Consider the following 57671-nt stretch of genomic DNA (forward strand, 5'->3'; position numbering starts at 1 on the left):
GTCGCCGACGCGGACCGAACCCTCAGTGATCTGGCCAGCGTAGGCGCGGTAGTCGCGGTACGCCTCGACGTCGAGCCCACCGGCCACGGCGTCGGGTGCCAGGGCGCCCTGCGGACGAATCACCAGCTGGACCGGAAAACGGAAGCTTTCCAGGTGGCTTTCGAGCTCGTCGGCCGCCGGGAGGGTCTCCAGGACCTCAAGCAGCGCGGGGCCTGTGTACCAGGGGGTGCGGTCCGAGCGCTCCACCACGTTGTCGCCGTCGAGCGCTGACACCGGGATGACCAGGAGGTCGGAGATCCCATCCGAACCCAGGCCCAGCTCGCGGGCTACCTGCTGCACGTCCGCCTCGATGCCGCGGAAGACGTCCTCGCTGAAGTCCACAAGGTCGATCTTGTTCACGGCCACAATCACGTGCGCCACACGAAGCAGCTGCAGCACGGACAGGTGTCGCCGCGTCTGCTCAAGGACACCCTTGCGGGCGTCGATGAGTACGACGACGGCGTCCGCAGTGGACGCGCCGGTCACGGTGTTCTTGGTGTACTGAACGTGGCCCGGGCAGTCCGCCAGGATAAAGCTACGGCGGTCGGTGGCGAAGTAGCGGTAGGCAACGTCGATGGTGATGCCCTGCTCGCGCTCGGCGCGCAAGCCGTCAGTCAGCAGCGCCAGGTCGATGCCGCCCTTCTCGCCACCAAAGCCGCGATCCGCGGAGGTGCGGGCCACGGCGTCGAGCTGGTCGGCCAGAATGGCCTTGGAGTCGTGGAGGAGGCGGCCCACCAAAGTCGACTTGCCGTCGTCGACCGAACCAGCGGTTGCGAAGCGGAAAAGGGTGGATTCACGGAGGCCGGTTTCCAGGAGTGCGGTTTCGGTGCTCATTAGAAGTAACCGTCCTTCTTGCGGTCTTCCATGGCTGCCTCGGAGATGCGGTCATCTGCGCGGGTGGCGCCACGTTCGGTCAGGGTGGAGGCGGCGACTTCAACCACAACGTCTGCCACAGTGCGAGCGTCGGATTCGACTGCACCGGTGCAGGACATGTCGCCCACAGTCCGGTAGCGAACCAGCTTAGTGATGACATCTTCATGCGGCTTGGGCTGGGAGACCTCACCAACCGCGCGCCACATACCGTCGCGCTGGAACACCTCACGCTCGTGGGCGTAGTAGAGGCTGGGCAGTTCGATACCTTCGCGCTCGATGTAGCGCCACACGTCCAGCTCGGTCCAGTTGCTGATGGGGAATGCACGGACATGCTGGCCCACAGTGTGGCGGCCGTTGTACAGGTTCCACAGCTCGGGGCGCTGGTTGCGCGGGTCCCACTGGCCGAACTCGTCGCGGAGGCTCAGGATGCGCTCCTTGGCGCGGGCCTTGTCTTCGTCGCGGCGGCCGCCGCCGAACACTGCGTCGAACTTGTTCCGCTGGATCGCGTCCAGCAGCGGGACGGTCTGCAGCGGGTTGCGCGTACCGTCGGCACGCTCGGCAAGTTCGCCGCGGTCGATGAACTCCTGGACGGAGCCCACCACGAGCTTCAGGCCGAGGCGCTCCACAGTGCGGTCACGGAAGTCAATGACCTCGGGGAAGTTGTGGCCCGTGTCGACGTGCAGGACCGGGAAGGGAACCTTGCCCGGCCAGAAGGCCTTGGTTGCCAGGTGCAGCATCACCACAGAGTCCTTGCCGCCGGAGAACAGCAGCGCGGGACGCTCAAACTCGGACACGACTTCACGAATGATGTGGATGGCCTCGGACTCGAGCGTGTCCAGGCTCGACAAGCGCTCCGGGGTTGAGACGCCGGATGCCGCCTCCGCCCCTTCGCCGCGCAGCTGATCTTCGATCAGCTCAGCGCGCGGCTCCGACAGCGGCTGTGGCCTTCCCGACGCTCGCAAGCTCGCGTCAGGTCCCTCGGCCAGAACCTTGGATGCCACTCCATGGGCGGCATCCGACGTCTCAGCAAGGTCCTCTTCCAGCACTGACAACTCCGTGTCCTCGTTGGTTGTGTAGGTGCTCATACGTGTAGCCCGCATTCTGTCTTGTCGGTTCCTGACCAGCGGCCGGCGCGGGGGTCTTCGCCCGCTGCTACCTTGCGCGTGCAAGGCTGGCAGCCGATGGACGGGTAGCCCTGGGCCAGCAGTGGGTTGACCGGCAGGATGTTGTCTTCGGAGTACTGGACCAGCTGGTCAAAGGACCAGGCGGCCACGGGGTTGACCTTGACCAGGCCGTTCTTCTCGTCCCAGGTGACCAACGGGGTGTTGGTCCGGGTGGGAGCCTCGTCGCGGCGGACGCCGGTGAACCAGAGCTCGTAACCCGCCAACGTCCGGTGCAGCGGCTCTACCTTACGGAGGGCGCAGCAGCGGCCGGGATCGCGGGCGAAGAGGTCCTTGCCCAGCAGGCTGTCCTGCTCGGCAACCGTGTGCTCAGGCTTGACGTCCACCACGTTCACGCGGAGGTTCGCAGCGACTTCATCACGGGTCGCGTACGTCTCTGGGAAGTGGTAGCCGGTCTCCAGGAAAAGGACGTCGACGCCGGGCAGCTGGTCCGCGACCAAAGCCGGCAGGACGGCGTCGGCCATTGAACAGGCCACTGCAACCGAGGGCAGCTCGAAGTTCCGGGCAACCCAGGCGATGACGTCGCGGGCAGGGGCGTCCCAGCCGAGCTCGGCTGCTCCGGCCTCGGCCAGGGCCTTCAGTTCATCGTTGGAGCGCTTGGTGGCAACGGGGGTCATTGCAGTGCCTCCTCATCAGCGGTGTGTGCCCATTCTGCGAAGGTCTGGCCTTCTGCGCCTTCGGCGACAAAGCGGCGAACAACGCGTTCCACGTATTCCGGCAGGTCCTCGGCAGTGACCTTCAGGCCACGGACCGTGCGGCCCAAGCCGGCTTCTTCACGCTCGGTGTTGGCGAGGCCGCCACCCAAGTGGACCTGGAAGCCCGGGGTCGGGTCGCCGCCGGGGGTCGGAAGCATCATGCCCTTGAGGCCGATGTCCGCCGTCTGGATGCGGGCGCAGGAGTTGGGGCAGCCGTTGATGTTCAGCGACAAGGCCTGCGGCAGCTTGCCGCTCTCGCTGAGGTCCGCGAGGCGGGTCTCCAGCTCGGCGATAGCCGTGGCCGCCGTGGCCTTCGTTTCCACGATGGCCAGCTTGCAGAACTCGATGCCGGTGCAGGCGATAGTGCCGCGCCTGAACAGCGAAGGCCTGGCGGAGAGGCCGAGGGCGTCCAGCTCGGCAACCAGCGGTTCGACCTCTTCCTTGGCTACATCCAGCACCACCAGCTTCTGGTGCGGCGTGGTGCGCAGGCGGAAGGAGCCGCGGGCTTCGAGGGTGTCAGCGAGCTTGCTCAGGGTGGAGCCGGAGACGCGGCCGACCGTGGGTGTTACGCCAATGAAGAACTTGCCGTCCTTCTGCTCGTGGATGCCCACGTGGTCACCGGGCGTGCTCGGCTTGGGGGCCGCGGGGCCGTCCGGGAGCTTGAAGCCGAGGTATTCATCCTCGAGGACCTGGCGGAATTTCTCCGTACCCCAGTCGTTCAGGAGGAACTTCAGGCGGGCCTTGGTACGCATGCGGCGGTAACCGTAGTCGCGGAAGATGCTGGTGACTCCCAGCCAAACCTCTGCGGCAACGTCAGGCGAGACGAAGACTCCCAAACGCTCAGCGAGGCGCGGGTTGGTGGACAGGCCGCCGCCGACCCACAGGTCGTAACCGGCGCCAAGCTCGGGGTGGACAACGCCCACCAGAGCGAAGTCGTTGATCTCGTGCACTACGTCCTGGGACGGGTGGCCAGTGATCGCGGACTTGTACTTGCGGGGCAGGTTAGCCAGCTCCGGGTCGCCGATGAAGCGCTCGGAGAGTTCCTTGATCAGCGGAGTCGGGTCGAGGATCTCGTCCTTGGCGATGCCCGCCACGGGCGAGCCCAGGATGACACGCGGAACGTCACCGCAGGCCTCGGTGGTGGACAAGCCAACGCCTTCAAGGCGGCGCCAGATCTCCGGGACATCCTCGACGCGGATCCAGTGGAGCTGGATGTTCTGGCGGTCGGTAAGGTCGGCCGTGTCGCGGGCGAACTCGGTGGAGATGCCACCGATCACACGCAACTGGTCGGTGGTGAGGGCGCCGCCGTCGATGCGGACGCGCAACATGAAGTATTTGTCTTCCAGCTCGTGCGGCTCGAGCGTGGCGGTCTTGCCGCCGTCGATCCCGGGCTTGCGCTGGGTGTAAAGGCCCCACCAGCGGAAACGGCCGTGCAGGTCCGTCCCGTCGATGGAGTCGAAGCCGTGCTTGGCGTAAATGGACTCGATACGCTCCCGGACGTTAAGTCCGTTGTCTTCCTGCTTCCAGGTCTCGTTGGCGTTCAGCGGCGTAGTGCCGTCAACCTTCCATTGGCCGTGGGGCTTGGCGGCAGGACGGGCGGTACGGGCAGGGCGCTTCGGCGCAGCCTGGTCCGCAGACGCTCCGGCTAGAGCTGTATCAGTCATAGATCGACTGTAGGGCGGCCCCGATTTCTCCAACAAAGGGTCCGGAAACGCTAAGTCACCTAGGGAAACATTTCGTCACGAAGGGCCCAGGGGCCTTGATCCGGGGCGTCTCGTGTGCATTTCGACTGGGTTTTTGGGTAGTGGTCTCAGCCATCGTTTCCCGCTTGACATTGCGAGTTTGTCAAGTCCCTGTAGAATCCTCGGCGTCATGGGGACAGCACTGTCAGCGGAATGACCAACCACTTTGTTGTTGATATTGGTCGCGGGTCCACGGCCGTTGTTGCCTATGAGCGCCACCCTGAGCGCCCAGCGGTAGGAACAGACCCGACGGCGGTCCCAACCATTGGTGGGGACCGCCTTCGGGTAGTTCAGGAAAGCTTCGCCAGAGCCGCGTCGTATCTTTCCAGGGCAATCTCTGCGAGCACCGGAGACGGCAGCAGCGGGTCCGAAACGATGTCCGCGCCTGCCTTGGCCAACTGGTCGTGGAAGTATCCGGTCGCCAGCAGGTACGAGGACACAATGACGCGGCCCTGTCCCCCGCCCTCGGCGAGTTCCGTGCGTAAAGCCGCAACGCCGTCGGGCACGTTTGGTTGGGCGCTGGCACCGTAGGCGACCCGGACGGGGTTCGGCAGCAACTCGGCGAGCTGCCGGGCCTGTTCCTCAGAATCCACAGAACCATCCGGCAGCGACGAGCCGGCGGCGGCGAGCAGGACGCCGTCGTCGTCCTTCAGCCCTGAGGCGCGAAGGTGCTTGACGAGCAGCTCGGCCAGGCGGCGATCCGGCCCAAGCGGGGCCGCGGCCACGACTTCGGGGCGGCCTTTGATCGCACGCGGGATATCAACCTTGACGTGGTAACCCGTGCTGAGAAGCAGTGGGACGACGACGGCGGGTGTCCCCTCCGGCATGCCGGCCACAACGCCGGACAGCTCGGGTTCCTGCACGTCGACGTACGCCTCCAAGACCTCGAGGCCGGGGCGGAGCTCGGCGATCTCGGCCAGAACCTGCCGGATTGCTGCCTGCCCCTGGGCGTTGGACGTACCGTGTGCGCAGGCGATCAAGACAGGGCTACTCATGGAAGCTAGCGTAACGTTGTGCCAGCATCATCCGCCCCTGCGCGAAGAAAGAAGCGCCTTCTTTGACTGCCTTTGACGTGGCCTTGGTCTGGCTGGATTTGGCCGGTGTATTCTTTTTCGCCGTCTCTGGCTCCCTGCTCGCGGCACGGAAGCAGTTCGACATCGTCGGCTCCGTCCTCCTGGCGTCCCTCGTGGCGTTGGGCGGCGGAGTCATTCGCGACATCATCATCAACGCCGGCCCACCTGCCGCCTTCGCCAACCCGGTTTATGTGCTGCCGCCATTATTGGCGGCCGCGCTGGTCTATTTCCTTTTCGCCAATGTGCAGCGCTTCACCTCTCTGCTGACACTGTTCGACGCCGGCGGGCTGGCTTTGTTCTGCATCACGGGTACCGTAAAGGCCCTTTCGGCAGAGCTGAACCCTTTTGCCGCTGTCCTGCTTGGAGTGACGACGGCGGTCGGCGGTGGCTTGTTGCGTGACATCACGGCCAACGAGGTTCCAGGGCTGTTCAATGCCCGCGACCTGTACGCGATTCCGGCGTTCCTAGGAGCCGGATTGACAGCTGTCCTTTGGGTGAGCGGGACGTTCAGTGCGTGGACCGCCGTGGGGGTTGCCGTCCTCGTATTTGTATTCCGTGTGACCGCCTGGCGGAGAGGCTGGCACGCACCCTTGGCGGTCCGTGGCTGGCACCGCTTCGGCCTTGATTCCACGGGCAAATCGAGGGGTTTGGATTAGCTAGGATTGGAGCATGACTGACATGTTCCTCGAGAAGTTCCGCGCGCTTGTCCCGAAATACCTCGAGGATGATTGGCAGCCAGAAGACGGTCTCACTGAAAAGGAGCTGGACGAGGCGCTGGCCGACCACAAGTTCAAAATCCCGCTGGTACTTCGTGAGTTTTACCTTGCCGTGGGTGGGTGTGACGACCTGATGGAGGCCTACCACTACTTCTGGGATCCCGAGGAACTCGAAGTCGATGACGAGGGCTTCCTGATGTTCCTTGAGGACGAAGAGGAGCAGTTCACGTGGGGTTTCCGTGTGGCAGACCTCAGCATTCCGGATCCCATCGTTTGGCGGCGGAATAACGCCCGTGGCCAGTGGAAGAGCGAGGACGGGACTTTCTCCGAGTTCGTCTTCGACATGATGGACTGGGCCTTCACCGACGAGGACTAAGGCTTTCCGAAGCGGGGCGTCGGCGGGGTGTCGACGCGGTGTCGACGCCTGGCCTTTGGCGTCCGGCGTCGCAAATTCCCCATCTTTGCCGGCGGCCTGCGGCGTGTCGCGGCAAAACGCCGGGCGAATGGCCCTTCCTCCCTGAGGTAATCGAGCGTGGTTCGCCCCTGCCGCACGGCCGATTCCACCATGACAGCGGCCTCAAGTGCTGGCTGGCAGCGTAAAGCGTGGAGTAATGTGTCGGCGACGCTGGCAACGGGCCGGCCTGATTCCGGAGGCCACACGCTCCCCCTGTGGACCACGGCAGTCCTTTCGGCGCCGTGCTTGCACAAGAGATGTACTCGATCGGGAACTGCGAGGCGCCAAAGGTCCAGGTGGGGTGCCGCGGAAACGCAGCAGAGGAGCCCATCGGCCAAGACAGCAACTACCATGTCCGCTTGCGAGTCCGGCAACGAGAGCACGCCATGCCGGAGCCGACGGATCTCGCCATTCGCCACGGCGCTTCGGATGTTTCGATCAGTGAATCCTGCACGCCTCAGCGTCTGAGTTCGCGCCACGGTGCCCGCGTGGGCAAGGAATTGGCGAATGTCCATGACTGCCAGTCCAACAATCCTGGTGGTCGCAGACACCTTCGGGGTGACCGTATGTGGAGAACCCTGGCCCGATTCCCCCGGAGCCGGTTAGGGGAATCCCCACTTTTCCCGGGCGATTAGGGGAATCCCCCACTTTCCGCAGCCCGGTTAGGGGAATCCCCCACTTTCCGCAGCCCGGTTAGGGAATCCCCCATTTTCCGCAGCCCGGTTAGGGAATCCCCCACTTTCCGCAGCCCGGTCAGGGAATCCCCCATTTTCCGCAGCCCGGTTAGGGAATCCCACTTTCCGCAGCCCGGTTAGGGAATCCCACTTTCCGCAGCCCGGTTGGGGAATCCCCCAACTTTCCGCAGCTGTCCCGGCATGTCTTCGCAACACGCCGGGACCATCAGGCCGTCAATTGCCAAATGTGGTGAGATTGGGCTGTCCATTTTTCTGAAAATCTTTTGACCAAGTTAGTTGCCGATATGACAGCTTTGTCATAAGCTCGTCAATGGGTCCACTAATTGCCTCCGGTGGATCTGATGCGAACGGAGAGGTGGTCCCGATTCGTTGCAGCGCATGACTCGTAGCGTTGCAAAGGATCGGGGCCACTCCGTTTGACAGGCGCTTTGGGCGATCCGCCCCCACCAGACACACCCTTTAAATGGCAAAGCGCCCGCCCCAATATTGGGAACAGGCGCCTTTGGGCGACGTGCCCCACCAGAACGCACCCTTAAATGGCAAAGCGCCTGCCCCAGTATTGGGAACGGGCGCCTTTGGGCGACGCCCCCAACAGAACACACCCTTAGATGGCAAAGCGCCCGCCCCAAAAAGGGAACGGGCGCGGCCAACAAACCTCAGCTGCTGCGGTCAACCACCGCGTAGGCGAAGTTGCTCAGCGACTCCTTGACCACGCCTTCCGGCAGAGGCGCGAGTGCCGCAACGGCATCTTGAGCCCATTGGCGGGCGATGACCCACGATTCGGCAGTCACCGGGTGGTTGCGAAGCGCCTCAACCGCCACGGCCAAGGCCTCATCTGAGCTGAGGTCGCCGTCGACCAGGTCCAGGACTTGTGAGGCCGCGGAATCTCCCTCAGCTGCGGCTTTCCGAAGCAGCAACACGGGCAGGGTGGGCACACCCTCCCGTAGATCCGTGCCCGGCGACTTGCCGGACTTGACCTTGACTCCTGTGACGTCGATAACGTCGTCGGCCAACTGGAAGGCCACGCCAACCTTCTCGCCGTACTCCACCAAGACGTTCTCGTAGACCGGGTCAGCACAGGCAAAGATGGCGCCGAGCTGGCCGGAGGCAGCCACAAGGGAGCCTGTCTTGTCCGCAATCACAGAAAGGTAATGTGCCACGGGATCCTCGTCTTCACGCGGGCCCACAGTCTCGTGCAGCTGCCCGAGGCACAGACGCTCGAACGTACGGGCCTGGATGCCGAGAGCGCGGGGGCCGAGCTCTGAAACCAGGATTGATGCACGGGCGAAGATGAGGTCACCCGTGAGGATGGCTACGGAGTTGCCCCAAACCTCGTGGGCCGTGGGCGCGCCGCGCCGGAAGGGCGCGGAGTCCATAACGTCGTCGTGGTAAAGCGTCGCCAAGTGCGTCAATTCGACGACGACGGCGGCCTGGACCACTTCGGGGCGGTCGGCGTCTCCGAGGTGCGCGCACAGCAAGGTCAGCAGGGGCCTGATCCGCTTGCCACCGGCCTCCACAAGGTGACGCGACGTTGCGTCAGCCAGCGGATCAGAGTTCGCAATGGCTTCGCGGAGCTTCTTCTCCACTCGCGCGAGGTTGGTTGTGATGGCAGGGCCGAGATCGGGGTCGCGGGCGATAGCGGCGAAACCTGCGGGCAGCTGGAGGCCTGTAGCAATGGCCGTGGTGTTCAGATCCGGCTCTACGGAGACCGGAAGTCCGTGACCGGCGTGGGTCCAGCTATGTTCGGCGGAGTGTGGCACGGGTTAACCCTAACGTTTACTTGCGGAAACCGCGGATTCGGCAAGGGATGCCTGCGGCGCTGCGAGGCTTCCCTGTGGGGAGGCGCCACGAGGCGCCATGTTGGAGGTGGCTGGAACCAAAAGTTCGAGCACGCGGATTACGCGGTCCTCGAATCCTTTGGCCGAGGGATCGGCAAGGTTGGCCAGCATCCGCACCACGAACTTCATGAGCCACGGGATAGGCATGCCGGTTCGCAGCGCGAGCTTCATCACCGCTGGCTTGCCGATAAGGGCAGCGAACATACGGCCCAGTGTGAAATGCGAACCCCATTGGTCCCGAACATAGTCGGCATACCGGGCCAGATGAGCGTCCGTGTCCTTGCTGGTCCAGCCTGCGGAACGGGATCTGGACTCAGCATCAACGATGAACTGAGCCGCATACCGTGCGGACTCCATGGCATAGGAAATGCCCTCGCCATTGAAAGGGGATACCATTCCGCCGGCATCACCGAGCAGCATGAGGCCAGGTGCAAAGTGGGGTGTTCGATTGAAGCCCATGGGGAGTGCAGCTCCGCGGATCTCCCCTACCTGGTTGTCCGGTGTAAAGCCCCACTCTGTCGGCATGCCGGCGGTCCATTCACGAAGGACCTGCTTGTAGTCCAGCTTGCCAAACTCCCTGGATGAGTTCAGGATTCCGAGCCCCACGTTGGATGTTCCATCCCCGACGCCGAAAACCCAGCCGTAGCCCGGCAATGGCTTGCCGCTTTTGCCGGGGAGTTCAAGCCAACCCTCCATCCAGTCGTCGTTATGGCGGGGAGACGTGAAGTACGTGCGGACAGCCACTCCAATGGGGCGGTCGTCCCGCTTTGGCAGTCCGAGCGACACGGCCGTCCGGGTTGAGTTGCCGTCTGCGGCAAGGACGACGTCGGCATGGAAGTCACGCGTCTCGCCCGTCTTCCGACCGGCGTCGTCAAGGACGGCAGCCCGGGCTCCGACAACTCGGCCGTCGTTGTTCCTCAAGGCCTCAGTGACACTGTGCCGCTCCAGCACGATGGCGCCAGCCGCCTGCGCATGCCGGGCCAGCTCCTCGTCAAAGCCAAGGCGCGTGCGGATGAGTCCGTAGTCCGGGAAGTCCGCAACTTCGGGCCACGGCAATTCCAGTGTGCGTCCCCCTGCGATTAGCCGCAGGCCTTTGTTGCGGCGCCAGCCCTGGTCCTCGGCATGCGGGAGTCCTAGCTTCTGGATTTCGCGTACTGCCCGCGGAGTCAGACCGTCTCCGCAGACCTTCTCCCGCGGAAAGCTGGTCTTTTCCAGAACCGTTACGGGGATGCCAGCTTTTGCAAGGTAATACGCAGCGGTTGACCCTGCGGGTCCTGCGCCAACAATCAGTACTTTCACGATGTCCTTGGAATCAGCGTCCTCGAAACTTGGCCCGCGCCGGAGTCGCTCAGCGCGACGAACGCTTGACCTGACGGCGAAGTTTGGCAACGGGAACACTTGGGCGGTGCTCGGACCCCGGCTTGTTGGCACGGTGCACGGCGACGATTCCGCCGCTGAGGTTGCGGTAAGTGATATCCGACCAGCCGGCCTCCGAAAGCCAGTGTGCCAGGTGGTCCTGGTCCGGCCATGCACGGATGGATTCGGCGAGGTAGACGTATGCACCCGGGTTGGATGAAACCTTGGTGGCGACCGCCGGCAGCGCGCGCATGAGGTACTCCGTATACATGGTGCGCCAGAGGGGGATGACCGGCTGGGAGAACTCGGCGATCACCAAGCGGCCTCCGGGCTTGGTCACGCGAAGCATCTCCTGGAGTGCCTTGTGCGGCTCATTCACGTTGCGGAGGCCAAACGAAATGGTGGTGGCGTCGAAGCTGTCGTCGGCAAAGGGAAGATTGGTGGCGTCCCCTGCAATGAAGTTGATGTCCGGGCGGCGGCGCTTGCCAACCTTGAGCATTCCGAGGGAAAAGTCGCAGGCAACGACGTCGATGCCGGCATCCGCGTAAGGTTCGCTGGAGGTGCCCGTGCCGGCAGCCAGATCCAGCACGCGCTGCCCGCGGTGCACCTCCATGGCCTCAACAACCACGCGGCGCCACCGACGCGTCTGGCCCAACGACAGCACATCGTTTACGACGTCGTATTTGGGGGCGACATCGTCAAACATCGTCGCAACTTCGTCCGGACGCTTTTCCAAGGATGCTCGGTTCACCCGTCAATTGTCGCAGACATCAAAGCCGAGGCATGCGCGGGCCCAGCGTATGTGGAGACCGCGTTACCGGACGGCGTATGTGGAAAACGTGGTAGTTCCTTAACCCACATAGCACCAGGCCGACGCCTGAACTCTTGGAAGCCGGGAGTACTGTTGTTCCATCATGACCAGCACGCTCCGTACGCTCACAGTCCCCCTCGACGATGACGCATCACTTGGGGGGCTGCCCTCTTTTTTGGTCCGGAATGACGTCCTCTGTTGGGCCCGCCGGGAGGCCGGACTGGTCGGATTCGGCGAGCTCACCCGCTTCACGGCTATAGGGCCGGATCGATTCCTCGAGGCAGACATCTGGTGGCGGCACCTGGTCATCGAGGCTGATATCACTGACCAAGTGGATCATCCCGGAACCGGCCCGGTGGCCTTTGGGTCCTTCGCTTTTTCCAAGACCTCCGCCCACCAGTCGCGGCTGATCCTGCCAGAACTCGTGGTCGGCATCCGTGACGGCCAAGCTTGGCTCACGCAGATGACGCTCGATGGAGACGAACTCACCCGTGCGGGGGCGCTTGCAGCCTTGCGCCGGTGGCTGGACGGCGAGGCCTCCCCGACAATCGAAAATAACGACGACGGCGAGGCGGCGCAGACGTCCGGGACTCCGATGACGAGCGTGCCTGGAATCAGCACCCAGCCGGCCACACTGGCCACGGGTGCCCTCAACGAGGCCGAGTGGATGCATGCGGTGGAGGCCGGGGTCCGCGAAATTCGCGCCGGAAAACTCGAAAAGCTCGTCCTGGCCCGCGACATTGTGGCGAGCCTGCCGGACGAGGTGAGTGCCGCCGTCGTACTCAAGGAACTGTCAGCGCGGTACCGCGAATGCTGGACGTACGGCGTTGACGGCCTGGTGGGCGCCACACCCGAGATGCTGATCCAGGTGGAAGGGCGCACGGCCCAGGCCCGCGTGCTGGCGGGTACGCTCGACCGGCGGGACGCGGATGGCGTGGACGGCCCTCCGCTGGAGTTTGCCGAACGGGTGCTGGCCGGATCGGAGAAGCAGCGGCATGAGCACGAGATAGCAATCCAGTCGCTCACCACACAGCTGGCACCGTTCTCCGAGGCAATGAACGCACACAGCGAACCTTTCATCCTGGAACTTCCCAACGTTTGGCATCTGGCGTCGGATGTCAAAGCCGAACTGGCGGATATCGAGGGCCACGTCCCCACCTGTCTGGCGCTCATCAACGCCCTGCACCCCACTGCTGCGGTGTGTGGCACGCCCACGTCGGTGGCAGGGGATCTGATTCGACGACTGGAGCACCTTGACCGGGGACCATACGCGGGACCGGTCGGCTGGCTGGACGCTGCGGGCAACGGGGAATGGGGCATCGCCCTCCGGGGCGCCGTCATCGAGGGCCCCCACACCGTGCGGCTGTATGCCGGCTGCGGGGTGGTTGAAGGATCACACCCTGAGGCCGAACTTGCCGAAACTTGGGCCAAGTTCCGGCCCATGCTCGAGTCGCTCGGAATCGAGCATGAAGCACCGGCCAGCGCGACGGCCTAGCGATCCGAAGAATCCGGGATATCAGACGGCCCCTGACCAGCGCTCTTGATTTTTGCAAACAGAAGTTATCCAATGGTGAAACTTAGTTGCCTGTGATGCACATCTCTCGTCGACCTTTGAGCGTTACACTATTAGACGTTTTGATACGGCATCCCCTGACACAAAAGGTAAAGAAATGCAGATCTCACGAATGATCCTTGGGAACCCCAAGGTCAAGGTAGCGGCCGTGGTCGCTGCCGGCGCACTCGCGCTGTCGGCTTGTGCCGGTGGCGGCAGCAGCAGCGCCCCCACCGAAGCCGGCGGTGTGAAGCTCCTCCAGTCCGGCAAGTTGACGGTCTGCTCGGACATCCCCTACGAGCCGTTCGAATTCGTCAAGGACGGCAAGAACGTCGGTTTCGACATGGACATTGCCGCTGAGCTCGCCAAGGACATGAAGGCTGAGCTGAGCGTTGTGGACAGCTCCTTCGAAGCCATCGAAACGGGCACGGCCCTCACGCAGTGTGATGTATCAATCTCCTCGATCTCCATCACGGACACCCGCAAGTCGGTTATGGACTTCTCCACTCCGTACATGGATGACGACCTGACCCTTGTAGCCACCACCGCATCCGGCATCAACGGCTTGGATGGAGCCAAGGGCAAGAAGGTGGGTGTCCAGCAAGCAACCACTGGCGCCCAGTACGCCAAGGACAAGGGCATCGAAGCACAGCAGTTCGAGGACACGGGCCTCCTGGTCCAGGCGCTCAAGGCCGGAACCATCGATGCAGCGCTCGGCAACCAATCCGTGCTGGCCTACGGCATCAAGGATGACAGCAAGCTCAAGCGTGTGGAGAACTACGCCACGGGCGAGAAGCTCGGCATCTCCATCAAGAAGGGCAACACCGCCATGGCGGAGCAGGTCAACAAGACCCTCAAGCGCCTCCAGGACGACGGCAGCCTGAAGAAGTACGAGACCACCTGGTTCGGCCAGGCCGCGAAGTAGCCACCACGGCCTAAGCCCGATCGCAGCGGGGCCCCGACAGGACAATCGCCAGAGTCCATGCGGGGCCTCAGCTGCGCACAACGATTGTGAGCACACCATGGCAATGACCGCCCGTCAACGCGCCAAAACCAGCCTCAACGTCCAAGCCGGAATCTTCGTGGTGGCCCTCGCCGCTGTGGTCCTGGCTGTGGACTGGAAGACCGTCAGTGAGAACGTCTTCAATTTCGCCAAGCTCGGACCGATGTTCCCTGGCATCATCCTGGTCGGCCTCAAAAACACCCTTATCTACACCGCCATGGCGTTTGTGGTGGGCCTCTCCGGCGGCCTCCTATTGGCGCTCATGAAGCTGTCCAGCTTCCCCCTCTACCGGTGGATCGCTACCGGCTACATCGAATTCTTCCGAGGCATCCCCGCCCTGCTGGTCTTCATTGCCTTCGGCTATGGCGTGCCGCTGGCATTCGGCTTCACCTGGGACGTCAACGTTGTGGTTACCCTGTCCCTGGGCATCGTGGCCTCGGCCTACATCGCGGAGACCCTGCGAGCCGGCCTGCAGGCAGTTCCGAAGGGACAGATGGAAGCGGCGCGCTCCCTCGGCATGCCGCACTGGCGCTCGATGGTCACCATCGTGATCCCGCAGGCCTTCAAGATTGTGCTGCCGCCACTCACCAACGAGGTCATCCTGCTCACCAAGGACTCCTCGCTGATCTACGTCCTGGGCCTCACAGCCTCGCAGTACGAACTGACCAAGTTCGGCCGCGACGGCATCTCCAGCCTTGGCGCCGGCCTGACCCCGCTGCTGGTTGCCGGTGCCTTCTATCTGGTGGTCACCATCCCCCTGAGCCTCCTGGCCCGGAAGTTCGAAAGCCGCGCAGCGCGGACCAAGCGATAGGCAGGACAGTCATGAACGACGTCGAACAGAACACCAGTGCGGCCCAGGTGAAGGCCGCCGGCGTAGCCATCAAGAACCTGCGCAAGTCCTACGGCACCAACGAGGTCCTCAAGGGCATCAGCCTGGACGTCTCTCCCGGGGAGGTTGTGTGCCTCATTGGGCCCTCCGGCTCCGGAAAGTCAACTCTCCTGCGCTGCGTAAACCTCCTGGAACAGCCCAACGAAGGCAGCATCCACGTGGGTGGTTTCGAAGCCACAGACCCTGATGTGGACATCGACAAAATGCGCCGCAAGGTTGGAATGGTTTTTCAGCAGTTCAACCTTTTCCCGCACCTTAATGTGCTGCGGAACTGCACCGTCGCGCAGACCAAGGTCCTCAAGCGCAGCCAGGCCGAAGCCGACGAAGTGGCTCGGCGCAACCTGGAACATGTTGGTCTGGGACACCTTGCGGACCGCTTCCCCGACCAGCTCTCCGGCGGTCAGCAGCAGCGTGTGGCCATCGCCCGAGCGCTGAGCATGGACCCGCAGCTGATGCTCTTCGATGAGCCGACCTCGGCGCTCGACCCGGAGACCGTGGGCGACGTCTTGGCCGTCATGCGGAACCTGGCACGGTCCGGCATGACGATGCTGGTGGTCACCCACGAGATGGGCTTTGCCCGCGAGGTCGCCGACCGAGTGGTCTTTATGGACGGCGGCGTTGTCGTAGAAGAGGGCTCCGCGGAACACGTGGTTGGCGCTCCGACCCAGCCGCGCACCAAAGAGTTCCTCCGCCGCGTGCTGGATCCAACCCACATCGAGGTTGTGGAAGAGTAAGCTCCCCGCTGTCCCGGCGCCATACGAAGTTCCAGGGCGTAAGAGAATCCCCGGAGATGCTGAGTTCCAGCGTCTCCGGGGATTCTTTATGCGGGCTTGATGAGGCGCTTCCTGTGCTACGACCCCAGCAGCACGGTGCCAACGGCGGCAGCCACCGCTTCGGTGATGCGCGTGTGCAGTGCACGAAGGCCTGAGCGGTCCGCGCGGACCTCAACGATGGAACGGCCCTTGAGCGGCGACTCGAGCACCGCGTCCAGCTCGGCCGCCGTCGAGACCTGTTGGTGTCCGACGCCGTACGCGGACGCCAGAGCCGCGATATCGACTGAGTGTGGGGTTCCGAAAAGCCGCTCGACGGCGGTGCCGTAGTTGCCGCCCGCCTCTACCTTGCCGTGCTCCAACAAGCCAAATATGCCGCCTCCAGCGTCGTTCAGTACGATGATCCGCAGGTCCGGGACCGGTTCTTCGGCGCCGAGGAGGAGACCGCCTGCGTCATGGAGGAAGGTCACGTCGCCCACCAATAGCGTGGTTTCTCGGCCGCCACCCAGTGCTATACCCGTCGCTGTGGAAATGGTTCCATCGATGCCAGCCAAACCGCGATTGGCGAAGACTGTGGCGAGCGGCGTGGCGGCAGGGGCGCCTGCCAGGTCCACGTCGCGGATTGCGTTGGAGGATCCGAGGACAAGGAGTCCCCGCGCGTGGGACCACACCGCTGCCCCCACAGCCGGACCGGTCAACGCTGCCAAACCAGGCCCTGTCGCGCCAGCGTTCGTGGCACCAGGCTCTGCGGCACCTGGCTTCGTGGGACCAGGCGCTACGGCACCAGACGCTGCGGCACCTGGCTTCGTGGCACCAGACTCTGCGGCACCAGACGCTGCGGCACCAGGCGCTGAGGCACCAGTTGTTGTGGCACCAGACTCGGTGTTGCCAGGCTCTGTGGCGCCAGGCCTCGTGGCCCCGGACTCGGTGTTGCCAGACGCAGCCCCTGCAGAACTGGCTGACGCCAGAACGCGCTCGACGGCGTGCTGGGCCGCGGCACCTGACATCACCCAGGCGTCCAGCCACTCGGCTGCGCCCCTGCCGGAGAACTCGGCGAGCTCGGACAGGGTTTCGATGGGTGTTTCACGCCGCCGACCAGGCTCGTACCACGCCACGGGAACGGGTTCATACAGCGCGGTCTCCAAGTCTTCCCGGGCCAGAAGCGCGGACACCGGGCGAGACAAGGTGGGCCGTCCAAACACGACAACCCGCTCAATGGGCATGGGTGAGTCCGGACCGAAATTGTCCAGCAGCAAGCGATACGGGCCAACCGCGTTTGGGCCAAAGCGCGCATTGGATGACGGTTCCGCGAGGAGCGGCAGGTGGTGGCTGCGCGCGAACGCTTCGGCGACGGGACCGGCGTCGTGCCCTGCCAGCACAACGGTTCGGCGCTCCGGAAGCTCCCTCGGCGACGGCGGCAGGTCCATCGGCTGGGGGCCAGCGTCGTAATGGAACGGCCGGCGCGAGGTGTGGGAGGGGAGCGCGTCGTCCGGAAGCGGCACAAGCGGCTCGCGGAAGGCGAGGTTCAGCTGGACGGGGCCGGGCGGTGTGCCTTCCAAGACACCGGTGGCAGCATAGATTCCGGTGTCGACCGCCCGCTGCGGGTCGTCACCCGCCGGGACGTCGACGGCGAACCGGACGTGTTCGCCGAAAATGTCCAGCTGGATTGTGGTCTGGTTGGCGCCGGTCCCCCGGAGTGCTTCCGGCCGGTCCGCGGACAACACGATCAGCGGGACTGCTGCATGGTTGGCTTCCATCACTGCGGGCAAAAGATTCCCTACGGCGGTACCGGAGGTGGTCACGACGGCGGCGGGAGCGCCCGTTGACAGGGCAAGCCCGAGTGCCGTGAAACCCGCCGCACGCTCGTCGATGCGGACAAGGAGTTGCACGCGGCCGGCGGCTTCAGCCTCGGCAAGGGCATAAGCAAGCGGAGCCGACCGGGAACCCGGAGCGACAACGACGTGCCGGACACCGCCGTCGACCAGGGCCTTTACGGCGATACGGGCAGCGGCCATCGAGGTCAGCAAAGTCACTGCTCCAGTCTATTTGCCGCTGAAACCCCGGAGATTGTGTACAGCTTCTACCCTGACGGGCGCGCATGACGGTACGAGCTGTACACAACAACTCGGAGGGAAGGAGAAACGCCCGCCTACCCTGGGTGGGTAGGCGGGCGTTCCAGGCCTTCTCTCTGAGGATTGCTGGCTAGCTGTCGGTGCGGAACACCTGGACGATCGACGGACGTGGTGCACGGACCTGGCCAGCGGCGGGTGTTACACCGGCCTGGACGTAGTCCGGGAAGTACGAGTGCGGTGCGTCGAACGTGCCTTCTTCACCCGGGTGCTGGACGGCGACGAACACGGTGCGCTCCTCGTCGTGGATCACGGGACCACAGGTCTCGGCATCGCGAGGCACGGACAGGAACTGCTCCACCTTTCCGCGCTCCTCGCCCTCAAGGGTCACCTTGAACAGGCCGTCGTTGTAGCCGATGCCGGAGGGCGCACCGTCGGTGGAGATCCACAGGTTACCGACAGAGTCGAAAGCAACGTTGTCCGGGCAGGAGATCGGCGACACCTTGTCCACCGGGTACCCAGAGAAGTAAGTAACGTCGCCCTGCGCAGGGTCGCCACAGACCATCAGCAGGTTCCAGTTGAACACTGTGGACGTCTGGTCGCCGGTTTCGGTGATCTCTACGATGTGTCCGTCGCGGTTGAGCGTGCGCGGATTGACCTCGGTGGCGCCTTCCTTGCCCGGCTTGCCGCGGTCGGAGTTGTTGGTGCACACAACGTAGACCTTGCCGCTGTGCAGGCTCGGCTGGACGTCCTCGCAACGGTCCATCTTGGTGGGGCCAACTTTGTCCGCAGCGAGACGGGTGTAGACCAGAACCTCGGCCACGGTCATGCCCGCCACCGCGGAAGCTCCGTCCACAACCAGCGGCAGCCATTCACCTGTACCGTCGAAGGCACCGTCTGCCGGGACCTTGCCCGTGCCGTCGATCTCGGCCGCGGGCGAGTTGCCGGTGAACTTGGCCACATACAGATTGCCTTCGGACAGAAGGTCCATGTTGTGGCGGCGGGCGGCGGCGGTGTCGCCAGGCTGGTACTTCTGCTTGGAGACGAACTTGTAAAGGTAGTCGAAACGCTCGTCGTCGCCCATGTATGCCACAACGTGTCCCGATTCGGCCACGATCACATTGGCACCCTCGTGCTTGAAACGGCCCATTGCGGAGCGCTTCTTCGGCGTCGAACTCGGGTCGAAGGGGTCCACCTCGATGACCCAGCCAAAGCGGTTGGTCTCGTTGGCGTAGCCGGCATTGCGGGTGTCGAAGCGCTGTTCGTCGAGTTCCCACTGGCGGGAGGTGGGCTTGGAGGTGAGACCGTACCGCTTGTCGCTTGAAGACGTTCCGGCAGACACAAAGTAGCCGTTGAAGTTCTCTTCGCCGGACAGGATGGTTCCCCAAGGCGTGGTGCCGCCCGAGCAGTTGCCCAGGGTGCCCTTGATCCAGCGTCCAGCCGGGTCGTCAATCGTCTTGACCAGCTCGCTGCCGGCGGCGGGGCCGGTCAGTTCGTAGACCGTGTCTGTCAGGTAGCGGCGGTTCAGCGGTGCACCCTTGACGTACGTCCAAGGCTTGTTCTTGTTTTGGCGCTCCAATTCGACGACGGTGAGGCCGTGAGCCGCACGTCCGATGGCCCGAACCTCTGCCGCCGGAAGGGTAGCCGGGAACATGATGCCTTCGTTGGTGTACTCGTGGTTGGTGAAGAGGAGGGCACGGCGGTCCTTGGAACCCGGGACGGGCAGGATGTCCGTGTAGTCGTTGTTATAACCGAACTGGCGTGCCTGCGCAGCTGCGGTCTGGTTGTTGATGTCGAATGCCGGCGAGTCCGCGAAGAGGGAGTCACCCCACCTGATGATGGGCTGCCAGGTAAAGCCTGCAGGCACCGTGAATTTGTCTACGGCGGCATCCACCGGCTTGATGGCGGTGAAGGACAGCTTGGATTTCTGGAGGCCGATCTTTGCGGCGGCGGACAGGCCCGCCTCGGTTCCAGCAGCGGAAGCAGGCTGGGCGCCGCCAAGGTTTCCGCCGAGTACTACGGCGAGCGCACCGGCGGCGCCGAGTCCAAGGGCCGCCCGGCGGGAAACAGCAGCGGAAGCTATGTCCCGGAAGTAGCTGTTGGAGCTGGTGTTGCAGACGTCGCCCGAGCACGCATTGTCGCACTTGAGCGCACAAGTGATGGGGCTGCGCTTGCCCTTCGTATGGCCGAACATCGGCAGGAGATTCAGTTTGCGGACCGTGCTTTCAGACATGAATAGCCTCCAAGAAGTGATCATGGGTCAGGCCCACCCTGTCAGTGCCTCCCTAATCTGAGAGGAAACTCTGGTTACGCGCAGGTGAACTCGTCTGAAGGTAGGCGTAGACGCTGCGGAGGCGGTCCAGCCACCACTGCTTCCGCTCCTCCCCTGCGGCGTACCGCTCAAGCAGTTCAGCGTCAGGCGCTACATCCCGCACGGTGATGGCGCCGTCGTCGGGCACTAGCGGATCCGTGACGATGTCCGAGGCGAAGAGCCGCACTGTTCCCAAGCCGCAGGCGTAGGGCAACTCCGGCAGCGCCGCGGCCAAGGCGAGTCCCGCACGGATGCCGACCGAGGTGTCCAGGGCAGAACTGACAACCGCCGGGAGCCCAGCCTGGGCGACGATATTCAACGCCCGGCGGACACCGCCGAGCGGAGCCACCTTCACGACGATCAGGTCGGCGGCACCGGCCAGTGCGACACGAAGCGGATCCGCTTCCTTGCGCACGCTCTCGTCCGCGGCAATGGGTACTGGAACTGCTTTGTCCCGGAGCCTTCGCCGAACCTCGGCCAGACCGTCGATATCCGGCACGGGCTGTTCCGCGTATTCAAGCCCGACGGCAGACAACTTGCTAAGGGCGCTGACCGCCTGGTGAACGTCCCAGCCGCCATTGGCGTCAACTCGTATGCCCGCGTCTGGAAGGGCATCCCGGACGGCAACGACACGTTGAACGTCGTCGTCCAGCGTTTGACCCTTTTCCGCGACCTTTACCTTGACCGCATCCACGCGCCCGAATCGGCCAAGGACCTGGGGAACCTGGTCTGCGGGAACGGCTGGCACGGTGGCGTTGACGGGGATCCTGTCCCTCAATGGCTGAGGATAACCGTGCCAGCCCGCTTCGATCGCGGACGCCAGCCACCGTGAGGCCTCCGCCTCACCGTACTCAGTGAACGGCCCAAATTCCGCCCAGCCGAATGGACCGCGAAGCAGGAGCGTTTCACGTTCCAAGATCCCGCGGAATTTGACCCTCATGGGCAGGGACACAACGTAGGCCCGGGCGAGTAATTCCTCGATGGGCGGGAGAGGTTGGGACGAAAAGGCCGTATCCATGGGGCTCGAGTCGGCAGGCATAAATTCAATCTACTGGGGGCTGGCTGCAGGACCCTCAAGCGATCGTCGCTATGTGGAAACACGCAGCAGAAAAGTGACCCAGAAGGATCTTGCCGCGAAGATACTGCCCGCGCACACTTGAGGCAAACAGCCACCATGGCATTTCACGCCAAGGATTGTTGAGGTGACACAATGTCGCAATCACCCGGACCGACTCCACCGCCAGCTGGGTGGTATCAGGATCCAGCAGGCAGCGGGCGGGCCCGCTGGTGGGATGGCCACGCCTGGACGGACAACTTTGGCGCCCCGCCCCAGCCGGGGCCTTACGCTTCCGTTCCCGGCTACCAAAGCGGGCCGGCCCAACCGGGCCCGTACCCACCTGCCCAACCGGGCCCGTACGCACCGACCCAACCGGGCCCGTACCCACCTGCCCAACCGGGCCCGTTCGCACCGGGCCAACCGGGCCCGTTCGCACCGGGCCAACCGGGCCTGGACGCACCGGGCCAACCGGGCCCCTACGCACCCAGTCCGTACGCCGCGCCCTATCGGCAACCGCTCCCGCCCCGGCCTGAGATCAAAGACGAGACACCCGTCTACAACCCCTTCATCTGGACCCTAGTGTTCCTCCCCCTCGTCTCCATTGTGCTGTTTCTCTTTTGGAATCCGACGTTCCGCGTGATCTACATCGGACCACGCAGTACGCCCACACTCGACCCGGCATCATGGCTATCACCGGTGTATTTCCTGCTTCTCCTGTCTAGCTTCCTTGTCTACGGTGGATCTGTACTGCTTGCCTTCCTGGACTACCAGAAGCTTGAGAGGGATGGTGTTGTCCGTCCCTTCCACTGGGCATGGTCCTTCCTCAACGCCACCGTCTACATAGTTGGACGCTCAATCATCGTGCATAAGGTGGCCAAGAACCGCGGGCTGGTTCCGATCTGGGTGCTGATCGGCGTTGTAGTGCTGAGCGCCATCGTCACCAGCGTCAAGATGACGGCCATGTTCTCCTCAATCATTTCGACATATCAGCAGTAGCGGCCCATCCGCCCGGGTCTGCTTCGCGGCCTCAATTCCCCACGGTCCTCACACGCGTTAGGTAGACTGCTGATGGACCGGGAAACCATCCCGGCCCGCCATGCACGGGAAGGACCGTTGGATGCAGCGCAAAGCCACGGCTTTAGATGTCGCCAAACGTGCTGGCGTGTCCCGAAGCGCCGTGTCGCTTGTCCTCAATGGCCGCGGAGAAGGGAATGTGGCCAAGGAAAGCCAAGACCGCATCCGCCAGGCCGCCGCCGAACTCAACTACTCCCCCAACGCCATCGCTTTGAGCCTCCGCAACCAGCGAACGCGCGTCATCGGCATCGTGTGCGATGACGTAGTGGTCAGCCCCTTCGACGGCAACATCATCGGTGGTGCCGACGAAGTGGCCCGAAGCCGTGGGTTTGTCACCGTCGTCATGGACACCGCGTTCGACGCCGGCAGGGACGCCGACGCCGTCAAGACCCTGCTGGACCGGCAAGTCGATGGGCTCATCCACGTAACGGTAGGCCTCAAGCCCTTCGACGTCCCGCCCGGCATGCTGAACGTCCCCGCAGTCCTGGCCAATTGCTACGACAACGCCCCGGCCCCAGCATTGCCGCATGTCATCCCGGACGAAGTGACTGGTGGCCGCGAAGCGTCCCAGCATCTATTGGGCCTGGGACACCGCGACATCGCTTACCTAGCTGGCAGCGACGAATCGCCAGCAAGTCCGCTGCGCATCCAAGGGTACCGGGACGCCATAGCTGCTGCCGGGGTTGCCATCCGTGAAGACCGGATCCAGATGGTCGGCTGGGATATTGAAACCGGCTTCCATGCGGCTATGAAACTGCTCGACGGCGTCCCCCCGGCCGAGCGGCCCACCGCCATCCTGTGCGCCAACGACCGCTTGGCCGTGGGAGTGGTGCTAGCTGCAAGTCGTCTGGGCCTGGTGGTACCCCGCGATCTCTCGGTCATGGGTTACGACGACGAATACAGGGTTGCAAACACCATGGTGCCGGCCCTCACCACTATGGCCCTCCCGCTTCGCGAGATGGGGGCGACGGCCATGACGCGGCTGCTGGACGCCGTCGAAAACCCCGACGGCGGCAGGCGCCGTTTGGAGCCGACGGAGACGATGGTTCCCTGCCGACTGGTGGTCCGCGATTCCACCGGTCCCGTCCCCGGCTCCCGCTAATTCACCGAGGCTCAGAAATCCTGCACGCGGAAATTCCCCAGGTTTGAAATCCTCCTAGCCGGGAAACCCGCGGATCCGGAATTCCAACACGCCGTTTCGCCGTCCAAACCTGGGGAAATTAAAACGCAGGACTACTCCGGCAACCCCAGGGCCCAGACCTCAGCGTGAGCCCGGCCCGGCAATTCCAGGTGCCATTCCTCATCCGGCATCGGGTAGGCGCGGATGGTCGTTGCAACCCCGTTGGCCCGGTACACCTCCACCACCGACGCGTCCACGAAGATCCTCAGTGACGCATCCGCGGCAAGGGATTCGGAGAAAACCACTTGGCGCCCGGATTCCCGGAAATCTGCGGCTTCCTCTGTACCAGGAGCGCTCTCCGAACCACCAGCTCGTTGAGAACCGGGAGCGCTCTCCGAACCACCAACTCCTCGAGAACCGCCAGCTCCCGCAGAACCCTTGGCTCGTGCGGAGGCAGAGCCGGAATAACCACCGTTTCCGCCGGTCTTGACGAGCACCAAACGCACTTCACCAGTGTCGGCGGCGATGCTGTTGCCCGGAGTCACCACGGCTTCGGCGGCGGACGGCAGCACCACTGTGCCACCGCGCGCCTTGGCCAGTCCGCGGTCCCTATAGGCATCGAGTTCCCGTGCCGGGGCTACCACCAGGGCGTCATCCACCACGGAAAGTTCCCGAGGAAACGTCAGTACGCCGGCCCAACCCGCAGCATCGATCTGGTCCTGAGTCCGAGGCCTCCGGCCGTCGCGGCCAAAGCCCTCGTTCGCCCACCCCCAGAGAAGCGCCCGGTCCTCCAGCGCCAACACCTGCGGGGCGTAGAAGTCCCTCCCCCGGTCGGTACGTCCACCGGCGCGGGGAATGAACATGGGAAGACCGGTGGCGGAATCCTCCCGGAGCGCCCCAATAAGATGCCCCACTCCGCTGGCGTGCTCGTGCTCGTCACCTTCCACCCACAGGGAAAACATCATGACCCACGTGTCCTCACCGGTTCCAGAAACGGCCGCCCCTGCACCGCCAGAAACGGCCGCCCCGGCGCCGCCAGAAACAGCCGCCCCGGCGCCCGAGGAACCCGCGCCCGCGGCCCAAGCCCCGCCCGCAGGAGCCGCCCCGGCGCCCGAGGAACCCGCGCCCGCGGTCCAAGCCCCGCCCGCAGGAGCCGCCTCTGCACCCGAGGAACCCGCGCCCGCGGCCCAAGCCCCGCCCGCAGGAGCCGCCCCGGCGCCCGAGGAACCCGCGCCCGCGGCCCAGGCCCCGCCCGCAGGAGCCGCCTCTGCACCCGAGGAACCCGCGCCCGCGGTCCAAGCCCCGCCCGCAGGAGCCGCCCCGGCGCCCGAGGAACCCGCGCCCGCAGGAGCCGCCCCGGCGCCCGAGGAACCCGCGCCCGCAGGAGCCGCCCCGGCGCCCGGGGAACCCGCGCCCCCGGCCCCGGCCCCGCCCTTAGGAGGCGTCCCGGCCCCGGCAGAACCACCCCCGCCCGAAGCAGGCACCCGCACCAGCTGGGGGCATTCCCAGATCTGTGCCAACGCGAACTCCGCGGCCACGGGATGCTCGGTGGTCAGCCAGATCCCCTCGTACTTCCAGTCCTCAATGTCGTCCACGGAATACAGCAGCACGGCGGCATGGCCCGAAGCCAAGCCGGCGCCCTGAATGGCATAACGGCGGCCGTTGAATCGGAAGATGAAGGGATCACGGACGGCTGTAACGTCGGATGGCATCGAAGCTGCAACATGTCCGTCCTGCTTCCAAGTCACCAGGTCCGCCGAACCGCGGGCGAGCGTCACTTGGGAGTGCCCGCCACCCGAGCGCACGCCGGAGTAGACCGCGGTGGGCGTGCCGCCGTCGTCGGTCACTACACCCGACCAGCAACCAAACTCATCCGGGCCGCCCGGCTGGGGCCGAAGGGCCACCGGGTGCTCGTCCCAGTGCACCAGGTCGGGCGAGCTAACGTGGCCCCAGCAGATGTGGTTGTGGCGCGCCGACTCAGGGTTGTACTGGAAAAACACGTGGTACCGGCCGTTGATGAAGCTGACGCCGTTGGGGTCGTTGATCCAACCCTTGGCCGGCCGCGGGTGAAAGTGTGGGAACGCCGGGTCCGGGTGGCTCGCCGCCGTCGCCGCAAAAGGCGTCGAGGAGGGGGCGTGGGCCAGTTCCGGGGGCAGCATGGGGTTCCTTTCCAGGGAGTTTGGTGTGAGGTCCGACGGCGGCAGGGTCGCCGGCGCCTTCAGGACCTCGGAGTCGAACGAGATGGTGGTAGAGGTCAAGATTACTTCCCTGCTCCGGCGGTGAGTCCGTCGCGCAGGGCACGCTGGCCAAAGATGAAGACCACCAGCGCCGGAATCATGGACAGGACCACGCCAGCCAGAACCACGGAGATGCTTCCTGTGCCGAGGTTGCCCTGCAGCGAGACGAGGCCCAGGGGCAGCGTGAAGTTCTGCTCGGAAATGGTCAGGATCAGCGGGCGGAAAAACTCGTTCCAGTGGAAGTTGAACGCCAGGATCCCAACAATCGCCAGGCCAGGCATCGCGAGCGGTGCATACACGGAGCGGAAGGTCCGCCACGGCGAGGCACCGTCGATTGCTGCGGCCTCGGCCAATTCACCCGGCAGCCCCAGGAAGTACTGCCGCATCAGGAAGGTGCCAAACGCCGTCGGGATGGCCGGGAGGATCAGCGCGAGGAGCGTATCGGACAGACCCATGCCGCGGATGAGCATGAAGACGGGAACAATCGTCACCTGCGCCGGAACCATCATGGTGGCAAGCACTATGGAGAACAACGCGCCCTTGCCCCGGAATTTCAGGTTGGCGAACGCGTAACCGGCCAGGGCTGCGGTGATCATCTGCCCGACGGCGATCAGCCCGGTGACGAGGGCGCTGTTCAGTACCAGCATCATCATGTTGAGCTGCTTGAACACCTGCCCGTAGGAGGAGAAGTCGGGGTTAAGGGGCAGGAACTGCGGTGGCAACTGGAAGGACTCTGCGGCGGACCGCAGGGATGTTGAAAGTGTCCACATCACAGGTCCAAGGATGAAGACAGCTGCCACCACCAACAGGACGATCCGGGCAACCATGCCCCAATCCAGCTTGCGGCGGGTGACGGTAGCAGGCGCGGCGGTGCGCTCTGACAAGGTGGTCATAACGGTGGCCTTACTGGTAGAAGACGAATCGCTTGCTGAGGCGGAACTGCGCGGCCGTGATGGCCATGATGATGAGGGTCAGGATGACGCCGATCGCGGAGGCCTGTCCGAATTCCAGCCGTTGGAACGCGGACTCAAAGATCACCATGACTGCTGTGCGGGTAGAGTCGCCGGGACCGCCGCGGGTGAGGACGTAGGGCTGGTCGAACACTTGGAGCGCGTTGATGATCGCCATCACGGAGGCCACCAAGGTTGTGGGGCTCAGCAATGGCAGTGTCACGTGCAGGTGCTTCCGCCAACCGGTGGCGCCGTCGAGTGAGGCCGCCTCATAGGTCTCCACAGGGATGGAGGCGAGGCCACCGATGAACAGGAGGAAGGAGAACCCGAAGTTCTGCCACACGTACACAAGGATGACGACGGCGGCAGAACCGGTTGGCGTAGTCAGCCACGGAACCGCCGGGATGCCGACCAGTGAGAGCAGCCAGTTCACAACGCCGAACTGCTCGTTGAACAGGTAGCGCATGAAGATGGACACCGACGCCGCGGACAGGATGAGCGGGAAGAAGAACGCCGAGCGGAAGAACACCCGCAGCCAAGATGGGAGCCTTTCCTGGATCAGGATGGCGAGCGCCAGGGCCAGGCCCAGCTGCAGGGACACAGCGAGCGCCACAAACACCAGGGTATTCACGAAGGAGACGCGGACTGTGGGGTCCTGCGCTGCCTCCACGAAATTGTCCAGGCCAACAAATTGCGGCGCGGAAATGATGTCCCAGCGGAAAAATGCCAAGAGCACCGACGCCACGATGGGTAGCAGGGTGAACAACCCCATCCCAAGGATGGTCGGGGCCAGGAATGCCCAGGGAAGCCAGCGCTGGCGTTCCCTGCCGGGGATCGAGACGGGGTGGCCGGGTCCAGCGGCTTGCCGTCGCTTGCTTGGCAAAGCTGTTGTCTGCGCGGTCATGCGTGCCTCCTCAGGGCCAACTCCAGGTCGCGCTGCATGGAGTCAAGTGCTTGTTTGAGCTGGCGCTCGTCACCGCTGACGGCCAGGGATACGTTTTTCATCAGGGCTGTCTCGACGGCGGCCTGCTGGGCTGGTGCCGGGATGGGGCCGGTTGTCGGGAAGCGGTCCAGAGTGTCGTAGAAGACCTTCCAGTGCTTAGGACCGGTCTTGGCGTAGAGCTGCTCGTTCACCATGGAACGTCGTGACGGCGTCGTGTTGGGGGTCGGGAACACCAGGCGCATGGCGTCCAGGGAGGCCGTGTACTTGACCCATTCCCACGCGGCGTCCTTGTCTTTAGCGGTCTTCATGATGGCGTAGCCGGCCGTGCCGAACTGGTGCCGCTGGCTGCGCCAGCGCGGGAAGAACTGGACGTCGAAGTCGTTCTCTCCCATGCCCGCCTCATGGAGACCCTGCACCCAATAGCCGCCTGCCGGCGTCGTACCTATGCGGTTGGAGGCGAACAGGCCGATCAGCGAGCTGCCGCCACCTTCTTCGGGGCGGACGCCCAGTCCATCCTTCACCAGTCCGCGGAGGTAATCGAAGGATTCGAAGACCCTGGGGTCGTCGGCGTTGGGTTCCAACCACTGGTACCCGCCGGAACGGAGGGACTTGGAGGGGTCGGAGGCGTAGAAGGTGTCCCACAACCATGTGCCGCCGGGGGCTTTGGTTTCCTTGAGGAAGCTGGTGTCGTTGGCGTAAAGCCACGGCACCACACCGCCAAAGAGCCGGTTGGTCCAGTAGTACGGAGTGAAATCGGAGGGCCGCGCCTTGCGCATGGCAGCAAGGGTGGCGCGGAAGTCCAGATGGGTCCAGTCGTCGGCGGGGCGGTCGAGCCCTGCCTGCCGCAGCGCCGCGGTGTTGTAATACATGTTGGCGGCGTTCCAGTCGATAGGGAGCTGGTACAGGCTGCCTTTGTACATGAACGCTTCGACGAGGCTGGGGTGCACGTCGCTGAAGTACTCCCGCATGTCCGCGGCGTCGCGGCGGAGGTACTCGTCAAGGGGGTGGGCCAGCTTCTCGGCGAAGAGCTGGGCGCCTTCCGTTGCGACGTATACGACGTCCGGCGGTGTGCCGGCCGCGACCATGGTGAGGATCTTGGTGAAGAAATCCTTCCAGTCGACGGCCTGGATCGCCTGTACCTTGATCCGGATTTCCGGGTGGACCCTTGCGAACGCATCGACAACGCGCTGGCGGGCTGCTGCGTCCGCCGCGGTTCCCATGATGGCGATGCTCAGGCTGTTGTCCCCTCGGCCAGGGATGTCGGTTCCTGACAGCCGCGGCCACGACGCCACGGTTGCCCCGATGATCCCTGCCCCCAGGGCGCTGAGGGCAGTCCTGCGCGAGATGTCGCGCAGCTTGCCATAGCTTCCGGGCATAGTTGGTTTTTCCTTCCTAACACGTGTTAGGAACTTTAGAACGCTTACCTAACACGTGTCAAGCGTCACATTTATGTGAATCCAATCCAGCGTCCGTTTTGCGCTCGGCGAGCTCGCAGAAACTTGTGGCAGTCTTGAAAGCGATGATGTTTCGTGAGCAGGGTTCCCGGCACCCGCAACACCCGCCGAAGGACCTCACTGCCGCCCCGGACCCGGCCCCTCGGCCAGCCGGAGCCGGGACTGGCCCGCTGTTCTTGCTAGCCACTGCAGCCTGCATCCTGGCCCTGGCCGCCACGTACTACTTCTTTGTTCGAACCACCACAGGCCAATACATCGACGAATCAGCCCTGGTGGAGGCCGTCGACTTCCATGGACCGACGGGCAAGGCCACCACCAAATTCCTGGACTGGCTTCCGGCGATTTCGCTTGCCATTGCCACGGTGGTTGTACTGTTCGTGACCATCATGCGCAGGCGGTGGGCAGCAGCGGGGATCGCGGTAGTCGCCTGTGTTGCCGCCAACCTGGCCAGCCAAATAATGAAGGACTGGTTCCCGGACAGGCCGTTCCGCGGCGTTCAGACCCTGGATCTAAACTCCCTGCCGTCGGGCCACACCACTCTGGCGGCATCTGCTGCAGCCGCCGTGTTCCTTGTTGTATCGCCCCGATGGCGTCCACTCGCGGGCTTCCTGGGCGGCACTTTCGCTGTGGCGGCCGGCGTGTCAACACTGATCAATCAATGGCACCGCCCTGCCGACGTACTAGCCGCGTTCCTGGTAGTCGGAATGTTTACCCTGCCCGCAGGCTGGCTGACGCTCCGTACGGGCAACCGCTGGAATGTATGGGACGGCTACGGCGAACACTGGGCTGCTTCCCGGTGGTGGGTGGCGCTGTCCGGGCTGGCTGGAGTTGTGGCAGCCATCACCGGGATCGTGTCCCTGCTCCAGATCTCCGCCGACTATGACACACAGGACACCCCCACCAGCTACTTCTGGGCCGGCGTCTCGCTGATAGTGATCACGGGCTATCTGTTTACCGTGGCCGGGACGCTGCTGTTCGGCCTGGCAGCCCGACGGCGGCGCTCACCCGGGCGGTAGGGCCCGATGGCGGCGCTCACCCGGGCCGCAGGACCCGACGGCGGAGCTCACCCCGCGGGCTGCTCGCCTCAGTAGTTCCGCCGATGCCTAGCCTTGGGAATCGCAATCGCGAATACCACCGCCGCGGCGAAACCCAGCAATCCTGTAGCCCACACACCCGCGGCAAGTGACATGACCGCCGTCAGCCCGGACAGCAGCACCGGTCCACCCGTTGCACCGGCATCGGCTATGAAGCGCCAAATCCCCAGGAACTGTCCCCTGCCCCTGTCAGGCGAAAAGTCGGCCCCCAGCGTCATGATGAGTCCAGAGCTGATGCCATTGCCGAAGCCGATTAGCAACGAGACCAACAGGAGCCCCACAAAATCGGCGGTCATCGGCATCAGGCCAAGCGAAATTCCCATAATCACCGTTGACGGGATGGCCACCCACAGCCGGCCCTTGCGGTCCATGAGCTTGCCGGCGGGGTAGAACACCAGCATGTCGATCGCTCCGGACAGACCGTAGATCAGTGCTGCTCCGGTGGCATCGAGTCCCAGATGGTCTGCCCACAACGGAATCACCACCTGCCGCGAGGCACGCAGTGCGCTGAGCAAAAGGATCCCGGCGCCCACAGTCATGAAGATTCCCGCGTGCGAGCCGGCGACGCCACGGAGCGTCGGCACCTGGGTGCTGTCGCCGTCGTCGTTTGTGTCCAGGACCACAAGATCCGGGATGGTCAGCGAAAGAAGCGCGGCCGCGGCCATCCCGGCCACACCCACCCAATAGGCCCCGCCAATCCCGGCAAATTGCATAACGGCGGCGCCTATGAAAGGGCCGATGAACACGCCGATGCGCGTTACGCCGCCCAGTGTGGAGAGCGCTCGGGCGCGGTACTCAATGGGGACCGCCTCGGTGAGGTACTTCTGCCTGGCGAGGCTGAAGACGCTGGCGGACATCCCGACGACGGCCATCGCTGCAGCCAGCAACCACACCCCGTGCGGGACCACCCAGGCGAGCCCTGCCGCCGTCAAAGCGACGGCGCTGGCCGCTGCCGCGCCGACGATGGACCAACGTTCGCCGAACTTGAGGGTGATGAGCGATGCCGGCAGGTTGAAGAACCAGGAGCCCAAGCCGATCAGAGTCACGATCAGCGCGGAGACGGCCACGGATGCGCCCAGGTCCTTGGCGGACAGTGCCACCACCGGCAAAATGGCGCCTTCACCAATACAGAACAGCAGCGCCGGGCCAAAGGCGGGAATCGCGATGCTTCGGAGGCTGAACGTGGTGGCTTGGCGAGTGGTGGTCATCCATTTCATCCTAGGCCCGCGTTCGCCCACGCCGACGCTCCGCCCCTACATTCCTGTTAGCGATAACTCGGATTACGAAACCGAATCGGTAGCGGTGTCAAGTCACGTCATTTGCATCGAATATGATGTGCAAGGAAATCGCCGCTGCTCCGCGGACCCCAGGAAGGCCAATGAACCAGCCCATGTCCGCAGGCTCAAACGACGAGCCAAGCGCCCCGCCCCGCCACATGAAGCCCGGCCATGCCCACCTCAGCCGGCGGGCGTTTGCCGGGGTCCTGCTGGGAGCTGCCCTGGGCGGTTGCGCGGTTGCCGCCGACGACCCTGTCCGCGCGCCCGCGAAGGACACGCTGGACGTCGACGTGGCGCTGCAGACCATCGATCCCAAGAACGCGCCTCCCGCTGAGCCCGAAGCCGTGGCCGTGCCTGCGGCACCGCCTGCCCCTCCCGTCCCAAGCAGGGACATGATCATCGCAAAGTACTCCCAACAGAAGCCGGCCCAATGGGGTTTGCAGTTACCGGGCATCCAGTCGCGTCTGGATCCGGGCGGCACCGGTCCGCTGCTAACGTTCGACTGCTGCGGCGGTCCAGGCGGCAGCGCCCTGGACCAGTCTCTGGTCGATACCCTCGCAAAGACGGGAACGCCCGCCATTTTCTTCCTCAACTCGCGCTGGATACAGGCCAACCCCGGGCTTTCCAAGTCCCTCGCGGACAATCCGCTGTTCGAGATCGGCAATCATGGCACCCGGCACGTCCCGCTCTCCGTGTCAGGCAAGAGCGCATACGGCATCGCAGGGACCAGCACCGCAGCACAGGTCTACGACGAGGTCATGGGGAACCAAGACACGATTTTCACCGTCACCGGCCGCAAGCCGCGGCTGTTCCGCCCTGGAACCGCCTATTACGACGACGTTGCTGTCGCCATCGTCCGTGACTTGGGCCTGGTTCCGCTCGGTTTCAGCATTAACGGCGACGCCGGTGCCACCTACCCTGCCGCCACAGTCACCCGTGAAGTGTCGGCGGCGAAAGCTGGCGATGTAGTCATCTGCCACGCCAACCGCCCGGGGGCTGGCACCGCGCCGGGCGTCACGCGGGCACTGGCGGATCTCCGCAGCCGGGGTATCCAGCCGACGCGATTTGCTGCGTAAGCGGAAACTCGCAGAGGGACCGGTGCGGCCGGCCAACAGCAGTGGCCGGCCGCAGATACTGCCCTCCTTCGCGGCTGGCAGGTATCCGTGCCCCCTGGGGGTGACGGAAAAGGGACACGCCCCGAGGGCGCCTGAGCCCTCGGGGCGATAGTAAATGCTGCGAATCCAGACTAGGTGGGAAAATCCTGAAATTGAGTGGTAAATCCGTCAAAATTGAGTGGTAAATCCGCCGGAGTTAGGTGGTGGCGAACAGGATTCTTTGTGAGAAATCCTTTACGCCTATTTCCACTCAGTTATACCAGCTCCCCCAGCCTCCTTCGGGATAGTTGCAATTCCATGGAGCCTGAGTTGCCCAATTCATGATGGGTCTCCATGACTCCATATTGAACTCCCACAGAGATGCTGGGACGCCGGCCAGGTGGCAATAGAGCTGTTCCTTCACGGAATCAGTCATCCGCCAAGAGTCGATGCCGAGCTTTGTCCTCAGCTCATCAACGTGCGCGCCCCAAGTGACTGGCCCGGAGAACGCAGCGCCCCACGCTGTAGGCTGCGCATTTACTTTGTATCCTCGAGGAACGAAGGTCACCCAGGCACTGCGGTACAGGTTCTGACCCAGCCACGGGTCAGCTGTTACTGGATAACGAATGCCTTCATCGCGATGTTCAACTATTTGCACGAGGCGATTCCCCTCGATGACATACCGAGTGGCCACTTCAACGCCGTCAGCATCCTTTGCCCACGGCGTTGCGAACCCGCCTCGAAAGCCACCATCCGCGCCAAATATGGCTACGGCGCCCTCTTCCAACGCCTTCAGGATAGAACCAGGTTCCAGAGAGAGATCGTACGTATAAGCGGTTGGAGCTGCGCTAGAGCTGATCGTGGTAACTATCTGCAGGGATCCATCGTCCTTGAGGACTGACGAGGTTGCACTCCCATCAAGGTTGTCGAAGGTGGCGAATCCTTGGGGGCTAGTCAGAGACTTCGACGCCCTCTTCGCGCTTGGCAGGGTGATGTCGATTCGGGAGTGTTTGGACGCTACACGAACCGATTCCGAGCTCTTCGACGGTAAATCCACAACGACTCCGTTGCGTTCTGCCCGAAGCCTGCCGTCCTGCAACTTGTCCATCTGATCGACTCGAACAGCACCCGAAGTGACCTGAGGTGGGAGGTTGACGGATAGCGCGTTATGAGCATAAGCCGGAGAGATCATTGCGGCAGTCAAAAGCAGAACAATAGAACAAATGAGCATTGCTGAATTTTGCTTCGGCAACACTTTGTGCCCCTTTCAAAGGTGCACCCCCAATCGCATGATTCCACAAGATTGGATCGAGCGGCAAGCATTTCTTCCAGCGAATTGCTATGCTTCGGAAAAATCGCGGATCAGCAAAGGCAACTTTCGTGGTATTGGAAGTTGCCAGACGGCATCAACAATCAAATAGACACAGTGAAGGGTTAGCAATGGCTTCCACACCGATCAAACACAGCATCGGCCCACAGACGTACATCCCGCTGATCATGCTCTTCACCGGATCGGCCATCGCAGCTACGACACTATTGCTCCGCACTAGCCGGTTCGCTTCCATCGAGAACCGAACTGACAGATTGGGGCCGGAACTCTATTCCGAACTCGCCCCTGCCCTTCCCATGGAGCGGTTTCTACTCATTGCTGGCGTCGTCGTGGCACTAGCTAGCCTCGTTTTCCTTGTGGTCACTTCCATGAGGGCAAGCAAAAGGGGCCGGCCGCTCAATCCAACTGCCTGAGCGTCGATGCGAGGCAGCAGTTTGAACAGCAGCATCCGGCTGGGCCCGAGGTCGCTACGTGCAGGCTGGTCTCCCCCGCCAGCATCAGATAAGCGGGGGTGGATCTTTGAGTACGCCAAAGGCGACCCGGTGACCTTCCGAGAGGTAACCCCGTTGACCGGGGGTTTGAGAACTCCAGCTCCGACTCCCTGGTACCTCGGCCGAGGCAGAACGGTCGTGTATGTGAAGACCGATCGAGGCGTCATCGAAGTCTCCGGCAGGGTGGATGGTCTAAAAGCCGCTGGCATCTACCCCACGGAGGAACACAAAGACACGAGCTGAGAAGCAAATCCGCGGACGAAAAATCTTGAGGCAAGGCACGCCCCCCATGGACGGTGCAGGGGCGTGAGCCTAGAATTTAACCGGTTTCCGGTGGGTCTGAGATTAGCCGGAGCCACTTACCTCGATTGCGAGGCTGCGGCTTGAACTGCAGCCTCCGGTTTGGCCCATGATCTGGGGGCAGCGGACTGCTCGCGGCAGTGTCCGCAGACACTGTCCGTGTCGAATCGCCAATCAAACCTTTGGTATATCAACCAAGTTCACGAGGTCGCGCCATGAACAAGACCCTCAAGCGGCTCCTTACGCTGCTCGCAGCATTCCTGCTTGTGTTCACCGTAGGAGTCACAACCGCTCAAGCAGCCAGCCCGCACTTCAAGCCTGGCGGCTCACCCGTCTGTACCGTGACGGTCAGTGGAAACACCGCAACCACAACCTGTAAAGCGACAATTGCCGGTCTGGGCAATGATGACCTCCTGGCCACCGTTACCGTTTCCGGTTTCGCCGTCTACCAGTGCCGCAACGGTGGCGGAAACGTAGCACCGGGCCAGAACAAAGTGTTGATCGGTCCAGCCGTGGCCCCAACGCTTATTGACAGCTCCGCTATCAAGAACGGCAACCTGACGCTCAATACCAACCCGGCTGTTCTTACGGCTCCAAGCCAGGTCACTGCCCAGCAGGCTGGCTGCCCGAACAACAACTGGATTGGCGTCAACCCTGTACTGACGGTGACGTCAATTTCGCTGGTTATTGAGCAACCTCCGGGAACGCAGATTTTCAACTGCTCCAAGACCGATCCAAACGGATTGACCGGTTCGGTGGCTCTCACCTGCTAATCGGCCATAGTCCACGGGTCACGTAGTTCGTCCCGGAAAAAGAACAGGCTCCGGACTGCTTCATAAGGAAGCGTCCGGAGCCTGTGCTGTTCAGCCGGGCTGTCTCGCCGGGCACCGCTTAAGCGAGAGCTGGTTAGACGTATCCGTCAACAATGGCCGCTGCGATTTCCTTGTAGGCGCGACGCGTTTCGGGACGCAAGACGTCCAGGGTGACCAGATCGCCGTCGGCCACTCCGCGGTCATGCGGAACGGCGATGAGCTGGCGGCACATGCCAGCCAAGTGCTCTTCGATGGCGTCCTTGTCCACACGGGACGAAACCTCATCCTTGTCTGTGATGACCACAATCGCGTTGCGCGCCAGTTCCTCGTAGCCGTGGCTGGCAAGCCATTGGAGTGTGCTGCGGGCGCGTTTGGCGCCACTGACTGCGTAGCCCGCGGCGATGATGAGATTGTTTGCCGACTGGAGGATGCCACTCATGGCGTTGTGCGTGACGCCGGTTCCGCAGTCGGTGAGGGCCACTGAGTAGTAGTTTGCGATCAGCTGCCGGATGCGAAGGTAGTCCTCGGCCGTCAGCGAGTCGGAAACTTCGGGGTCCTGCTCCCCCGCGATCAAGTGCAGGCGGCCGGCGTGGTGCATGTACCGGGACAGCTCGGTCAGCGAGTCAATGGTGCTGATGTTTCTCAGCATGTCCGTGATGGTGCGTGGCGTGGCCTTCTGATAGATCCCCTCGCCAAGCGCCCGTTCCACGAGGTCGCCGGAGTCCGGGTTCGCGTCGATGGCGCAGGGCGGGTCCCCCCGGTACTCAGCCAGTGTAAGGCCAACACCCACGGTGGTTGAGGTCTTCCCGATTCCACCCTTCAGGCTCAAGATGGCCGTGTTGTAGCTGCCGTGCAACTGGCGGGAGATGCGCCGGGCAAGAGCCATCTCTTCACGCTGTTTGGCGTTGGGTCCCAAATTCCAGGCACCGCGGGTCAGCGTGTAGATCGCACCGCGGAAGCCGCCTACCGGACGTGGCTTTTGTTCCTTGACGAACGCGCTGGGCGTTGTGATGAATTCGGACACGGTAGCTGCGGGGGCAAGGGCAGTGGCGCCGGTCGCAGCGAGCGGCACGCCGTCGTCGACTTTTTCGGCCGACTCAGGTGTGGTGGCCGGTTCGGCTCCACTTGCCGGCTCGGCGGCGGGTTCCGCAGCAGCGGAGGGTTCCGCGGTGGTCGGCTGGGGCGAGTCGGCAGAAGTCTCCGCGGCGGAGTCTTTAGCCTCCGACGACGGTGCCTCAGTTTCCGGGGCATTCCTGGCATCCGCGGCGGCGGCGGCTTCGGCCCACGAACTGCTTTGGACGGGTCCGCCGGGGCGGTTTCGGGCATTGTCAGCGGTGATGATTGGCATGGTTCCTGTCCAGGCATCGGAATCACCTTCCGCTCGACGACGATCGCGTCGGCTTCGAAATTCCGGTTGCCCTGCGTCTGCAGCAGTGGGATCTGAGCTCTCCACTGGTCCGGGCATATCTGGTCCCCCCATGACTCACAGCGCATGAAACCTGGCGCGCATCGTGTCGACTTACGTACAAATCGTCATTCTAACTGGAGGAGCCCGCGGAACAGCCGGGGTTTCGCCGCCTGTGAATGGCGGTAGGAGTTTGTGTACATTCCGTTCCCCATAGGAATGCGTTTCAGGGGTACGAGGTCTACACAAAGTCGTGGGTTAAGCGATCACCGCTGCCGGGCAAACGGTTCGCCACCAAAAGTGGCCGCTTAGACGCTCGTCTAAGCGGCCACATTCGGCAAACGCGGAGGGCAATTGAACTGCGCTTTTATCCCAACTCTTCCAACGCCTGGTCAAGTCTCGCTGTATCTGCCGAATCCATGGTGTTGTCGAACGTCACGTGGCGCGCATTCCGCCACTCGCATTTCCGGGATTCCTGGGCCGCCCAAAATTCCTCCCAATGCGCCAACTTCCACTCATCACGGGACAGGCCACGCGATACCAGCCGCTGCCGCAAGGCCTCCCCATCAACGCGGACATGCACCACAATCAATTCCGCATCGGGCCAGGAATGTTCGCGCCGAACATTGTCCAAATAATCTGCGTCCGGGAAATACCGTCCGAAAGGCGCATCCAGCACCACGGAATTCCCGGCAGAAAGATTCTCGCCAGCCAAGTCGAGGATCGATGCGTACTCCAGCGGCATGATGGCCTCCTGGTAAAAGGAGTTGTTATCCCGCTCGTTCTTATCGTCGCCGTTGAGTTCCAAGAGGAGTTCCACGAAGCGCCGGGTGGCCGTGTCCTTGTCGATGTACGCAGCGCTATGACGGCGGGCAATGAGCTTGCCGACGCTGGATTTGCCGGACCCGGCCGGCCCGATCACAAAGAAGACTTTGGGCGTTGCCAACTCAATTACTGCCTGTTCTGCTGAATGTTCTCTGATATGAATTCTGCCGAGGAAAGCCCGGCGGCGGGCGGGGCCAAAGCGCGGCCCGCACCCGCCGTCGTCGTTCGCTTTAACTATGCCGCTACGGAAGCCGGGCGGCGGTCCTTCACGAAGACGCCGTAGGACACAGCGCCGACCAGGAGCAGGATGCCGCCCACCAGGAACACCAGCGTGTAGTTTCCACCGGTCTCGTTGAGGATGTAACCCGTGACGATCGGCGCCAGGGACGCGCCCAGGAAGCCGCCGAAGTTCTGGATTGCGCCCAGGGATGCCACCTGGTTGGGGGCAGCGACGTCGGAGGCAAGCGTCCACAGCACGCCGATCGGAACCTGCGCGGCGAAGTAGCCGATGGACAGGAGCACAATTGCCAGGGCGGTGTTGTCGACGTAAGCCACGGGCAGCACCGCCGCAGCGGCCAGGACTGCGCCGCCAACGATCGGGAGCTTGCGTGCACGGATGGTGGGAACGCCGGCTTTGATGGCCTTGCTGGACACGATGCCGCCGGTGAGTACGCCGATGATGCCGCAGAGGAACGGAAGGGCGGCCAGCCAGCCGGCCTGGCTCAGGCTGAAGCCTCGGGCGGTCTGCAGGTAGCTCGGCAGCCAGGTGAGGTAAACCCACACGGTGTAGAAGATGCCGAAGGCGCCGAGGATCATGAACCAGGTGTTCTTGTGCTTGAACAGTTCGCCCCAGCCCACCTGCTTTTCCTTTTGCTCCGCGGCAGTGGCCTTCTCTTCGAACTCAGCGCCCTTGATGACGAACTGTTCCTTGAGCGTGGGGTCGCGGTAGATGCGCAGCCAGACGAGTGCAACCACGATGCCGAAAGCGCCGACCACCAGGAACATGCCCCGCCACGTCATGGTGAGCAGCAGGAAGGTCAGCAGCGGCGGGGCAATCGCGTTGGCAATCTGCGAGCCGGTGTTTACGATCGACACGGGCAGCGCGCGCTCGGTCTTGTTGAACCACTTGTCAGCCACCTTCAGGCCGGACGTGAAGAACGGCGACTCGGCAATGCCCAGGGCAACACGCGCGGCGTAGAGGAATCCAAAGGAGTTGGCCAGCGCGGAGATCATGGAGATGATGGACCAGAGCCCGGCCGCCCAAGCGAACATCTTCTTGGGGCCAAATTTGTCCACCAGGTAGCCCGCCGGCAGGTTCGCGATGGCATAGGGCCAGGAGAATGCCGAGAGCAGCAGGCCCATCTGGAGCGCGTTAAGGCCGAATTCCTTGGCAATCGTGGTGTTGGCGATGCTCAGGTTGTTTCGGTCCAGGTAATTGACGATGCCGCCGATGACAAGCAGCGCAATGAGGTACCACCTGATCCGCGGCTTCTTGCGCGGTTCAGTATTTGTGGCGTCGATCTCTGCTGATGCTTGGCTCATGCAGTTCACTCCTTTGTGTTCTGTACGACGGCGGCTGTTGCGTCCGGCCTGTCGGTGGGGGTGTTGGGGTCCGCCGTCGCGTGAACGCCCGACGGCGGGTGGCCGCCTTAGCGGCGAGCCTCGGCTATGGCAGCCAGGAAGGTTTCGGCGGCCCGGGCTACGGCGCGGTAGTCGCCGTCGTTCTTCTGGGCAGCTTTGGTAACAAAACTTCCCACGCCGACGGCGGTAACACCGGCAGCGAACCAGTCGCCGACGTTGTCCGGGGTCACGCCGCCGGACGGCATGATCGGGGCCTGCGGCAGCGGGGCGAGGATCGTTTTGACGTACTGCGGACCGGCGATTTCCGCCGGGAACAGCTTGATGATGTCCGCGCCGGCATCGAGGGTGTTGACCACCTCGGTGGGCGTGAACGCACCGCTGGCGGTGACCGCCTGATAGCGGTTCCCGACGGCGATCATGTTCGGGTTGAACTGGGGGCTGACCAGCAATCGCGCGCCTGCAGAGACCGAAGCGTAGGCAGCTTCGGCGTCGAGCACGGTGCCTGCGCCGACTGCAATGCCCTGATCGCCGTACTTGTCGGCGAGCCGCTCAATCACTCCCAGGGCGCCGGGAACGGTGAGCGGAACCTCTACGGCGCGGATGCCGCCATCGATTGCCGCCTCTGCGACCCTGTAGGCCTCATCGGCCGAATCGAGCCGCGCGATGAGCAGGGCGCCGGTGTGGACGATGGTCTCGAGAACTTCAAACTTGTTTAACATCGCTTATAACTTTACCCCATGGATTCACAGATCGGAACACCCTGTGAAAAGTTGTTAAACTGGTTGAGAGAGCGATAATGCAGGCATCAGGCCAGGAGGCGACAGTGAGCACACCGGTACGGCAACCCCTCATCCCGGAGCAACGACACCAGGAAATCCTGCGCCTGTTGCGCCGCGAAGGCGTGCTCAGCATTCGTCACCTCACGGACGCCATGAATGTCTCCCATATGACGGTCCGCCGCGACATCGCGGCACTCGAGGAGAGTGGGCAGGTACTCTCCGTCCAGGGTGGCGTGCGGTTGGCGGACTGGAGTGGCCAGGAGCCGCCGCGCGAGCGTGAGTCGCGCGCGCAATTGGAACTGCCCCGGAAACAGGCGATTGCTAGCCTGGCAGCGACTTTTGTGGAGGACGACATGGTGGTATTCCTCGACGCCGGGACCACCTGTCAGTCGGTGGTGCCCTATCTTGCAGATCGCAGGGACCTCACTGTGGTGACGAATGACTTCTATGTGGTGACCAGCCTGTTCGCGTACCCCAATGTGGAGACCATTCACACCGGTGGCGTTGTGGACGCATCGAGCGGCTCGAGCTCCGGTCGCCTGGCAGCCGAAACCGTCCGCGACATCAACCTGGATCTTTGTTTCATGAGCACCGGCACATGGAACATGTCCCGGGGCGTGACCACTCCTTCAATGGACAAGGTTGAACTCAAGCTGGCTGCCATGGAAGCTGCATCCAACTGCTACCTGCTTGCGGACAGCACCAAGTTCGGGACATTCGCCAAGTTCCGCGTGACGCCGTTGGACAAACTGGATGCCGTGGTCACGGACAACGAGTTGCCGGAGGAAATGCAGGAGAACATCCGCGAGCTTGGCGTAGAGGTGCACATCGCGCAGGCCGGTTGAGCGGTGACGGGTGAGCGGAGAGAAGTAGCCGGAAGTATCCAGGCCTTCCTTCATCGAATTGCCCAAAAGGGTCGCTTTGAAACTTTCAAAGCGACCCTTTTGGGCAAATGCATGAGGTTCAATCGAAGGGACGACGGTCGACCGCCGGGCATCGAGGTTGACGCCAGCAAAAACGTTCGACGCCGGCACTCGCCCGAGTGCCGAGCGAACCGAAGTGCCTAAATCCTCAGTGGTGCTGGGGCTGCGTTTCCTTCAGCCGCTTGATAAACCAGCGGGACTGCTCAGGACCGTAAGGAAGCACGGGAATCGCCTTGGTGGCGTCCGACGGCATATCGCGGATGGATTGCCGGGCCTGCCGCACGGCCGTGGACATGGTGTCCGCCATGGTCTTCACGAATTGGTCGCTGCACGGCTGGCCATGGCCCGGGATCAGGAATTGATAACGGTGCCGCAGCGCGGAAATGTGCCGCAGTGCGTCGGCCCAGTCCTCCGGGTACGAGTCTTCAAACGACGGGTGCGCACCCTGTTCCACAAGGTCCCCGGCGAAAAGCGTCGAGGGCGTCCCAACCAGCAGATCGCCGTCGGTGTGTCCACGGCCCAGATAGAAAAGGGTGGCGGTGAGTCCGCCAAGGTCCACCAGAACGGGCTGGTCCTTCACGATCGCGTTCGGAACCACAATTTCGACGGCGTCGCCCACGCCCGTTGCCATCTCAGGCTCGGCGCCGGAGACAAAGCGGCGCTGCGCGTCGCCGTCGTTGTCTATTGCCGACGCACAGTTCTGGTGCGCCCAAAACTCTGTGGCGCCGTCGTCCGCGAAAACGGCGTTGCCGAAGTAGTGGTCGTAGTGGGCATGAGTGTTGACCACCACCAGTGGAAGCTGGGTCTTTTGCCGGACGGCTGCCAGGATCTCCTTGCCTTGGCGGGGACCGCAACCGGTGTCGATCACCAAGGCGCGTTGACTACCCACCACCAGGCCGGTGTTGAGGCGTTCTCCCGCGGTTTGCAGTACATAGGTATCCGTGCCGACTTCAAGCCAATCTGACATTGTCACTCCGCATCCAAACGTTCTTCGGCAATATTCAGGCCTCGATTGTATCCACGGAAGTCTGGTGAAACCCTGCACTGCACGCCCATAATTGCCCCTACACAGGGTCGGCGTCTGCAGGCTCCGTTACGCATGAGTGGGGGTAACAGCCGTGAGTGCCTCACGGCTTTAAGGGGGTAGAGAAGTGCGTTTTTCGAAGCTTTGGAGCCTGTTCGCCATCCTGGTTGTTGCGTTCGGTGTGATGCTCGCGGGCATCCAGCCAGCCAATGCTGCACAGTCCAAACCGGCCAAGCCCGTTTCACCCAAGCCAGGGGCAACGGCGCCCGCGGCGCCGCAGCTCTCGTCGGCCCGCCTCAGGTTCGGCGCGGTCACCAACGGCGGTCCGCTGTCGACGTCGGAAATCACGGAGGTGGCCAACCTCGCGGGCGAGGTGCCGTCCATCGAGCTCTATTACAAGGACTTCGCCCAGCCCATACCGATCGCCGAACTCAATGCCGTCCGGTCAAGAGGCGCACTGTCGCTGGTGACGTGGGAGCCGTGGACGTGGGGTGGGGCACCGGTGAACCAGCCCGCGTACTCCCTGGACCGAGTGACCGCCGGCGATTTCGACGCCCACATCACCCAGTGGGGCAATGGCCTGCGTGATTGGGGCTACCCTGTGATGCTCCGCTTCGCGCACGAAATGAACGGCAATTGGTACCCGTGGGCCGAGGGCGTCAACGGCAACGAGGCCGGGGACTATGTGGCAGCGTGGCGGCACGTGCACGACGTGGTGGCCGCGACCGGTGCCACGAATGTGCAGTGGGTGTGGGCTCCTAATGTTCCGTATTGGGGCTCCACTCCCCTTTCTGGTCTTTATCCGGGAAGCGCATACGTGGACATAGTGGGGCTCGATGGGTACAACTGGGGCACGTCACAGTCGTGGAGTGTGTGGACTTCGCCGCAGGACCTCTTCGGCCAAGGCCTCTCCGAGCTCAGGACGTTGGCCCCGGGCAAGCAGATCCTGATCACAGAAACCGCTTCCAGTGAACTCGGCGGTTCCAAAGCCGACTGGAACACAGTCCTCGTCTCCTACCTCAACGCCCAACCGGACGTCACGGGCTTCGTGTGGTTCCACTTGAACAAGGAAGTCGACTGGAGGATCAACAGCAGCCCAGCCTCGGCGAGCGCCCTGGCCGCCGCGCTGGCAGCGCGGAGGTAAGGGCCCGACGTCGAAACTCGCGCCGGATGGGTGCGGCACCGAAGAGGGAGCTCAGTCCTGTTTGCCCTTGCCTTTGCCGCCGTCGTCGCCGGGTGTTGATTTTCCCTTGTCGCGCGGGGTGGGAACTTCGACGGTCTGGACTGGCCCTGGCACCACCACCGTCTGCACTGGCGACGGCGTGTTGCTGGGCGTTCCGGTGGGGATCGGGCTGGTCGGGCCAGCAGCTGGTCCTTGGAGGAGAGCCGCAACCGAAAGCGCCGCGGCCACGACTGTAGTCACAAGGGCAGCAGCGATGGTGATTCGCTTGCGTCGGCTGATGGCGGCCATCCAGGGGGTCCCGGCGCGGCCGGGAGGCGGCGACGGCACGGCGGAGCCAGCCATCTGCGACCCGGCAGGTACAGGTACACCAGCAGGTACACGGGCAGGCTGCGGAGGCCTCGTCGGGTGGTTGGTGGGCAGCTTCGCCGTCGGGGCCAGGAACGGGACCTTGGCCGGCATCGGCGGCAGGACCACCGTCGGTCCGGCCATCTCCGGCTGTACTGGAAGGCCTTGAAGAGTCGATGCGACCACCGCGGCTGTTGGCCTGTTTTCCGGGTTGAGGTCAGTCATTGCGGCAAGGATTTCGCTGACTTGTGGCGTCAGCCCGGAAGGAATGATCGGTGCCCGATGAAGCCGGGCAGCGGCGGACTCCACAGGCGTGCCAGGGTATTCGGTTCGTCCGGTGAGGCATTCCAGAAGGACTAGTGCGAGCGAGTACATGTCGCTGGCTGGCGTCAGGGCAATGCCCCGTGCCTGCTCGGGGCTGAGGTAGTTGGCGGTGCCTACCGTCATCCCTGTGGCCGTCAGGCGGTGGCCTTCCACAATGCGCGCGATGCCAAAGTCTGCCAGTTTCACGCCGATGTTTCCGGCACTCTGCTGCGTTAGCAGGATATTGGCTGGCTTGATGTCGCGGTGGATGACGCCCTTTGCGTGCACCTGTTCCAAGGCGCTGGCCAACTGTGCACCCATGCGGACTGTCTCTTCAGGGGTGAGCGGACCTTCCGCGATTCGCGCCCGCAGGTCCCTGCCTGGGACCAATTCCATAACCAGGAATGCCCGGGGAAATGCTGGGTCGCGGGTGTCGGTTCCGGCGTCAAACAACCGCACCAGGCAAGGGTGGTCAAAACCGGCAAGGAGGCGCATCTCGGTTTCTTGGCGCAGCCTGAAATCCTCGTCGCCAGTCCCCGCAGAGAACAGCTTCACAGCGACGTCGCGGTGAAGCAGTTCGTCCTTAGCCCGGTAGACAGCGGCCATGCCGCCCCTGCCGATCAGCCCTTCAAGGCGGTAACGGCCTGCCAGCGGGGCGCCGTGGTCGGAGTCGGAAAGGGGGGTTTCCGTCACTCCGCTCCCCTCCGCCCTGCCGCACTCGCCAAACCTGCCTCACCTATCAGAGGGGAGGGCCCATCTGACTATAGCCGAGGGAGGAAAGGGGCGGTTGCATATGTACGCGAATTTAGGAGACACACGCGAGCACAACGTCAGTCCTGGTGAACGCGTCTTCAAAGCCAGTGATTTTCAAGCTGTGTCGAGGGCCCTAGGTCCGTTAAGTAGCCGGGACTAATGTTGAAATTGGAGGCGAGTTCGCGCGGCGTCCTCACATTTTCACCAAGTGGATGCGACGTGAAACACGATGGATCAGTCATCACTTATTGGCTTCGCCCAAATCTACCTAGTGGCAATGCTGGTTGCATTCCTACTTGCCTTGCCCTTCATTCTGCTTTTCGTTGTTCTCCTCATCGTCGGAGGTGCTGTGCGGCTCGTGTTCGCCCTCCTGAATGCACTTAGCAGGGCGCTGCTGCATGAGCCCAGGCCCAGGGAACGAAAGAGAAGACCGCACACCGGGCATTCCGGGACACCTAGGCTTTCCCCATAACTAGTGCGCCCTGTCGCCTTCGGTCCGCGGCGCGTGCCGCCCTCCGAGGCGCGTGCCGCCCTCCGAGGCGCGTGGCGCCGTCCGAGGCGCGTGCCGCCGCGGCGGGTGCGGTCCGAGGCGCGTGCGTCCGCGGCGCGTGCGGTCCGCGGCGCTTGCCGTCCGCGGCGCGAACGACGACGGCTAGCCGCCTTAGGCGTCCGCCTTCAGTCCTGCTTTCCCTTGGCTTTGCCATTTCCGTTGCCAGGGTTATCGGTTGGCTTTCCCTTCCGCTCCTGTTGTAAGGGGACTTCGACGGTCTGGACTGGGCCTGGCACCACAACAGGCTCTGCCGGTGCTTCCTCTGCCGGTGCTGGCACCACCATGGTCTCCACCGGCGTCGGCTGATTGCTCGGCACCTCATTGGATGGGGAAGGGCTAACTGGACTGGCCGCTGGTGCTTGAAGGAGGAAGGCAACCAAGGACAGCGCGGCAACCACCATTGCGGCAAAAAGGACTGCGGTGGCAGCCATTCGACTGCGCCGGCTGATTGCGCTCTTACGGGCTGTAGCGGCCACTGCAGCGGCCTTCCGTGGAGTCACGTCCATCCGCGGAGCTGCGCCGCCATTGGCTGCACCTGCAGGACCGGACGATTGTGCCCGGGAAGGGAAGCCAGCCAACTGGGACCCGGCAGGGACGCCGGAAGCAGGCAGTGTTGTCGCGTGGTCAGCGGACAGTTTCGCTGTTGGGCCCATGATCGGAATGTTGGCCGGCCTCGGCGGCACCACTACCGTTGGTTTAGTCGTCCGACGCTCTGCGGGCATGGCCTGAAGAGTGGACGCAACCACGGCAGCGGTCGGCCTGTTTTCCGGGTCTATGTCCGTCATGGCAGCAAGGAGTTCGCCAAATTCAGCGCTTAGTCCGGAAGGAATTGCGGGAGCCCGGTGAAACCGTGCCGAGGCCGATTCCATGGGCATCCCGGGATATTCGACTTGCCCTTTGAGGCATTCCAAAAGGACCAGGGCGAGCGAGTAGATATCGCTGGCTGGCGTCAGGCCCGTTCCCATCGCCTGCTCGGGGCTGAGATAGTGCGCCGTACCCACCGTCACCCCAGTGGCCGTCAGCCGGTGTCCCTCATTAGTTCGGGCAGTGCCAAAATCGGCCAGTTTCGCGTCGCGTTTTCCAGCAGGGTCTTCGGTCAGCAGGATATTGGCTGGCTTGATGTCACGGTGGATTATGCCTTTTGCATGCACCAGCTCAAGCGCGCTGGCGAGCTGTGCCCCTAACCGGGCTGTCTCCTCGGCTGTGAGGGGACCTTTTGCGATATGTGCCCTCAGGTCGCTGCCGGAAACCAGTTCCATAACAAGGAATGCTCGGGGAAATGCAGGATCGCGGATATCCGTTCCGGCGTCGAACAGGCGCACCAAGCCAGGGTGGTCGAATTCTGCCAGGAGCCGCATCTCGTTTTCCTGGCGCAAGCGGAAATCCTCGTCGTCCACGGGCCCGGCGGGAAACAACTTCACAGCAACGTCGCGGCCCAGCAGTTCGTCCTTGGCACGGTAGACGGCAGCCATGCCGCCCCTGCCGATCAGCTCGTCAATCCTGTAACGGTCCGCCAGCAAGGCGCCGTTGTCGGTGTTCGCGAGGGGTGCCTGTGTCACTCCGCTCTCCTTTTGCCTGCCGTAGTCACCGAATCCGCACCCCACAACGGTTCGCAAGGACCAATCGGGAAAGGCCGATTGACGCTTGGTTCAACTGCTGAGGGACAAAACGGGCCGGGCACGGTCCAAATGGGTAACCGTGCCCGGCTCGGGCGGCCACGGCTGGGCCATTCAATAACGAGACACCCCAGCACGTCTGACGAATAGTTCAAGCTCGGATCAGAGTCCGAGCAGTCGGTTCAGTAGATTCACAATCCCCTGCAAACCCGTGCCTTGGTCCAGCAATCCAGCAAGGCTGCAGAGCAGGTTACCAAGCAGGTTTCCTGGTCCGGGCTGTGCCGTGATGGTCAGGTGCACCTGGTTCAGGTCAACCACCAGGCCAAGCAGATCAAGATGGAGCGGCCCAAGCGTTAGGTCGAGTATCGAGCAGGCTGCGTTGGACACTACATTTGTGACACCGACGCTGGTCACCGCGTTCGTGATCTGAGTGACGACTCCTGTTGCTGAAGTCAGCGTCCCATTGAAGACGCCTTGTGCCACCAACTGACCGTTCTGGACTACGAACTGCGTGATATTGAAGGTTCCGGCGAGCGTGCTGCCGTCGGGCAACACTTGATTGATGGTCACTGGTGCGGCGGTGGCCTGTGGCACCTGAACAGCTGCTGCCGGCCCCGCGGCCGGTTGGACGGCGGAAGCCGGAGCCGCGACGCCGATTAAAAACGATCCCATGAGGGCAAATGATGCTAATGGTGCAATTAATTTGGCCTTCATTGTGGTCCTCCTGAAGCGGGCAACCACTAAGGCGTCCTCGCCGTGGCACGTGCCCGTTTCTATTTGATGCGTTCGGATGATGTGGATGCGTTGTCCTTGGAGTGGACGGAGAGCCCAGTAACGAACCCGTAGAGGCGTTTAAGGGGCACTGCCCAGCCTAATAGTAAGTATGCTTATGGTCAACGTTTTGGGCTCGCTACACAGAACCTGAACAAGTCCTTGACACGCTGCCAATTCCCGTGTCGACTCGCTTCGCAGGCTATTCGTGGAGAAGAAGACAACAGGAATCAGACCAAGGAGAACCGAAGATGAGCATGATCGTGGTGCAGGCGTTCACTACCCTCGACGGCGTAGTCCAGGCGGGCGGCGGCCCGGAGGAAGACCGCGAAGGCGGCTTCGAGCACGGCGGTTGGCAAGCCGGCTACGACGACGAAGAGGGCGGGGAAATCATCGCGGATTGGGAGAGCAGGACTGAGGCTTTGTTGCTCGGCCGCAAGACGTATGAAATCTTCGCGGACTCCTGGGGAATGTGGGATGAGAACGCCGAGGGCTTCCAGGGGGAGCTGACAAGGAGATACAACCGCATTCCGAAGTACGTTGCCACGCGGACACTGACGGAGCTGGGCTGGAAGAACTCCCACCTCCTGGGCCCCGACGTTCCTGGGGCCGTGGAGAAAATACGTGCGGAGCCGGGCGGCGAGATCCGTGTGTGGGGAAGCACTCAACTGATCAGGACACTGGCCGAGCATGACCTGGTGGCTGAGTACCGACTCTTTGTCCACCCGCTTGTATTGGGGACGGGCAAGAAGCTCTTCTCCGACGGATTCCCGCTCACCAAGCTCGCACTGGCAGAGACCCGCTCCCTGCAATCCGGAATCCTGGTCAACATTTACCGGCGGGCGGAGGAAGCTGAAGGTATATAACGACGGCGGCAACTAACGACGGCGGCGCTGGTCGCGACGGCAGCGACGCCAGCGCCGTCGTCGTTGGTGCCGCCGTCATCTAATAATGATTGCTGGACAGGAGGGCCATTTGGCCTCACTCTGGTGGAAAGCTCTAGAAGTGGGGCCGGACCAGGAGGCTGTAATGGCGATTTGGGCGACTTTCGGGCGAACGCTGCATCGACATCCGGCGGAGGTCCCGCAGCCACACCGGGAGTCAATCTCTTCGTCCGATCAGATCCGCAGCATGGTGGAGCCACGTTTGGCGGCGTTGGTGGGCGGCGTCGTCTCCGCGTTGCGGGCAGCGGGCCGGACGCCCGTACCCGTCACCGATGTCCATGGACGGCACTGGGCTCCGGCGTATGTGCTGGGAAGCCTGCACCCTGAGGCCGCTGTCCGTACGAGGGGCCTGGACCGGCAGGCTGTTGCGGACGTAGTCCTCGATGGGTCGGGGCGTCTGGCGCTTGACCACCCGGTGCTGATCACTGGCGGGGCGCTGCACCCTCTGCCAGTCAGCTGCCCCAGCCTGGCCGAGAGCTACGAGCACCTCATCCGCGGAGTCAGGATCGGCGACGAGCCGCTAGGTGGACCGATCTTCCTCAGCACCGACAGGGAACTGATGATCGCCAGGCCCTCTTTTGGGGCACGGCCATTGGACGAGTACCTCATCGGTCTCATTCAGCCCGCGGTGCATGTTGCCTCCGAGTCTTAATCGCCTACTGCGTGGCGGCCGCGTCGGACAATGAGAGGGTCCGGGCTGTAAACCACTGAAGTGTCTTTGCCGTCGTAGTCGAACTGGTTGAGGAAGAAGCGGATGGCGTTGATGCGCCCCCGTTTCTTGTCGTTGGACTTGATGGTGGTCCACGGAGCGTGGTCCGTATCGGTGCGCAGGAAAGTTTCTTCCTTGGCGTGGGTGTATTCCTCCCACCGGTCCAGCGAGGCAAGGTCCATGGGTGACAGTTTCCAGCGGCGGACGGGGTCGATTTGCCGGATCGCGAACCGGGTGCGCTGTTCGTGGCGGGTCACCGAGAACCAGAACTTTGTCAGGTGAATTCCGGAGTCCACCAGCATTTTCTCGAAAAGCGGAGCCTGTTCCATGAATGCGTGGTACTCAGGGTTGGTGCAGAAACCCATCACTCTTTCCACATTTGCACGGTTGTACCAGGAACGGTCGAACATCACGATCTCGCCCGTGGTGGGAAGGTGCTGGACGTAACGCTGGAAGTACCATTGGCCTTGTTCCCTGTCGGACGGCTTGGACAGCGCCACTGTTCGTGCCGAGCGGGGATCCAGGTGTTCAGTGAAGCGCTTGATAGTGCCTCCCTTGCCCGCAGCATCACGACCCTCAAAAACAATGACGTTTTTCTGGCCGTTATCCTGCCCCCAGTATTGGAACTTCAACAGTTCAATCTGCAGGCGGTATTTTTCGTTCTCGTACTCTTCCCGGGACATCCGCTGGTCATACGGGTAATCTTCCCGCCAGGTTTCCACGGCCGAACCGCCCGGGTCAATGAGCTCGGGGTCTTCGCCCTGTCCGCCGCGGACGGTGTACCCCTGCTCCACGAGGATGTCGATGGCCTCGCGAAGGTTGTCCCTTAGCCACCAGTGATCCCCTGGCGCCCATGGCTCGGCTGGCTGTGTCATCGGAATCTCCTCCTAGCATCCGCGCACAAGTGAGCGGAGTTTACCAAGCCGAATTGACAGGTCAGTGAACTGCGTCACTCCCTCCGACAATGAACCGCTCTCGAACATGAAACTGCTCCCCGGAAGTCAGAACTGAATTCTCAGTCCAACTTTCGGGGAGCAATTCAAACGAGGCCTTCCCTTTGTTGTAGAAGGAACGGGGACTCCCGTAAGTCACCCTGTTGGCTGCCTCCTGAGTTTTTCAGCCTCCTACCGCGGCGTCGCAGGCCTCGTGCGATCCAGCATGGATTTGCGCGAACTGGCTTGTGGCCGGTCCGAACTTGCCCTCCAGGCTCTTCACAAACCTCACGACGTCCGGCAGGCCACCCGGGAACTCCTCCGACGACCCCGGCGGCGAAATCGCCGAAGCCTCTATGCCAAGGCAACTCGCGTTGCCCGATGGCCCTGCCGCCATCACAGGCCCGCCCATGGCCAGCGCGCAGGCTCCAGAAATAGCCGCAGCCGCCACCATGCGGACGTACCACTTCCGGTTCATGGTTCCTCCTTTGTTCCTGGAACGTCGGTGAGACGCGAACGGGAGTTCATACAGACGCCCCGGTGGCACACAGTATCCCCCTGGCCACTCCGTGCTTCAAGCGCTGCGGCGACGGCGGGAATCATCAGTCCAGGTGGCGAATGCGACCTTTTGGAGCCGGATAAGGAGGCCGGGTCCTGAATATTGAATTTCGACGGCGGCCCGCCCCGCCATTCGCCGTCGGCCAGCGAACTCGCACCAAGGCCACCGCGCAAAGTGGGCAGAAAACAATGGCCGCGGCTCAAAGTGAGCAACGGCCGTCGTTGAAAGTTTGTCCCTTGAAAGGCGTTTGGCCGGGCTGACCGACCTTCGCGCGCCTGTACTCCGCTAAGTGAGCAGGCTGTAGATTGTCACGGCTAAAGCCGCCACAGCCAGCAGGGATACCAGAACGTAGGAAAGCATCCTCAGCCTGCGTTCCCTAAGCCCCCGCTTATGCATGCGGTCCAAATAGTTCGATTTCGTTCCCATGGTGTCCCCTCCACAAGATCATCGGATGGGGACAGAATAAGGCCGGGCGGCATTCCACCTGATATTGGCGTCGGACTGTGACAAAACGGGCGCTATAATGTCAGCCCTCTTACTATTTCCACGACGCCCATTCTTTTGGGTTTTTGCTCATGTCCCAGAATTTCTGGATTTCTGACTGTTAACTTCAATTCTTCCCCCCGTTTGCCCTGACTGCATGGCGAGCTTTCCCTAGGCAACTAACGTCGCGGGCGCGGCGCCCATTTTCCGGCGCCGATCCACGCATCCCTGGAGGAAATCATGAAGCGCACCATTGCGGCGTTTGCTTCGACCTTTGCGGTCGGCGCCATCATCGCCACTACAGTCGGTGCAGGCGTGGCCGGACCCGCTTCGGCTGCCCCAACCAGCGACGACGGCCGCGTCAAGAACGTCATCTACCTGCTTGGCGACGGCATGGGACGCACCCACGTCACCGCTGGCCGTGAGCGTTTTTACGGCGCCGCGGGCCGTCTGAACATGGAGACCCTGCCGTCCCACGGTTTCGTCAGCACGTACTCGGTCCAGAAGAACTCGGCGCAGCCGGGCCAGCCTGGCTTCGCCCCCAACTACGTCACCGACTCCGCGTCGTCTGCCACCGCCTGGTCGTCGGGAGTTAAGACCTACAACGCCGCCCTCGGCGTCGACGCCAAGGGCGCAATGGTTCCCACCGTCATGGAAATGGCCAAGCAGTCCGGCTACCGCACGGGCAACGTCAGCACGGCCGAGATCACAGACGCTACCCCCGCTGGACAGATGAGCCACGTCCTGGCCCGGGGTTGCCAGGGCCCGGTCTACTCCGCCAAGTCCTGCCAGGACACCGCGGTAACCGGTGGCGCTGAGCTGCCCACCAACGACCTGCGCGTCACGCCAGTGGCCAAGCAGATCGCCCGCAACGGCACCGCGGACGTGATCCTTGGCGGCGGCCTTAGCCGTTTCGACGCCAACGACGAGAAGGCCCTGCGCGATCAGGGTTACGACGTCCTCAGCTCGCCAACCTCCCAGACGGTCGCCACCAAAGACAGCCTGGCCAGCACCACCAGCGGCAAGGTCTTTGGCCTGTTCAACAAGGGCAACCTCACCATTGAGAAGTCGAAGCAGGACAACCCGGCGTCAGCTGAGGCCAAGGAGCCGACGCTTTCGGAGATGACCAAGAAGTCCATCGAGCTGCTGAGCTCCACGGACGGCAACCAGGGCAAGGGCTTCTACCTGCAGGTTGAGGGAGCCCTCATCGACAAGCGCTCCCACGCTAACGACGCAGCGCAGACCCTTGAAGAGATCAAGGCCTTCGACGACGCGGTGGCTGTCGCTATGGACTTCGCTAAGAAGGACGGGCACACCCTGGTGATCGTGACGGCCGACCACGAATGTGCCGGCTTCAACATCATCGAGAAGGGCAGCTTCACCAACGCCGAGGCCGCCAACCCGCCGGTGAACGTGGACAGCGGCAACCCCGCCAACAACTCCACGCCTAGCCGCGCAGGCGGGAACACGAAGGACAGCTCCCGCTCGACCGGCATCGTCAACGGCGCCGGTGCAAACGATCCGCACAACTTCGCCCCGGCAACGTTCCGCACTGCGGACGACCCTGCCAGCGTCAAGGACGGAACCAGCGAGGCAAGCCTCTGGCTGACGTACCTCTCCGGCAACCACACGGGTGCAGACGTTCCGATCTACTCCTATGGAGCGGGCTCCGAAAAGATGCAGGGCACGGTGGACAACACTGAGCTCTTCGGCATTGTGACCGACGCCCTCCGCCTCCGCTAACTAAACCTCGGTGCAGGGGCAGCCATGGCTGCCCCTGCACCATCCCAAGGACCACCATGAAGTATTTCCCAGCCTCCGCCCGACCAGCCTCCGCCCCCGCAGCCGCAGCCCGCACTGCCGCCGCCCTTGCCGCCGTCGTACTCCTCGCAGCGACCGGACTCCTTGCGGGCTGTTCTGCCGCCCCCGTTCAGCCCGGCGACACTGCCACGCGTGCGTCCGTGCGGACGCAGCTACCGGGGCTTGCTGCTCCGTCCGGCGAACCTGATGTCCCCTCCCTCAAAGACGCCCATCCACAGGCCGGACAGGCGGTACGGGCGGCCGGGCCCTTTGATGACCGCTTCCAGATCGACGGTCTCGCCTTCGATGGGCATCAGGTCAAAGGAACTGTCAGGATCACATCGGACGTCAGTGACCTGCTTGAACTCCAGATTGTGGCCGGCTTCTACGACGCGGCCGGCCAGCTGGTGGGTACTGCCCGCTTTGAGCACCACGCCGACGACGACGGGCAGCAGCATGCGGGTCCGCCCGAAGAGACCCAGGAGTTCAGCATCGCTGTTCCATCCGCCGCCGCCAACACGGCGGTCTCCGCTGCCGTGGCTGTCCCCGTCCTCGTTAACGAATAACTCCGCGGGGCAATGTTCGGGGACAAAAGGAAAAGCCACCACTCGAATCGAGTAATGGCTTAAATCTCTTCGATTATTTCCGGGCCGGCTCCGCCCCCAGATTGCGGAGCCAGCTCGGAAGTCGATACATTGCTCGCCCCCCATAAAAGCTAGCAATGCCTTTCGTCGCCTTTTTGCGGTCTCAGGGAGCCTGATGACTGCAGGGCGTATTTCGACGACGAATCCCCCAGCAACCCGTCGGCGTCACGTTGACACTTCTCCACCCGTGCCTTGAAGGCGTTGGGCGGCAACACGGTGTCCGCATCCATGCAAATGATGATGTGTGCGTCCTGGGCATACTTCTCCCACCCCCGTGAGTGCCACAGTTTGTGTTGGGTGTGCCAGGCGCGACAGTTCGTCAGCCGAGTCACCAGAGTGGCCGTTAGACATGGCCACGAACTGCTCCGACTGTCGCGCCTGGCTCAAGAGGCACCCCAGATTTGCCTCAAAGCCCGCCTCGCATGCGCGGGCACCAACACAATCATCCGAAGCCCAGACTCAGCGCCGTTCCGGCGTTCACGCAGTTCTGCCGTTGCACGGTGTGTGCTCTGGCAGCCCCAGCCTGCGGTCACGTCGGGCACAGCGTGCTCCTTCGAATGACTTCCGTCCCCGGCCCCAGTCCGAGGATCGTTGAAGCCATAGTGGAGGGGGATGCTCAGCAGATAATGCCGCAAACGCGAAAATTCCCAGAAGAATTAGCTCAAGATTCGCGCATTTGGGTGCGAATTCTGACCACCGCTCATTGCTTTCCGCAGGTGCCAGAACGGTCCGGTAGGCTGCCTGGCCAACGGCGGACGGAAGCAGCGCATAAAAAGAACCCGCGAGGTAGGTCTGGGGTCCTCGCGGGTTCAAGCCAAATGCCGATTACCTACGTGCTGCCATAGGCCGGTCCCTTCCAACAAGTCCTCACGTACGGGTGCCGACGGCGGAGGCGGCGCCCTGCGTGCTCCACCCCGGCCCCGTCCGCCGGCGGGTCGGGTATTGAACCAGTGTGTGCCATCGAAGCTGAGAGCAGGCTGAGCGGGCGGATTCCGTATGCGACCCCTTCCATCAACAGCATGCTTACGATATTGTCCTGTCCATCCGCGATCGGTCTCACCGCCTGGCGCCGCGGAACCGGCTCGGTGCCGGGATGATCTGCGGTCACTCTCACCGCACCGCTGACCTCGGCACCGGCCGGGCCTCCCCTCGCTGGGGAGGCCTTCCGCCCGAAATGGATCGAACCGATGACATCCACGGTGTAAACGTGGATGTCACTCGCCGAGCGGGAAAACCCGGGTCTGGCCCAAGAGGAAATGCGGGCGCATCCTTGGATCATGTACCGGGAGGACTCGCGTTCCAAGGAAGAAACCCCGCGTAGGCGTTGGGGCGTGAGAAAGCGCGCGACGGCGATTGCCGTCGTCGCGCTGGCTTTGGGGCTGGCGCTTGGCGCAGCGGTGCTTTTGCTCCTGTTGGAGTCGTCGTTGACATCGTGGTCGGATTCCGCAGCACGGCGCGACGCCAACACCATCGTCGCCGAGATCAAGGACGACAACATCAAGGATGCCCAGCAGTACTTGGTGGACTCCGCCCGTTCAGGCCAGTACGCGCAGATCCTCCAACCAAATGGTTCAGTGGCCGCTGGTTCCGTTCCGGCCGCCACCCAAACTGCTTTGACGGCCCTGCGGCCCCGTTCGGGGCAGACCATCACTGAGCGGGTGACCGACCTGCGGATCGCACCCGGTGAGGACTTCCTCATCGTTGCCGTAGGAGCCGAGGTTGGGGGCAAGTCTTACATCGTAGTCGTGGCAAAGAACGTCGAGGCGCAGGCACGGACGGTCATGACTGTGGCCTGGTTCATCGTCGGCGCTTCCCCGGTATTGCTTTTCGCCGTTGGCCTGGGCGTGTGGCTTTTGGTGGGACGATCCCTCCGGCAGGTGGAGAAAATTCGCGGGCAGGTCGCCCAAATCAATGCGCGGATGCTGGACGAACGAGTCGATGTTCCGCCTACTGCCGACGAAATCGCGGCGTTGGCCAGAACTATGAACGAGATGCTCGACCGCTTGCAGCAGGCTGACCGGGAACAGCGCCGGTTCGTCTCCGATGCCAGCCATGAGCTGCGGAGTCCGCTGGCCACGCTCAGCGCGGGGCTGGAGATCGCGGCAGCCGATCCTTCCGGGGCAACGTGGCAAGACATGAAAGACGTGTTGACCGGTGAGACTTCCCGCATGCGCGTCCTGGTGGAGGACCTGCTGACTCTCGCCAAAACCAACGACGGCGGCCTGCGCCTGGAGAGTGCCGACGTGGACCTTGACGACGTGCTGGGCGACGAAGTCCGGCGTCTGCGCGCCACCAGCAGCCACGAGGTCCAGGCGCAGCTTGATCCGGCGCGGGTGTCCGGCGACGTCCGTCGCCTTGGCCAGGCCGTTCGGAATGTCTTGGACAACGCCAACCGGCATGCGGTGTCCCGGATCAGTGTGGGGGTGCGCAGGGACCAGGATCTGGCGGTCATCACCATCGACAACGATGGGCAAGCAATTCCCGTGGACGAGCGGAGCCTGATCTTTGAGCGTTTCGTCCGGCTGGATGCGAGCCGCGCCCGTGAAAGCGGTGGGAGTGGCCTGGGTCTGGCGATCGCGGCTGCGATCATGGCTGCTCACGGCGGTTGGGTGCGCACCGTTGAAGCGCCCGACGGCGGCTGTCGCTTTGAGCTGGCCCTTCCCCTTGCGGGGGCGCCGGCTGTTATTCAACTCGACGAAGCGCTCTAAACACGTACGCTGCTAATTTCCAGCGGGCTCTTTATCGGTGGTGTGGGCGGGCAGATCGCTCTCCAACATGTAGCCGGCACCGCGAACGGTCGCCAGTGTCTGCAGGCCGAACGGCGCGTCGATCTTTTTGCGAAGGTAGCCGATGTAGACCTCGACTACGTTGTCTCCGCCGTCGAAGGCTGAATCCCACACGTTGTCCAGGATGTCGCCCTTGGACACCACCTGGCCTTGGTTTCGCATGAGGAAGTGAAGCAGTCCGAATTCGCGGGCAGTCAGGCTGATCGCGGTCTCGCCGCGCGTCACTCGTCGGCTTACTGGGTCAAGCCGGAGGGTTCCTGCTTCCAGCACCACGGGCCTGGCGGGCGCGCCCCGGCGGATCAGGGCATGGATGCGGGCCACCAGAATTAGGAAGCTGAACGGTTTGGTCAAGTAGTCGTCGGCGCCCAATTCGAAAGCGTCCGTCTGGTCGTATTCGCCGTCTTTGGCTGTGAGCATCAGCACGGGGGTCCAATTGTGGCGTTCACGCAGCTCACGCAGGACGTCGTAGCCGTTTTTCAGGGGCAGGTTGATGTCCAGGATGATAACGTCGTACGCGCTCTCCACCGCAGCCCAAAGCCCGGTGACTCCGTCATGGGCGACGTCAACCACAAACCCCTCATTGACCAAGCCGCGCCGGACAGCCTCAGCCAGCAGCCTCTCATCTTCCACGAGCAGCAGCTTCATGGCGGCGCCTCCTCCCCTTCCATGATCGCCCGACCATCCAGGTACTCCTAGCCTCGGTATTTCATGAGGGCGCAGGTCCTGGGGTGTGTTTAAGCGGCGAAAGGCGCTCCTGAACTGGGAAAATGTTGTTACCACACACCATTTCCGCGCACTTCAAGGGAGCACCTTTCTGGTGAGCAAGTCTACCGGGTTCTATCCGTCTGTCCGTGTTGATTCCGCCGGCTCCGGGGTGGTGTCCCAGGCTGGCGGGATCGTGCTCACCGAAACAATCCGCGCGACAGGGTTGATGGCAGGGTTGTCCGCGGCGCTGGAGCCCTGGCACAAGCCTTTCGCACGGCACGATCCGGGCAAGATTCTCACCGATCAGGCCCTGTCGCTGGCCACCGGCGGGGACTGCCTGGCTGACGTCGACCGGCTCCGGACCCAGCCGGAGGTTTACGGTTTGGTGGCCTCCGATCCCACGGTCAGCCGGCTGGTCAAGGTGCTCGCCACGGTCAACCCGGCCAAGGCATTGTCCGCGATCAACAAGGCCCGCGCCGAAGCCCGCGCCCGTGCCTGGTCCGCGGCCGGAGATGCCTCACCCCTGCACAACGCCAGCGCATCGAACCCGGTCGTGATCGACATCGATGCCACGCTCCTGACCGCCCACTCAGACAAGGAACACGCTCGTCCGACGTGGAAGAAAGGCTATGGCTTCCACCCGCTCGCCGCGTTCATCGACCACGGCACCGAGGGAACCGGCGAGCCCCTGGCGATCGTGCTTCGACCGGGGAATGCGGGCGCCAACACCGCCGCCGACCACATCCAGGTC

Annotated in this window: 49 protein-coding genes and 1 pseudogene (2 of these 50 only partly in view); 21 read left to right on the forward strand and 29 right to left on the reverse strand. The window is 63.2% G+C overall.

Annotated features, from left to right (window positions below; all coding sequences use genetic code 11):
* From LD110_RS09270 to LD110_RS09290, 5 genes are all read right to left on the reverse strand, one after another.
* Positions 1 to 873, reverse strand: partial view of a sulfate adenylyltransferase subunit 1 gene (locus tag LD110_RS09270; protein ID WP_225498512.1) — the 5' portion only. 528 nt of this gene lie to the left of the window's left edge; only the first 873 of its 1401 coding nucleotides appear in the window; the start codon lies at positions 871 to 873; its stop codon lies beyond the left edge, outside the window.
* A complete protein-coding gene (gene cysD / locus LD110_RS09275; protein ID WP_225498513.1) occupies positions 873 to 1997 on the reverse strand; it encodes a sulfate adenylyltransferase subunit CysD in 1125 nt (374 codons plus the stop codon). Before cysD ends, LD110_RS09270 begins: the two co-directional genes overlap by 1 nt.
* Positions 1994 to 2710 (reverse strand): phosphoadenylyl-sulfate reductase, encoded by a 717-nt coding sequence (locus tag LD110_RS09280; protein WP_225498514.1) that lies wholly within the window; start codon positions 2708 to 2710, stop codon positions 1994 to 1996. The genes cysD and LD110_RS09280 overlap by 4 nt, the downstream gene beginning before the upstream one ends.
* A complete protein-coding gene (locus LD110_RS09285) occupies positions 2707 to 4452 on the reverse strand; it encodes a nitrite/sulfite reductase (protein ID WP_225498515.1) in 1746 nt (581 codons plus the stop codon). Before LD110_RS09285 ends, LD110_RS09280 begins: the two co-directional genes overlap by 4 nt.
* Positions 4453 to 4820: 368 nt before the next feature.
* Entirely contained in the window at positions 4821 to 5525 is a 705-nt protein-coding gene (locus tag LD110_RS09290) for a sirohydrochlorin chelatase (RefSeq protein WP_225498516.1), read from the reverse strand.
* A gap of 62 nt (positions 5526 to 5587) precedes the next feature.
* On the opposite strand from LD110_RS09290, the gene LD110_RS09295 reads away from it, so the two are divergent.
* Positions 5588 to 6259: a trimeric intracellular cation channel family protein gene (locus tag LD110_RS09295; protein WP_225498517.1), complete on the forward strand. Its 672-nt coding sequence runs from the start codon at positions 5588 to 5590 to the stop codon at positions 6257 to 6259.
* Positions 6260 to 6272: 13 nt separating this feature from the next.
* Positions 6273 to 6695 carry an SMI1/KNR4 family protein gene (locus LD110_RS09300; protein WP_225498518.1) on the forward strand — a complete coding sequence of 141 codons (423 nt, stop codon included), beginning with the start codon at positions 6273 to 6275 and terminating at the stop codon, positions 6693 to 6695.
* A gap of 1429 nt (positions 6696 to 8124) precedes the next feature.
* Here the strand turns inward: LD110_RS09300 and LD110_RS09305 are convergent.
* The 3 genes from LD110_RS09305 to LD110_RS09315 are packed head-to-tail and all read right to left on the reverse strand — an operon-like array spanning position 8125 to position 11413.
* On the reverse strand, positions 8125 to 9228 hold the full coding sequence (locus LD110_RS09305) for a polyprenyl synthetase family protein (protein WP_225498519.1): 1104 nt from the start codon (positions 9226 to 9228) through the stop codon (positions 8125 to 8127).
* Between the two features lie 9 nt (positions 9229 to 9237).
* A complete protein-coding gene (locus tag LD110_RS09310) occupies positions 9238 to 10605 on the reverse strand; it encodes a geranylgeranyl reductase family protein (RefSeq protein WP_225498520.1) in 1368 nt (455 codons plus the stop codon).
* A gap of 49 nt (positions 10606 to 10654) precedes the next feature.
* Positions 10655 to 11413 carry a demethylmenaquinone methyltransferase gene (locus LD110_RS09315; protein ID WP_225498521.1) on the reverse strand — a complete coding sequence of 253 codons (759 nt, stop codon included), beginning with the start codon at positions 11411 to 11413 and terminating at the stop codon, positions 10655 to 10657.
* 163 nt (positions 11414 to 11576) lie between these two features.
* Between LD110_RS09315 and LD110_RS09320 the strand changes: the two genes are divergently transcribed.
* The 4 genes from LD110_RS09320 to LD110_RS09335 all read left to right on the forward strand — a co-directional run bounded on the left by LD110_RS09320 (position 11577) and on the right by LD110_RS09335 (position 15651).
* On the forward strand, positions 11577 to 12968 hold the full coding sequence (locus LD110_RS09320; RefSeq protein ID WP_225498522.1) for an isochorismate synthase MenF: 1392 nt from the start codon (positions 11577 to 11579) through the stop codon (positions 12966 to 12968).
* 175 nt (positions 12969 to 13143) lie between these two features.
* A complete protein-coding gene (locus LD110_RS09325; RefSeq protein ID WP_225498523.1) occupies positions 13144 to 13950 on the forward strand; it encodes an ABC transporter substrate-binding protein in 807 nt (268 codons plus the stop codon).
* A 97-nt stretch (positions 13951 to 14047) separates the two neighbouring features.
* Positions 14048 to 14839, forward strand: a complete 792-nt coding sequence (locus tag LD110_RS09330; protein ID WP_225498524.1) for an amino acid ABC transporter permease — start codon at positions 14048 to 14050, stop codon at positions 14837 to 14839.
* An 11-nt stretch (positions 14840 to 14850) separates the two neighbouring features.
* Positions 14851 to 15651: an amino acid ABC transporter ATP-binding protein gene (locus LD110_RS09335; protein ID WP_225498525.1), complete on the forward strand. Its 801-nt coding sequence runs from the start codon at positions 14851 to 14853 to the stop codon at positions 15649 to 15651.
* A gap of 116 nt (positions 15652 to 15767) precedes the next feature.
* Here LD110_RS09335 and menD read toward each other — a convergent pair whose 3' ends face one another.
* The 3 genes from menD to LD110_RS09350 all read right to left on the reverse strand — a co-directional run bounded on the left by menD (position 15768) and on the right by LD110_RS09350 (position 21106).
* Entirely contained in the window at positions 15768 to 17702 is a 1935-nt protein-coding gene (gene menD / locus LD110_RS09340; RefSeq protein WP_225498673.1) for a 2-succinyl-5-enolpyruvyl-6-hydroxy-3-cyclohexene-1-carboxylic-acid synthase, read from the reverse strand.
* Positions 17703 to 17889: 187 nt separating this feature from the next.
* A complete protein-coding gene (locus LD110_RS09345; RefSeq protein ID WP_225498526.1) occupies positions 17890 to 19989 on the reverse strand; it encodes a PhoX family phosphatase in 2100 nt (699 codons plus the stop codon).
* Positions 19990 to 20041: 52 nt separating this feature from the next.
* The gene (locus LD110_RS09350) at positions 20042 to 21106 is read right to left on the reverse strand and encodes an o-succinylbenzoate synthase (RefSeq protein ID WP_225498527.1); all 1065 of its coding nucleotides are present in this window, start codon (positions 21104 to 21106) and stop codon (positions 20042 to 20044) included.
* Between the two features lie 171 nt (positions 21107 to 21277).
* Here LD110_RS09350 and LD110_RS24050 point away from each other — a divergent pair.
* The 3 genes and pseudogenes from LD110_RS24050 to LD110_RS09370 all read left to right on the forward strand — a co-directional run.
* Positions 21278 to 21397: pseudogene (locus LD110_RS24050) on the forward strand (DUF2510 domain-containing protein); the annotation flags it as partial.
* A 306-nt stretch (positions 21398 to 21703) separates the two neighbouring features.
* The gene (locus LD110_RS09365; RefSeq protein ID WP_225498528.1) at positions 21704 to 22120 is read left to right on the forward strand and encodes a DUF2510 domain-containing protein; all 417 of its coding nucleotides are present in this window, start codon (positions 21704 to 21706) and stop codon (positions 22118 to 22120) included.
* A gap of 121 nt (positions 22121 to 22241) precedes the next feature.
* Positions 22242 to 23300 (forward strand): LacI family DNA-binding transcriptional regulator, encoded by a 1059-nt coding sequence (locus LD110_RS09370; protein ID WP_225498529.1) that lies wholly within the window; start codon positions 22242 to 22244, stop codon positions 23298 to 23300.
* A gap of 131 nt (positions 23301 to 23431) precedes the next feature.
* Here the strand turns inward: LD110_RS09370 and LD110_RS09375 are convergent, their stop codons facing one another.
* Genes LD110_RS09375 through LD110_RS09390 form a run of 4 tightly spaced genes read right to left on the reverse strand, consistent with a single transcriptional unit; the run spans position 23432 to position 28824 of the window.
* Positions 23432 to 25576 carry a glycoside hydrolase family 32 protein gene (locus LD110_RS09375; protein ID WP_225498530.1) on the reverse strand — a complete coding sequence of 715 codons (2145 nt, stop codon included), beginning with the start codon at positions 25574 to 25576 and terminating at the stop codon, positions 23432 to 23434.
* A 2-nt stretch (positions 25577 to 25578) separates the two neighbouring features.
* Entirely contained in the window at positions 25579 to 26448 is an 870-nt protein-coding gene (locus LD110_RS09380) for a carbohydrate ABC transporter permease (RefSeq protein WP_225498531.1), read from the reverse strand.
* 10 nt (positions 26449 to 26458) lie between these two features.
* Positions 26459 to 27409, reverse strand: coding sequence for a carbohydrate ABC transporter permease (locus LD110_RS09385; protein WP_225498532.1), 951 nt, complete (start codon positions 27407 to 27409; stop codon positions 26459 to 26461).
* Positions 27406 to 28824, reverse strand: coding sequence for an extracellular solute-binding protein (locus LD110_RS09390; RefSeq protein ID WP_225498533.1), 1419 nt, complete (start codon positions 28822 to 28824; stop codon positions 27406 to 27408). The genes LD110_RS09385 and LD110_RS09390 overlap by 4 nt, the downstream gene beginning before the upstream one ends.
* Positions 28825 to 28949: 125 nt before the next feature.
* On the opposite strand from LD110_RS09390, the gene LD110_RS09395 reads away from it, so the two are divergent.
* A complete protein-coding gene (locus tag LD110_RS09395; protein WP_225498534.1) occupies positions 28950 to 29918 on the forward strand; it encodes a phosphatase PAP2 family protein in 969 nt (322 codons plus the stop codon).
* A gap of 68 nt (positions 29919 to 29986) precedes the next feature.
* Here the strand turns inward: LD110_RS09395 and LD110_RS09400 are convergent, their stop codons facing one another.
* Positions 29987 to 31204 carry an MFS transporter gene (locus tag LD110_RS09400; protein WP_225498535.1) on the reverse strand — a complete coding sequence of 406 codons (1218 nt, stop codon included), beginning with the start codon at positions 31202 to 31204 and terminating at the stop codon, positions 29987 to 29989.
* Between the two features lie 170 nt (positions 31205 to 31374).
* On the opposite strand from LD110_RS09400, the gene LD110_RS09405 reads away from it, so the two are divergent.
* Entirely contained in the window at positions 31375 to 32349 is a 975-nt protein-coding gene (locus tag LD110_RS09405; RefSeq protein WP_225498536.1) for a polysaccharide deacetylase family protein, read from the forward strand.
* 289 nt (positions 32350 to 32638) lie between these two features.
* On the opposite strand, the gene LD110_RS09410 is transcribed toward LD110_RS09405, so the two are convergent.
* The gene (locus LD110_RS09410; protein WP_225498537.1) at positions 32639 to 33622 is read right to left on the reverse strand and encodes a hypothetical protein; all 984 of its coding nucleotides are present in this window, start codon (positions 33620 to 33622) and stop codon (positions 32639 to 32641) included.
* 185 nt (positions 33623 to 33807) lie between these two features.
* On the opposite strand from LD110_RS09410, the gene LD110_RS09415 reads away from it, so the two are divergent.
* On the forward strand, positions 33808 to 34110 hold the full coding sequence (locus tag LD110_RS09415; RefSeq protein WP_225498538.1) for a hypothetical protein: 303 nt from the start codon (positions 33808 to 33810) through the stop codon (positions 34108 to 34110).
* A gap of 593 nt (positions 34111 to 34703) precedes the next feature.
* Positions 34704 to 35261: a hypothetical protein gene (locus LD110_RS09420; RefSeq protein WP_225498539.1), complete on the forward strand. Its 558-nt coding sequence runs from the start codon at positions 34704 to 34706 to the stop codon at positions 35259 to 35261.
* A 133-nt stretch (positions 35262 to 35394) separates the two neighbouring features.
* Here LD110_RS09420 and LD110_RS09425 read toward each other — a convergent pair whose 3' ends face one another.
* The 4 genes from LD110_RS09425 to LD110_RS09440 form a co-directional block, all read right to left on the reverse strand.
* Entirely contained in the window at positions 35395 to 36648 is a 1254-nt protein-coding gene (locus LD110_RS09425; protein ID WP_225498540.1) for a MinD/ParA family protein, read from the reverse strand.
* A 424-nt stretch (positions 36649 to 37072) separates the two neighbouring features.
* Positions 37073 to 37651: an AAA family ATPase gene (locus LD110_RS09430; protein ID WP_225498541.1), complete on the reverse strand. Its 579-nt coding sequence runs from the start codon at positions 37649 to 37651 to the stop codon at positions 37073 to 37075.
* Positions 37652 to 37764: 113 nt separating this feature from the next.
* On the reverse strand, positions 37765 to 39072 hold the full coding sequence (locus LD110_RS09435; protein WP_225498542.1) for an MFS transporter: 1308 nt from the start codon (positions 39070 to 39072) through the stop codon (positions 37765 to 37767).
* Between the two features lie 107 nt (positions 39073 to 39179).
* On the reverse strand, positions 39180 to 39830 hold the full coding sequence (locus tag LD110_RS09440) for a bifunctional 4-hydroxy-2-oxoglutarate aldolase/2-dehydro-3-deoxy-phosphogluconate aldolase (protein ID WP_225498543.1): 651 nt from the start codon (positions 39828 to 39830) through the stop codon (positions 39180 to 39182).
* Between the two features lie 104 nt (positions 39831 to 39934).
* Between LD110_RS09440 and LD110_RS09445 the strand changes: the two genes are divergently transcribed.
* Positions 39935 to 40735, forward strand: coding sequence for a DeoR/GlpR family DNA-binding transcription regulator (locus LD110_RS09445; protein WP_225498544.1), 801 nt, complete (start codon positions 39935 to 39937; stop codon positions 40733 to 40735).
* A gap of 226 nt (positions 40736 to 40961) precedes the next feature.
* Here LD110_RS09445 and LD110_RS09450 read toward each other — a convergent pair whose 3' ends face one another.
* Positions 40962 to 41780: an MBL fold metallo-hydrolase gene (locus LD110_RS09450; protein ID WP_225498545.1), complete on the reverse strand. Its 819-nt coding sequence runs from the start codon at positions 41778 to 41780 to the stop codon at positions 40962 to 40964.
* A gap of 184 nt (positions 41781 to 41964) precedes the next feature.
* On the opposite strand from LD110_RS09450, the gene LD110_RS09455 reads away from it, so the two are divergent.
* Positions 41965 to 42981 carry a glycosyl hydrolase gene (locus LD110_RS09455; protein WP_225498546.1) on the forward strand — a complete coding sequence of 339 codons (1017 nt, stop codon included), beginning with the start codon at positions 41965 to 41967 and terminating at the stop codon, positions 42979 to 42981.
* Between the two features lie 51 nt (positions 42982 to 43032).
* Here the strand turns inward: LD110_RS09455 and LD110_RS09460 are convergent, their stop codons facing one another.
* From LD110_RS09460 to LD110_RS09470, 3 genes are all read right to left on the reverse strand, one after another.
* Positions 43033 to 44361: a serine/threonine-protein kinase gene (locus LD110_RS09460; protein ID WP_225498547.1), complete on the reverse strand. Its 1329-nt coding sequence runs from the start codon at positions 44359 to 44361 to the stop codon at positions 43033 to 43035.
* 735 nt (positions 44362 to 45096) lie between these two features.
* Positions 45097 to 46530 (reverse strand): serine/threonine-protein kinase, encoded by a 1434-nt coding sequence (locus tag LD110_RS09465; RefSeq protein ID WP_225498548.1) that lies wholly within the window; start codon positions 46528 to 46530, stop codon positions 45097 to 45099.
* Positions 46531 to 46749: 219 nt separating this feature from the next.
* Positions 46750 to 47259: an ABC transporter substrate-binding protein gene (locus LD110_RS09470; RefSeq protein ID WP_225498549.1), complete on the reverse strand. Its 510-nt coding sequence runs from the start codon at positions 47257 to 47259 to the stop codon at positions 46750 to 46752.
* A 350-nt stretch (positions 47260 to 47609) separates the two neighbouring features.
* Between LD110_RS09470 and LD110_RS09475 the strand changes: the two genes are divergently transcribed.
* Both LD110_RS09475 and LD110_RS09480 read left to right on the forward strand, forming a co-directional pair.
* Entirely contained in the window at positions 47610 to 48224 is a 615-nt protein-coding gene (locus tag LD110_RS09475; protein ID WP_225498550.1) for a dihydrofolate reductase family protein, read from the forward strand.
* Positions 48225 to 48489: 265 nt separating this feature from the next.
* Positions 48490 to 48954 (forward strand): hypothetical protein, encoded by a 465-nt coding sequence (locus LD110_RS09480; RefSeq protein WP_225498551.1) that lies wholly within the window; start codon positions 48490 to 48492, stop codon positions 48952 to 48954.
* Here LD110_RS09480 and ppk2 read toward each other — a convergent pair.
* From ppk2 to LD110_RS09495, 3 genes are all read right to left on the reverse strand, one after another.
* Positions 48951 to 49886: a polyphosphate kinase 2 gene (gene ppk2, locus LD110_RS09485; protein WP_225498552.1), complete on the reverse strand. Its 936-nt coding sequence runs from the start codon at positions 49884 to 49886 to the stop codon at positions 48951 to 48953. The genes LD110_RS09480 and ppk2 overlap by 4 nt on opposite strands.
* Positions 49887 to 50127: 241 nt before the next feature.
* Positions 50128 to 50421: a hypothetical protein gene (locus LD110_RS09490; protein WP_225498553.1), complete on the reverse strand. Its 294-nt coding sequence runs from the start codon at positions 50419 to 50421 to the stop codon at positions 50128 to 50130.
* Between the two features lie 366 nt (positions 50422 to 50787).
* Complete coding sequence (locus LD110_RS09495; protein WP_225498554.1) at positions 50788 to 50928, reverse strand: hypothetical protein; 141 nt, start codon at positions 50926 to 50928, stop codon at positions 50788 to 50790.
* A gap of 297 nt (positions 50929 to 51225) precedes the next feature.
* Between LD110_RS09495 and LD110_RS09500 the strand changes: the two genes are divergently transcribed.
* From LD110_RS09500 to LD110_RS09510, 3 genes are all read left to right on the forward strand, one after another.
* On the forward strand, positions 51226 to 52728 hold the full coding sequence (locus tag LD110_RS09500) for an alkaline phosphatase (protein WP_225498555.1): 1503 nt from the start codon (positions 51226 to 51228) through the stop codon (positions 52726 to 52728).
* A gap of 56 nt (positions 52729 to 52784) precedes the next feature.
* Positions 52785 to 53351, forward strand: coding sequence for a hypothetical protein (locus tag LD110_RS09505; RefSeq protein ID WP_225498556.1), 567 nt, complete (start codon positions 52785 to 52787; stop codon positions 53349 to 53351).
* Between the two features lie 1289 nt (positions 53352 to 54640).
* Positions 54641 to 56137 carry an ATP-binding protein gene (locus LD110_RS09510; RefSeq protein ID WP_225498557.1) on the forward strand — a complete coding sequence of 499 codons (1497 nt, stop codon included), beginning with the start codon at positions 54641 to 54643 and terminating at the stop codon, positions 56135 to 56137.
* A 12-nt stretch (positions 56138 to 56149) separates the two neighbouring features.
* On the opposite strand, the gene LD110_RS09515 is transcribed toward LD110_RS09510, so the two are convergent.
* A complete protein-coding gene (locus LD110_RS09515) occupies positions 56150 to 56860 on the reverse strand; it encodes a response regulator transcription factor (RefSeq protein ID WP_225498558.1) in 711 nt (236 codons plus the stop codon).
* Positions 56861 to 57032: 172 nt separating this feature from the next.
* On the opposite strand from LD110_RS09515, the gene LD110_RS09520 reads away from it, so the two are divergent.
* Positions 57033 to 57671: the 5' end (the start) of an IS1380 family transposase gene (locus LD110_RS09520; RefSeq protein ID WP_225498559.1), read on the forward strand. The gene runs 756 nt beyond the window's last position; 639 of the gene's 1395 nt are visible here — the first part of the coding sequence; it begins with the start codon at positions 57033 to 57035; its stop codon lies off the right edge, out of view.

The organism is Arthrobacter sp. M4, assembly GCF_020251205.1.
Lineage (GTDB): Bacteria > Actinomycetota > Actinomycetes > Actinomycetales > Micrococcaceae > Arthrobacter.

What these genes read in the sequence shown, in the direction of transcription:
- LD110_RS09325 (WP_225498523.1), top strand. Translation starts at nt 13,144, where the DNA reads ATGCAGATCTCACGAATGATCCTTGGGAACCCCAAGGTCAAGGTAGCG.
- LD110_RS09475 (WP_225498550.1), top strand. Translation starts at nt 47,610, where the DNA reads ATGAGCATGATCGTGGTGCAGGCGTTCACTACCCTCGACGGCGTAGTC.
- LD110_RS09400 (WP_225498535.1), bottom strand. Translation starts at nt 31,204, where the DNA reads ATGACCACCACTCGCCAAGCCACCACGTTCAGCCTCCGAAGCATCGCG.
- ppk2 (WP_225498552.1), bottom strand. Translation starts at nt 49,886, where the DNA reads ATGACACAGCCAGCCGAGCCATGGGCGCCAGGGGATCACTGGTGGCTA.
- LD110_RS09500 (WP_225498555.1), top strand. Translation starts at nt 51,226, where the DNA reads ATGAAGCGCACCATTGCGGCGTTTGCTTCGACCTTTGCGGTCGGCGCC.
- LD110_RS09415 (WP_225498538.1), top strand. Translation starts at nt 33,808, where the DNA reads ATGGCTTCCACACCGATCAAACACAGCATCGGCCCACAGACGTACATC.
- LD110_RS09440 (WP_225498543.1), bottom strand. Translation starts at nt 39,830, where the DNA reads ATGTTAAACAAGTTTGAAGTTCTCGAGACCATCGTCCACACCGGCGCC.
- LD110_RS09345 (WP_225498526.1), bottom strand. Translation starts at nt 19,989, where the DNA reads ATGTCTGAAAGCACGGTCCGCAAACTGAATCTCCTGCCGATGTTCGGC.
- cysD (WP_225498513.1), bottom strand. Translation starts at nt 1,997, where the DNA reads ATGAGCACCTACACAACCAACGAGGACACGGAGTTGTCAGTGCTGGAA.
- LD110_RS09290 (WP_225498516.1), bottom strand. Translation starts at nt 5,525, where the DNA reads ATGAGTAGCCCTGTCTTGATCGCCTGCGCACACGGTACGTCCAACGCC.
- LD110_RS09280 (WP_225498514.1), bottom strand. Translation starts at nt 2,710, where the DNA reads ATGACCCCCGTTGCCACCAAGCGCTCCAACGATGAACTGAAGGCCCTG.
- LD110_RS09420 (WP_225498539.1), top strand. Translation starts at nt 34,704, where the DNA reads ATGAACAAGACCCTCAAGCGGCTCCTTACGCTGCTCGCAGCATTCCTG.
- LD110_RS09380 (WP_225498531.1), bottom strand. Translation starts at nt 26,448, where the DNA reads ATGACCACCTTGTCAGAGCGCACCGCCGCGCCTGCTACCGTCACCCGC.
- LD110_RS09435 (WP_225498542.1), bottom strand. Translation starts at nt 39,072, where the DNA reads ATGAGCCAAGCATCAGCAGAGATCGACGCCACAAATACTGAACCGCGC.
- LD110_RS09300 (WP_225498518.1), top strand. Translation starts at nt 6,273, where the DNA reads ATGACTGACATGTTCCTCGAGAAGTTCCGCGCGCTTGTCCCGAAATAC.
- LD110_RS09490 (WP_225498553.1), bottom strand. Translation starts at nt 50,421, where the DNA reads ATGAACCGGAAGTGGTACGTCCGCATGGTGGCGGCTGCGGCTATTTCT.
- LD110_RS09425 (WP_225498540.1), bottom strand. Translation starts at nt 36,648, where the DNA reads ATGCCAATCATCACCGCTGACAATGCCCGAAACCGCCCCGGCGGACCC.
- LD110_RS09480 (WP_225498551.1), top strand. Translation starts at nt 48,490, where the DNA reads ATGGTGGAGCCACGTTTGGCGGCGTTGGTGGGCGGCGTCGTCTCCGCG.
- LD110_RS09510 (WP_225498557.1), top strand. Translation starts at nt 54,641, where the DNA reads ATGTCACTCGCCGAGCGGGAAAACCCGGGTCTGGCCCAAGAGGAAATG.
- LD110_RS09370 (WP_225498529.1), top strand. Translation starts at nt 22,242, where the DNA reads ATGCAGCGCAAAGCCACGGCTTTAGATGTCGCCAAACGTGCTGGCGTG.
- LD110_RS09515 (WP_225498558.1), bottom strand. Translation starts at nt 56,860, where the DNA reads ATGAAGCTGCTGCTCGTGGAAGATGAGAGGCTGCTGGCTGAGGCTGTC.
- LD110_RS09335 (WP_225498525.1), top strand. Translation starts at nt 14,851, where the DNA reads ATGAACGACGTCGAACAGAACACCAGTGCGGCCCAGGTGAAGGCCGCC.
- LD110_RS09385 (WP_225498532.1), bottom strand. Translation starts at nt 27,409, where the DNA reads ATGACCGCGCAGACAACAGCTTTGCCAAGCAAGCGACGGCAAGCCGCT.
- LD110_RS09470 (WP_225498549.1), bottom strand. Translation starts at nt 47,259, where the DNA reads ATGGGATCGTTTTTAATCGGCGTCGCGGCTCCGGCTTCCGCCGTCCAA.
- LD110_RS09350 (WP_225498527.1), bottom strand. Translation starts at nt 21,106, where the DNA reads ATGCCTGCCGACTCGAGCCCCATGGATACGGCCTTTTCGTCCCAACCT.
- LD110_RS09390 (WP_225498533.1), bottom strand. Translation starts at nt 28,824, where the DNA reads ATGCCCGGAAGCTATGGCAAGCTGCGCGACATCTCGCGCAGGACTGCC.
- LD110_RS09405 (WP_225498536.1), top strand. Translation starts at nt 31,375, where the DNA reads ATGAACCAGCCCATGTCCGCAGGCTCAAACGACGAGCCAAGCGCCCCG.
- LD110_RS09505 (WP_225498556.1), top strand. Translation starts at nt 52,785, where the DNA reads ATGAAGTATTTCCCAGCCTCCGCCCGACCAGCCTCCGCCCCCGCAGCC.
- LD110_RS09495 (WP_225498554.1), bottom strand. Translation starts at nt 50,928, where the DNA reads ATGGGAACGAAATCGAACTATTTGGACCGCATGCATAAGCGGGGGCTT.
- LD110_RS09330 (WP_225498524.1), top strand. Translation starts at nt 14,048, where the DNA reads ATGGCAATGACCGCCCGTCAACGCGCCAAAACCAGCCTCAACGTCCAA.
- LD110_RS09320 (WP_225498522.1), top strand. Translation starts at nt 11,577, where the DNA reads ATGACCAGCACGCTCCGTACGCTCACAGTCCCCCTCGACGATGACGCA.
- LD110_RS09285 (WP_225498515.1), bottom strand. Translation starts at nt 4,452, where the DNA reads ATGACTGATACAGCTCTAGCCGGAGCGTCTGCGGACCAGGCTGCGCCG.
- LD110_RS09450 (WP_225498545.1), bottom strand. Translation starts at nt 41,780, where the DNA reads ATGTCAGATTGGCTTGAAGTCGGCACGGATACCTATGTACTGCAAACC.
- menD (WP_225498673.1), bottom strand. Translation starts at nt 17,702, where the DNA reads ATGGCCGCTGCCCGTATCGCCGTAAAGGCCCTGGTCGACGGCGGTGTC.